The organism is Ignicoccus sp. (assembly GCF_056435145.1).
The window spans coordinates 56,465-106,958 of sequence record NZ_JBWNMZ010000017.1; the positions used below are offsets into that span (position 1 = coordinate 56,465).

General features: G+C 52.9%; 49 protein-coding genes, 6 tRNA genes and 1 CRISPR repeat array (1 of these 56 only partly in view). Of the genes, 31 read left to right on the plus strand and 24 right to left on the minus strand.

All coding sequences use genetic code 11. The annotated features are described in order from the left end of the window. The 4 genes from AC1HCZ_RS06045 to AC1HCZ_RS06060 all read left to right on the plus strand — a co-directional run. Positions 1-773: the 3' portion of a 2,3-bisphosphoglycerate-independent phosphoglycerate mutase gene (locus tag AC1HCZ_RS06045; protein WP_479462641.1), read on the plus strand. Its footprint begins 478 nt before the window's first position; 773 of the gene's 1,251 nt are visible here — the last part of the coding sequence; the start codon falls outside the window, past its left edge; its stop codon occupies positions 771-773. A 10-nt stretch (positions 774-783) separates the two neighbouring features. Continuing rightward, the gene (locus tag AC1HCZ_RS06050; RefSeq protein WP_479462690.1) at positions 784-1,566 is read left to right on the plus strand and encodes an N-glycosylase/DNA lyase; all 783 of its coding nucleotides are present in this window, start codon (positions 784-786) and stop codon (positions 1,564-1,566) included. A 46-nt stretch (positions 1,567-1,612) separates the two neighbouring features. Next, positions 1,613-1,760 (plus strand) — tRNA-Trp (locus AC1HCZ_RS06055). Between the two features lie 129 nt (positions 1,761-1,889). Beyond that, complete coding sequence (locus AC1HCZ_RS06060; protein ID WP_479462642.1) at positions 1,890-2,840, plus strand: transcription initiation factor IIB; 951 nt, start codon at positions 1,890-1,892, stop codon at positions 2,838-2,840. Here AC1HCZ_RS06060 and AC1HCZ_RS06065 read toward each other — a convergent pair. Continuing rightward, positions 2,791-3,636, minus strand: a complete 846-nt coding sequence (locus AC1HCZ_RS06065; protein ID WP_479462643.1) for an arginase family protein — start codon at positions 3,634-3,636, stop codon at positions 2,791-2,793. The genes AC1HCZ_RS06060 and AC1HCZ_RS06065 overlap by 50 nt on opposite strands. Positions 3,637-3,675: 39 nt before the next feature. Between AC1HCZ_RS06065 and AC1HCZ_RS06070 the strand changes: the two genes are divergently transcribed. Next, positions 3,676-4,215 (plus strand): archaemetzincin family Zn-dependent metalloprotease, encoded by a 540-nt coding sequence (locus AC1HCZ_RS06070; protein ID WP_479462644.1) that lies wholly within the window; start codon positions 3,676-3,678, stop codon positions 4,213-4,215. Here the strand turns inward: AC1HCZ_RS06070 and AC1HCZ_RS06075 are convergent. The 5 genes from AC1HCZ_RS06075 to AC1HCZ_RS06095 form a co-directional block, all read right to left on the minus strand. After that, positions 4,180-5,619 carry a (Fe-S)-binding protein gene (locus AC1HCZ_RS06075; RefSeq protein ID WP_479462645.1) on the minus strand — a complete coding sequence of 480 codons (1,440 nt, stop codon included), beginning with the start codon at positions 5,617-5,619 and terminating at the stop codon, positions 4,180-4,182. The two genes, AC1HCZ_RS06070 and AC1HCZ_RS06075, sit on opposite strands and share 36 nt — an antisense overlap. Next, a complete protein-coding gene (locus tag AC1HCZ_RS06080; protein WP_479462646.1) occupies positions 5,616-6,440 on the minus strand; it encodes a hypothetical protein in 825 nt (274 codons plus the stop codon). Before AC1HCZ_RS06080 ends, AC1HCZ_RS06075 begins: the two co-directional genes overlap by 4 nt. A 73-nt stretch (positions 6,441-6,513) precedes the next feature. Next, on the minus strand, positions 6,514-8,505 hold the full coding sequence (locus AC1HCZ_RS06085) for a nickel-dependent hydrogenase large subunit (protein ID WP_479462647.1): 1,992 nt from the start codon (positions 8,503-8,505) through the stop codon (positions 6,514-6,516). Positions 8,506-8,519: 14 nt separating this feature from the next. After that, the gene (locus AC1HCZ_RS06090) at positions 8,520-9,788 is read right to left on the minus strand and encodes an NADH-quinone oxidoreductase subunit B family protein (protein ID WP_479462648.1); all 1,269 of its coding nucleotides are present in this window, start codon (positions 9,786-9,788) and stop codon (positions 8,520-8,522) included. Between the two features lie 84 nt (positions 9,789-9,872). Beyond that, positions 9,873-11,075, minus strand: coding sequence for a redox-regulated ATPase YchF (locus AC1HCZ_RS06095; RefSeq protein WP_479462691.1), 1,203 nt, complete (start codon positions 11,073-11,075; stop codon positions 9,873-9,875). Positions 11,076-11,211: 136 nt separating this feature from the next. On the opposite strand from AC1HCZ_RS06095, the gene AC1HCZ_RS06100 reads away from it, so the two are divergent. The 3 genes from AC1HCZ_RS06100 to hsp20 all read left to right on the plus strand — a co-directional run bounded on the left by AC1HCZ_RS06100 (position 11,212) and on the right by hsp20 (position 12,513). Then, a tRNA-Leu gene (locus AC1HCZ_RS06100) sits at positions 11,212-11,299 on the plus strand. Between the two features lie 80 nt (positions 11,300-11,379). Further along, on the plus strand, positions 11,380-11,925 hold the full coding sequence (locus AC1HCZ_RS06105) for a TetR/AcrR family transcriptional regulator (RefSeq protein ID WP_479462649.1): 546 nt from the start codon (positions 11,380-11,382) through the stop codon (positions 11,923-11,925). Positions 11,926-11,973: 48 nt separating this feature from the next. Further along, a complete protein-coding gene (hsp20, locus tag AC1HCZ_RS06110; protein ID WP_479462650.1) occupies positions 11,974-12,513 on the plus strand; it encodes an archaeal heat shock protein Hsp20 in 540 nt (179 codons plus the stop codon). 11 nt (positions 12,514-12,524) lie between these two features. Here the strand turns inward: hsp20 and AC1HCZ_RS06115 are convergent, their stop codons facing one another. After that, the gene (locus AC1HCZ_RS06115) at positions 12,525-12,935 is read right to left on the minus strand and encodes a hypothetical protein (protein ID WP_479462651.1); all 411 of its coding nucleotides are present in this window, start codon (positions 12,933-12,935) and stop codon (positions 12,525-12,527) included. Positions 12,936-12,974: 39 nt separating this feature from the next. After that, on the minus strand, positions 12,975-13,856 hold the full coding sequence (locus tag AC1HCZ_RS06120; RefSeq protein WP_479462652.1) for an ROK family protein: 882 nt from the start codon (positions 13,854-13,856) through the stop codon (positions 12,975-12,977). Between the two features lie 70 nt (positions 13,857-13,926). Between AC1HCZ_RS06120 and AC1HCZ_RS06125 the strand changes: the two genes are divergently transcribed. Continuing rightward, positions 13,927-15,846: a phosphoadenosine phosphosulfate reductase domain-containing protein gene (locus AC1HCZ_RS06125; RefSeq protein ID WP_479462653.1), complete on the plus strand. Its 1,920-nt coding sequence runs from the start codon at positions 13,927-13,929 to the stop codon at positions 15,844-15,846. 54 nt (positions 15,847-15,900) lie between these two features. Here the strand turns inward: AC1HCZ_RS06125 and AC1HCZ_RS06130 are convergent, their stop codons facing one another. Further along, positions 15,901-17,817, minus strand: coding sequence for a multiheme c-type cytochrome (locus AC1HCZ_RS06130; protein ID WP_479462654.1), 1,917 nt, complete (start codon positions 17,815-17,817; stop codon positions 15,901-15,903). 80 nt (positions 17,818-17,897) lie between these two features. Continuing rightward, on the minus strand, positions 17,898-18,533 hold the full coding sequence (locus tag AC1HCZ_RS06135; RefSeq protein ID WP_479462655.1) for an orotidine 5'-phosphate decarboxylase / HUMPS family protein: 636 nt from the start codon (positions 18,531-18,533) through the stop codon (positions 17,898-17,900). 33 nt (positions 18,534-18,566) lie between these two features. Between AC1HCZ_RS06135 and AC1HCZ_RS06140 the strand changes: the two genes are divergently transcribed. Then, complete coding sequence (locus AC1HCZ_RS06140; protein ID WP_479462656.1) at positions 18,567-19,163, plus strand: hypothetical protein; 597 nt, start codon at positions 18,567-18,569, stop codon at positions 19,161-19,163. Positions 19,164-19,168: 5 nt separating this feature from the next. Here the strand turns inward: AC1HCZ_RS06140 and AC1HCZ_RS06145 are convergent, their stop codons facing one another. Genes AC1HCZ_RS06145 through AC1HCZ_RS06160 form a run of 4 tightly spaced genes read right to left on the minus strand, consistent with a single transcriptional unit; the run spans position 19,169 to position 22,858 of the window. Beyond that, the gene (locus tag AC1HCZ_RS06145) at positions 19,169-20,422 is read right to left on the minus strand and encodes a TldD/PmbA family protein (protein WP_479462657.1); all 1,254 of its coding nucleotides are present in this window, start codon (positions 20,420-20,422) and stop codon (positions 19,169-19,171) included. Between the two features lie 35 nt (positions 20,423-20,457). Further along, a complete protein-coding gene (locus AC1HCZ_RS06150) occupies positions 20,458-20,784 on the minus strand; it encodes a hypothetical protein (RefSeq protein ID WP_479462658.1) in 327 nt (108 codons plus the stop codon). 14 nt (positions 20,785-20,798) lie between these two features. Then, positions 20,799-21,569 (minus strand): hypothetical protein, encoded by a 771-nt coding sequence (locus tag AC1HCZ_RS06155; protein ID WP_479462659.1) that lies wholly within the window; start codon positions 21,567-21,569, stop codon positions 20,799-20,801. Then, on the minus strand, positions 21,500-22,858 hold the full coding sequence (locus tag AC1HCZ_RS06160; RefSeq protein ID WP_479462660.1) for a DUF5591 domain-containing protein: 1,359 nt from the start codon (positions 22,856-22,858) through the stop codon (positions 21,500-21,502). Before AC1HCZ_RS06160 ends, AC1HCZ_RS06155 begins: the two co-directional genes overlap by 70 nt. Before the next feature lie 57 nt (positions 22,859-22,915). Here AC1HCZ_RS06160 and AC1HCZ_RS06165 point away from each other — a divergent pair, with 57 nt between their 5' ends. From AC1HCZ_RS06165 to AC1HCZ_RS06175, 3 genes are all read left to right on the plus strand, one after another. Continuing rightward, on the plus strand, positions 22,916-23,098 hold the full coding sequence (locus AC1HCZ_RS06165) for a hypothetical protein (protein ID WP_479462661.1): 183 nt from the start codon (positions 22,916-22,918) through the stop codon (positions 23,096-23,098). 36 nt (positions 23,099-23,134) lie between these two features. After that, positions 23,135-23,208, plus strand: a tRNA-Pro gene (locus AC1HCZ_RS06170). A gap of 23 nt (positions 23,209-23,231) precedes the next feature. After that, on the plus strand, positions 23,232-23,876 hold the full coding sequence (locus tag AC1HCZ_RS06175) for a GTP cyclohydrolase IIa (protein ID WP_479462662.1): 645 nt from the start codon (positions 23,232-23,234) through the stop codon (positions 23,874-23,876). Between the two features lie 72 nt (positions 23,877-23,948). On the opposite strand, the gene AC1HCZ_RS06180 is transcribed toward AC1HCZ_RS06175, so the two are convergent. Further along, entirely contained in the window at positions 23,949-27,494 is a 3,546-nt protein-coding gene (locus AC1HCZ_RS06180; protein ID WP_479462663.1) for an MMPL family transporter, read from the minus strand. 87 nt (positions 27,495-27,581) lie between these two features. Between AC1HCZ_RS06180 and nadC the strand changes: the two genes are divergently transcribed. Genes nadC through AC1HCZ_RS06200 form a run of 4 tightly spaced genes read left to right on the plus strand, consistent with a single transcriptional unit; the run spans position 27,582 to position 32,366 of the window. Beyond that, positions 27,582-28,454, plus strand: a complete 873-nt coding sequence (gene nadC / locus AC1HCZ_RS06185; protein WP_479462664.1) for a carboxylating nicotinate-nucleotide diphosphorylase — start codon at positions 27,582-27,584, stop codon at positions 28,452-28,454. Then, positions 28,451-29,209, plus strand: a complete 759-nt coding sequence (locus tag AC1HCZ_RS06190; protein WP_479462665.1) for an aspartate dehydrogenase — start codon at positions 28,451-28,453, stop codon at positions 29,207-29,209. The genes nadC and AC1HCZ_RS06190 overlap by 4 nt, the downstream gene beginning before the upstream one ends. Before the next feature lie 58 nt (positions 29,210-29,267). Further along, the gene (locus AC1HCZ_RS06195) at positions 29,268-29,642 is read left to right on the plus strand and encodes a class II SORL domain-containing protein (RefSeq protein ID WP_479462692.1); all 375 of its coding nucleotides are present in this window, start codon (positions 29,268-29,270) and stop codon (positions 29,640-29,642) included. A gap of 39 nt (positions 29,643-29,681) precedes the next feature. Beyond that, entirely contained in the window at positions 29,682-32,366 is a 2,685-nt protein-coding gene (locus AC1HCZ_RS06200; RefSeq protein ID WP_479462666.1) for a DEAD/DEAH box helicase, read from the plus strand. Positions 32,367-32,429: 63 nt separating this feature from the next. Here the strand turns inward: AC1HCZ_RS06200 and AC1HCZ_RS06205 are convergent, their stop codons facing one another. Next, positions 32,430-32,660: a hypothetical protein gene (locus tag AC1HCZ_RS06205; RefSeq protein ID WP_479462667.1), complete on the minus strand. Its 231-nt coding sequence runs from the start codon at positions 32,658-32,660 to the stop codon at positions 32,430-32,432. Positions 32,661-32,688: 28 nt separating this feature from the next. Between AC1HCZ_RS06205 and AC1HCZ_RS06210 the strand changes: the two genes are divergently transcribed. The 8 genes from AC1HCZ_RS06210 (at position 32,689) to AC1HCZ_RS06245 (ending at position 38,126) form a co-directional block, all read left to right on the plus strand. Then, on the plus strand, positions 32,689-33,444 hold the full coding sequence (locus AC1HCZ_RS06210) for a 50S ribosomal protein L2 (protein ID WP_479462668.1): 756 nt from the start codon (positions 32,689-32,691) through the stop codon (positions 33,442-33,444). 58 nt (positions 33,445-33,502) lie between these two features. After that, a complete protein-coding gene (locus tag AC1HCZ_RS06215; protein WP_479462669.1) occupies positions 33,503-34,069 on the plus strand; it encodes a GMP synthase subunit A in 567 nt (188 codons plus the stop codon). 46 nt (positions 34,070-34,115) lie between these two features. Continuing rightward, positions 34,116-35,207, plus strand: coding sequence for a peptide chain release factor aRF-1 (gene prf1 / locus AC1HCZ_RS06220; protein WP_479462670.1), 1,092 nt, complete (start codon positions 34,116-34,118; stop codon positions 35,205-35,207). 135 nt (positions 35,208-35,342) lie between these two features. Continuing rightward, positions 35,343-35,813: a hypothetical protein gene (locus tag AC1HCZ_RS06225; RefSeq protein WP_479462671.1), complete on the plus strand. Its 471-nt coding sequence runs from the start codon at positions 35,343-35,345 to the stop codon at positions 35,811-35,813. 12 nt (positions 35,814-35,825) lie between these two features. Continuing rightward, entirely contained in the window at positions 35,826-36,605 is a 780-nt protein-coding gene (gene modA, locus AC1HCZ_RS06230; RefSeq protein WP_479462672.1) for a molybdate ABC transporter substrate-binding protein, read from the plus strand. A 5-nt stretch (positions 36,606-36,610) separates the two neighbouring features. Beyond that, positions 36,611-37,351, plus strand: a complete 741-nt coding sequence (locus AC1HCZ_RS06235) for a molybdate ABC transporter permease subunit (RefSeq protein ID WP_479462673.1) — start codon at positions 36,611-36,613, stop codon at positions 37,349-37,351. Next, complete coding sequence (locus AC1HCZ_RS06240) at positions 37,348-37,938, plus strand: ABC transporter ATP-binding protein (protein WP_479462674.1); 591 nt, start codon at positions 37,348-37,350, stop codon at positions 37,936-37,938. Before AC1HCZ_RS06235 ends, AC1HCZ_RS06240 begins: the two co-directional genes overlap by 4 nt. Positions 37,939-38,033: 95 nt before the next feature. Beyond that, positions 38,034-38,126: transfer RNA gene (locus AC1HCZ_RS06245), tRNA-Val, on the plus strand. 144 nt (positions 38,127-38,270) lie between these two features. On the opposite strand, the gene AC1HCZ_RS06250 is transcribed toward AC1HCZ_RS06245, so the two are convergent. From AC1HCZ_RS06250 to AC1HCZ_RS06260, 3 genes are read right to left on the minus strand one after another with little or no spacing between them, the layout of a single operon-like run. Further along, the gene (locus AC1HCZ_RS06250) at positions 38,271-39,236 is read right to left on the minus strand and encodes an ABC transporter ATP-binding protein (protein WP_479462675.1); all 966 of its coding nucleotides are present in this window, start codon (positions 39,234-39,236) and stop codon (positions 38,271-38,273) included. A 3-nt stretch (positions 39,237-39,239) separates the two neighbouring features. Continuing rightward, the gene (locus AC1HCZ_RS06255) at positions 39,240-40,562 is read right to left on the minus strand and encodes an ABC transporter permease (RefSeq protein ID WP_479462676.1); all 1,323 of its coding nucleotides are present in this window, start codon (positions 40,560-40,562) and stop codon (positions 39,240-39,242) included. A 6-nt stretch (positions 40,563-40,568) separates the two neighbouring features. Next, entirely contained in the window at positions 40,569-41,687 is a 1,119-nt protein-coding gene (locus AC1HCZ_RS06260) for an ABC transporter permease (protein ID WP_479462677.1), read from the minus strand. 124 nt (positions 41,688-41,811) lie between these two features. Here AC1HCZ_RS06260 and AC1HCZ_RS06265 point away from each other — a divergent pair, with 124 nt between their 5' ends. After that, entirely contained in the window at positions 41,812-42,930 is a 1,119-nt protein-coding gene (locus tag AC1HCZ_RS06265) for an SPOUT family RNA methylase (protein ID WP_479462678.1), read from the plus strand. Here the strand turns inward: AC1HCZ_RS06265 and ribC are convergent. Then, entirely contained in the window at positions 42,838-43,299 is a 462-nt protein-coding gene (ribC, locus tag AC1HCZ_RS06270; protein ID WP_479462679.1) for a riboflavin synthase, read from the minus strand. The genes AC1HCZ_RS06265 and ribC overlap by 93 nt on opposite strands. A 67-nt stretch (positions 43,300-43,366) precedes the next feature. On the opposite strand from ribC, the gene AC1HCZ_RS06275 reads away from it, so the two are divergent. After that, positions 43,367-44,407 carry a pyridoxal phosphate-dependent aminotransferase gene (locus tag AC1HCZ_RS06275; RefSeq protein ID WP_479462680.1) on the plus strand — a complete coding sequence of 347 codons (1,041 nt, stop codon included), beginning with the start codon at positions 43,367-43,369 and terminating at the stop codon, positions 44,405-44,407. 15 nt (positions 44,408-44,422) lie between these two features. On the opposite strand, the gene AC1HCZ_RS06280 is transcribed toward AC1HCZ_RS06275, so the two are convergent. Then, a complete protein-coding gene (locus AC1HCZ_RS06280; RefSeq protein ID WP_479462681.1) occupies positions 44,423-44,917 on the minus strand; it encodes a hypothetical protein in 495 nt (164 codons plus the stop codon). A 211-nt stretch (positions 44,918-45,128) separates the two neighbouring features. Here AC1HCZ_RS06280 and AC1HCZ_RS06285 point away from each other — a divergent pair, with 211 nt between their 5' ends. Next, on the plus strand, positions 45,129-46,289 hold the full coding sequence (locus AC1HCZ_RS06285; protein WP_479462682.1) for an RsmB/NOP family class I SAM-dependent RNA methyltransferase: 1,161 nt from the start codon (positions 45,129-45,131) through the stop codon (positions 46,287-46,289). Between the two features lies 1 nt (position 46,290). Here AC1HCZ_RS06285 and AC1HCZ_RS06290 read toward each other — a convergent pair whose 3' ends face one another. Beyond that, entirely contained in the window at positions 46,291-47,346 is a 1,056-nt protein-coding gene (locus AC1HCZ_RS06290) for an oligopeptide/dipeptide ABC transporter ATP-binding protein (RefSeq protein WP_479462683.1), read from the minus strand. Positions 47,347-47,383: 37 nt separating this feature from the next. Beyond that, positions 47,384-48,148 carry an indole-3-glycerol phosphate synthase TrpC gene (locus tag AC1HCZ_RS06295; protein ID WP_479462684.1) on the minus strand — a complete coding sequence of 255 codons (765 nt, stop codon included), beginning with the start codon at positions 48,146-48,148 and terminating at the stop codon, positions 47,384-47,386. A gap of 14 nt (positions 48,149-48,162) precedes the next feature. On the opposite strand from AC1HCZ_RS06295, the gene AC1HCZ_RS06300 reads away from it, so the two are divergent. Further along, a complete protein-coding gene (locus AC1HCZ_RS06300; protein WP_479462685.1) occupies positions 48,163-48,711 on the plus strand; it encodes a methyltransferase family protein in 549 nt (182 codons plus the stop codon). On the opposite strand, the gene AC1HCZ_RS06305 is transcribed toward AC1HCZ_RS06300, so the two are convergent. Further along, the gene (locus AC1HCZ_RS06305) at positions 48,680-49,126 is read right to left on the minus strand and encodes an SAM-dependent methyltransferase (RefSeq protein WP_479462693.1); all 447 of its coding nucleotides are present in this window, start codon (positions 49,124-49,126) and stop codon (positions 48,680-48,682) included. The two genes, AC1HCZ_RS06300 and AC1HCZ_RS06305, sit on opposite strands and share 32 nt — an antisense overlap. A gap of 153 nt (positions 49,127-49,279) precedes the next feature. Between AC1HCZ_RS06305 and AC1HCZ_RS06310 the strand changes: the two genes are divergently transcribed. Further along, a tRNA-Phe gene (locus AC1HCZ_RS06310) sits at positions 49,280-49,351 on the plus strand. 16 nt (positions 49,352-49,367) lie between these two features. Further along, a tRNA-Val gene (locus tag AC1HCZ_RS06315) sits at positions 49,368-49,444 on the plus strand. Between the two features lie 313 nt (positions 49,445-49,757). Then, a CRISPR array of direct repeats spans positions 49,758-50,390; the repeat unit is 23 nt; unit sequence CTTTCTATCCTCTCTTGAGACTC. The last annotated feature ends 104 nt before the right edge of the window (positions 50,391-50,494 follow it).

The window sequence follows — 50,494 nt, forward strand, 5'->3', positions numbered from 1 at the left end:
GAGAGGGACTTAGCGACGAGGTTAGCGACACAGATCCCCACGAAGTGGGCAAACCCGTTCAAGAGGCGAAACCCTTGAGGGACACCCCTGAGGCCAGGAAGACTGCCAAGGTTATTAACGAAATTACGTTTAGGAGCTACCAGATACTCAAGGACCATCCGGCTAACAAGAGGAGGATCGAAAGAGGTTTGCCCCCGGCTAACATAGTTTTGCTTAGAGGGCCCGGCGCGCTGAGGAAGAAATTACCTACTCTGAAAGAAAGGTACGGCGTTAAGTCTGCAGCTGTAGGAGCGACCGCCCTTGTCTTGGGAGTCGCCCGAGCGGTCGGCATGGACGTGTTCGTACCCCCCGGCGCTACGGGAGGCGTCGATACGGACTACAAAAGCAAAGCCAGGGCCGCAACAAAACTCCTCGAGGATTACGATATGGTCTTTGTACACATAAAGGGCACGGACGCTGCCTCACACGACGGAGACGTAGAGAACAAGATAAAAATGATAGAGGCGTTGGACTACGTCTTGGGCTACTTGCTAGACTACTATGATGGGGAAGCGGTCTTCGCCGTCACTCCGGATCACGCAACGCCCTTAACAGTAAAGGAACACGTCGGCGACCCTGTGCCGGCGCTGCTCTATGCGCCCAACCTCATACCGGACGGGGCTAAGGAGTACAACGAGCGCGCCGTTATGGAAGGCGTCTTAAGGCTCCGCGGTTACGACCTAATAAACTTAATGTTGAACTACTCAAACAGAGCCAAGAAGTTCGGTGCGTGAATTGGAGGACGTGGTCAAAGCCCTCTCTATTTTGAAGAACTACGTTGAGCAGATAGAATCCAGAGATCCCCAGTTCAAAGCGATAAGAAAGGTGGTGGAAAGGCACGGAGTCAAGTCGTTGGGTGTCGTTATCGGCAACGCGCTCGTTAGCTACAGGCTCAGAGGGACCGGGGAGGAGTACTGGACCGAGTTTGGAGAGTTTTTCAGTTCCAACGAACCTACCGTGGACAACCTTATAAAGTTCATTAAGATGAGTAAATACAACGTCGCGCTGAAGGATCAGAAAGCGAGAAGGGTGGAGAAGGTCAAGGGAGTGTTGGAGAGGATCTCGACACATGCGTTAAGATATAGGGACTTGGAGCTGTTGAGGCTTGAGCTGGCGAGAGTCCTCGGGGCAAAGGGCACGGAGAAGACCGTAGTTTTCGCGTCGAAGATGGCGTACTACGCCTTCAAGGCCGCGGGGGTAGAGGTCGAGGGCGATGTGCCGGTCCCTGTAGACAGAAGGGTGGCGACCGTAACTTGTGCTTCCGAACTAGTCGACGGCACGGTCGAGGATATCATGGGCTCCAAGCGGGACGAGGCGGTGAGGGCGTGGTCGGCGGCGGCGAAGGCAGCAGGAATAAAGACCTTAAACTTGGACGCAGTGATATGGCTCCCGGCTAGGGGATTGAGGAAGGCTCTCTGCAAGGGGCTCGAGGCGGGCAAGAAAGTGTTCGCCTCCAACTTGAAGGATCTGGGCGTGAAGGAAGCAGAAGAAGTGACTGATCTCCTCGTTAAGAGAGCGTGCTGCTAAGTATTTTAATCCCCTGGTAACACACCTCACGCGGATGAAGTCTGGTGGGCCCGTAGCTCAGCCAGGCAGAGCGGCGGGCTCCAGACGAAAGCTACGGGTCTGGAAGAGCCATGAGGCGATGATCGTGGTCTGGAGCGACGACCCGTGTAGGAGAGACCCGTAGGTCGGGGGTTCAAATCCCCCCGGGCCCACCACACCCGCAAGGGGTCCATGGGCTCCTAACACTCTCATTCCTTCCCGAACACAGTGGAGGGTAGCCATAAAATTTATAAATGCTGGGGGTCGTGTAATCAACGAAACAAGTAAAAGGGGTGTGGGCTAAGTTGCCCGAACGAGAGTCTTTTAGGTTGCAATGTCCCGTGTGTGGGAGCACGGACATAGTATTCAATGAAGAGACCGGGGAGTACGTGTGCGCTCGTTGCGGCACCATAGTGTTAGACCGCTACGTGGATCAAGGCCCCGAGTGGAGGGCCTTCACCCCCGAGGAGAGGGAAAGGAGGGGTAGGACCGGCGCTCCCCTCTCTCCCACCCTCCACGATCACGGCTTGTCCACGGTTATAGATCATAGGGATCGGGACGCGTTAGGTAAGCGCCTAAGTCCTAGAAAGAGGCAAGAAGTCCAGAGGCTCAGGAAGTGGCAACTCAGAGCGCGCATTCAGACCGGCATGGACAGGAACTTAACCATAGCTATGAACGAGCTCGACAGGATGGCAAACCTCTTGAACCTCCCGAAACAAATCAAAGAGGAAGCAGCCGTAATCTACAGGAAGGCCGTCGAGAAGGGGCTCGTGAGGGGTAGGAGCATAGAGTCCGTGGTCGCAGCGGTAATATACGCGGCGTGTAGGATTCATCACCAGCCGCGCACTTTGGACGAGATAGCCAAGAAGCTAGAGGTGAATAGAAAGGAGGTCGCTAGGTGTTACAGACTCATAACTAAAGAGCTCAAGCTTAAGGTACCCATTGCCGACGCCATGGACCACATACCTAGGATAGGCGAGGCCCTCAAACTGAGGGGCGATATAATAGAATACGCGATGAAAATAATGGAAAAAATCAAGGGACGCCCGATAACTGCCGGGAAGGACCCCGCGGGCATAGCTGCTGCGGTAATATACATAGCTGTCATGCAAAAGGGAGAGAGGAGGACACAGAAGGAAATAGCAAACGTGGCCGGCGTAACGGAGGTTACCGTAAGGAACAGATACAAAGAAATAATGAAGGTTCTCAGCGATATGGATTTAGAGGAGATCGAGAAAGAGGTCTCAAAGAAGTAGCCAGTTCTAGGAGGGCCCTCGTGGCGTAAGTCGCGCTGGTCCCCGTGGGGTCGTAAGGTGGTGAGAGCTCCACAACGTCGGCGCCCACCAAGGGCAAGTGTCGTATCTCCTTCACGTGTTCTAAAAAGTCAGAAAATGTGGCCCCTCCGGGCTCGGGGTTAGATACTCCAGGGACCACAGAAGGGTCGAAGTAATCCATGTCCAAGCTTATGTATATTGAACTACACCCCCCTAAGTACCTTTTTAAAAATCCTCTCATATCCTTTGCAAATAAGACTCCCCTGCTCCCCAAGAATTCGGCCTCCTCTTCGACGTACGCCCGGGCCCCCACTACCGCCACCTTCGAGAGGCGGAGGTCCTCCAGGGCGCGCCGCAGCCAGCTCGCGTGGCTCCACGGGTCGCCCGCGTACTCTTGCCTCGCGTCCAAGTGCGCGTCGAAGACCACCAAACAGTCCGGTTCCAACGTCTTGAGGGCCGCGTAGGTGAGGGTGTGCTCACCCCCTATTATCAAAGGGACTTTTCTAGTCGAGCGTAGCTCAGCTTCGATCAACTCTAATGACCTCTCTACGTCGTTAACTACCGGGACGTCGCCCAAGTCGTAGAACCCGAGGAGGTCGGCGTCCATGCCGCTGAGCTCGCACTTGAACTCTATGTAGTTGGAAGCCTTGCGAACCTCCAAGGGGCCCCACCGGGCCCCTTCCCTAAAAGTGGGGCCGTGTTCCAGAGGAACGCCCAGCACCGCGTACGGCGAACTTTCCTCGAGGCGACCGCCGAAGACCAAGGGTAGTTGAACCATTATACTCTCCCACAGTAAAGGGTCTGGCGGGGCCAAACTTTGAAGGTAATACTCCGAAGGGTGGGCGACGTATCTACAGAGGTACTCGTGAGGACAAAGGGAGCAATAATTAGGGAGACCGGCTTGTCGGTCTTGATAGACTATCACAAGTTACAGCCCAACTTGGAGGCCTACAACTGGGAGAGGAAACAATACCTAGCCTCTAAGCTATTAAAAATGTTAGGGAGGGTCAACGGGTTCTTGACTTTGTACATAATAGACGCCGACGGCTACGAGGAAGGCCTGAACTTCGTGTTCGGCGTGGCCTTACCAGCCCTCGGGGTGGGGGCCGTGTTCCTCTCGAGGTTGAGGAACGAGTTCTACGGGTGGCCCCCCGACGAAGAAAAGTTCCTGAAAAGAGTAGAGAAGGAGGTCTTACACGAGCTCGGTCACTTGCTCGGGCTCTCCCACTGTCCTAACCCGAAGTGCGTTATGAGCTTCTCTAACTCGATATTGGACGTGGATGAGAAGGAAGCGGCCTTTTGTGAGGTGTGTAAAAAGAAGTTAATGAGCGGACCTTTGGGGAGCAGGGGCTATTAGCTTGTCTACTAGGTATTCCGATATGTGTTTCACTTGTACGTCTTGGATGCCGTAATCCTTGCCGTGCCACCTTATTCCTCTCTGTATCGTTTCTATACAAGCTGGACAAGCCGTCAATACTAGCTTGGCACCGCTCTTCGCGATGTCGTCTACCTTCCTTCTGGTTGCTAGCTTCAGGCGTTCTTCTATTCTCTTCTCGAACTCCTCTTCGTCGGGAGGCAGCCTTATCTCTTGACCTACCAGCTGACTCATCATCGCTCTCACCTCCCTCAGTATACAGCCTATGCCTCCCCCTCCTCCGCAGCAGTAGTTCATCTCTCTGTTGTGGGGCAAGTCTCTGTAGCCCTTGCTGGCCGCCTTCAGCAGCTCTCTAGGGGGCTCGAACACCCTCGAGTGTCTCCCCATTTGACACGGGTCGTGCCAAGTTATGGGCTCGTTGACTTGTTTGAACGCTATTTTTCCTTCTCTGAGCAACATATTTAAGAGTTCGGTGATGTGAATTACCTTCCACTCCGGCTTCTTCCCCAATATCTTAACTATTGTTGGGTACATAGTGAACCTGAAGGTTGGGTAGGGGAAGCCTCCGTCCATCATTACTACGTACTTTGGCTTTATCTTTTCGATGTATTCTACGATCCTCCTCATGACAGCTGTTGCGTTCTCGCTCCTCCCAATGACTACCGATATGGGGGACCTTATGCCTAATGGCTCCCGCCACGTCGTCCAAGTAACGAGTCCAGCCTCTTTGAGCTTGTTTAATATCCCCACAGTAGCTACGAACCCCTCCCTCATTAACATCGCGTCCGTCAGCCAGCCCAGGAACAGAACGTCTACGTTCTGTTTGTCAAACTCTATTTCCCCGTATTTCTCTTGCGCTTCTTTGAGTGCGTCCTCCCAAATGCCCTTCAGACCAGGTATCTTCATATGCATGTTTTGTACTTCTATAGCTTCAAACAAGTTCAGCAAGGTTGGTACATATCCGGCTTCGGTCAGTATGCTCTTCAGCAGCCCTATCATGGTGCCGCTATGAATGCCTACCGTACACGTGTAGTAGCAGTGGCCGCAGTTGGTACAAGCGTACGCGAGGTCCATTAATCTCTTCATGTCTTCTTCGGTCTTCGGTTTGTCCGCACCTACCAGAGGTCCAAGTAGCCTGCCCAGTATGGTCATCTCTTTGCGGTATATCTTCCTGAGGTCCTCGGCCTTGTTTACTGGGCTATACTGGGGGCCCGCTACGAAATACGGGCACGCCGGGGCGCACGTTCCACAGTTCAAGCAGTCCTCTATATAATGAATTAATACTGCATCTACTTTTTTCATGGCTTTCTTTATTGCTTCGTCTATGCTAACCTTCTGTGACATTAACATTTGCATCATGCGGGAAAAGTCCATGCTTTCACTCATATCGCCTCACCCCTCTTAACTTCCAAGTCATACCATTCGTGGAGCTTGCCGTACCAATAACCAAAAACGAAGTGCCAGTACTTGCTAAACGGTATGTACATCAAGAGGAGCTCGGCGAATAGCACGTGGAGGCCCAGCACATTGCGGTAAACAGCTACGTTGCTGGAGGGCCAGTGCCTAGCAGCTGCGTATCCAAAGAACACTATGAGGAACAGCAGCGCGTACGCTACGAAGTCACCTATCCTTGCCGGCGTGTGGTTATGTTTCAGCACTATTTCGGTCAGCCTCAACGCGCACTTGTAACCTATAGCTATCAGCACTAGCAGCGCCATCAAGTCTCCGTTAAGCACTACTGTCAGCGGCCCCCATATGGTATTAACGAACGCGAACGACATGTTACTGGAAGGGGTAACTGGTGAGGTGACCGTTAGTACGGCTGTAGTCATACTCAGTGGTACGTTGAAGGGCCACAAGTTTATGTAACCCGGAATGTAGTACACCCAGAACGCTATGTGCTCGCCCATTAAGAACAGCAAAGGTATGACTCCGATTATGTGGAGGAATACTAGTCCGGTAACGAAGTCATCCGGCCTGGTCTTGGCGCTGAAGAGTATCGGCCTTATGAACGTCATTATTAAGCCTTTTATCAACTCCGGGAAGGCATTTTGGCCCTTTTGGGCGGGCCCTATCCTCGCATTAAGCAGCATCTTTACTACTCTGTATGTGAACCCCGCACTGAAGACGAACACCGATGGTATCAGTAAGTAGTACACTGCAAAGTTGAACAAGTCGCTGGGCGACCCCCAACCTCCGACCGTCACGATCCCTCACCCTCCGGCCAAGACTCGATCCTAAAACGGCCTACTTTCTGTTAAGTAAGCAAAAATAAAAAGTCTATTGTATAGTACACGCGTTAGTGAGTAATTTCTTGACGCTCTTAAGAACCTTCTTGTTTTGTACGAACTCTATGTGAGCGGCGCAAGCTATACACGGGTCGAAGCTCCTTATCGCCCTTACGAAGTCCAGACCAGTCCACTTTGTTGGCTCTACCTCCTCGCTCACTACCGTGTGAAGAGCTGCTGCTTCGAACGGGCTTAGGCAGTAGCCCTCTGGGCTCTTGGTCACCCAAGGCTCGTTGGAGCAGTACTTGGCTAACTCTCCCTTGGGGGCTCTCGGGCCTACGTTCTGGGTGGTCGGGGCGTGTATTTGGTAGTTGGCTATCCTCCCGCTCTTAACGACTATCCAGTGCTCCACGTTACCTCTGGGCACTTCGAGCTGGCCGAAGCCCAACGAGAAGGTCGGCTCCTTCCAAGGCCTCGACGCTTGCGTCATACCCTTGCTGTTTATGTAATATAACCCTCTGAGTACGAAAGCCCAAGCGTCGGCTACGTCTACGGCCATGTCGAATGCCCTCGCCCTCACTCTCTCTATGGTGGTACTCTTGGAGGGGGCGTAGTAGGTGAAGGTCACCTCTTCCCAAGTTCCCTTGGGTAAGTCGGTCACGTTGCGAGACGCCGGCAAGGTTACTTCTATCTTGCCGCCGCCGTGCTTGACGGGCGCACCTTCGTCCTCTACCCAGCCTTTTAAGTTGCTATAAGCCATTACGTACATCTTTGCTATCGGACCTACCTCGTACGGGTATAGCTTGCCCTTCCAGTAGAGCCTAACTGTGGCAGCCCAGCTGTATTTACCGCTCCAGCTGCTGTCCGTAGGCCTTGGTATCGTGGTCTTATTCCACGGGTGATACCAGATCAACGTCTCGTCGCCGCCCACCAACGGGTTCCCCGCGGGGTCGGTCTTCGTGAAGAGGGTGGTCTTGTCTTTCCATTCGTCGTAGAAGGAGCTATCTACGAGCTCAACTACGTTCCTCTGATGCTCGGTTATGTCTTCGGTCACCAACTCTCCTCCTATGTAGAGTCCCGGCGGCGCGGCTCTCTTCTTGGCTACCTCGTCTATCTTCTCGTATATGGTTTTGTAATCGTCGCCCAACTGACTGTAAGCCTCTGGGTCGTCGAAGACGCCGGAAGAGTAGAGTATAGGCTTCGCGTAGGTGTAGCCCTCGTTTTCATAGTTGCAGTTCTTGTTATAGAAGTCAGCGAGGTCCATCCATACGGCAACCACGAACTTAACCCAAGCGGTTAGTTGGGTCAAGCGGAAGGCGTACCCTTCGAAGAGGTATTGCGCGGTGCTCAAGTCGGTGCTTATCCCGCCTGGTATCAAGGTTGCCGGGTGGGAGTGCCTTCCGTATATGAGCACTCCGGCCTCCCTAGCTATTCTTTGATACTTCACGGTGAGTTGCCATATCCTTCCGGTTATCGGGTTCATGTCCTTCATTATGTCAGCTATAGTCCTATAGCCATGGACGGCCGAATACTCGGCCGGGGTAGTCTTGGCCGCTTCCCAACAGCTGGGGGTCAGCTTGCTGACAGCCACTTCGCTGTAGTCTGGCCCTCCCAGCAAGTTAAGTATTATGGCGTGGTCGTAGAGCAGGTCGGTCATCACGAACGCCATGTTCCTTAAGACTACTCCTAAGGGCGTGGGTACTGCGCCCAACGCCATGTCTGTGGCCATAGTGGCCGCGTTGGCGTGGCTGGCACCACAAACTCCACAGATCCTAGAGGATATGGCGATTGCGTCCTCTGGCGGTCTCCCCCTCATGAAGACCTCGAAACCCCTGAACATAGTTGCGAATACCCACGTGTTGTTAGTCTTCTTGGTGGTTACATCCACTTCGGCCTTGAGGCCCAAGTGGCCTTCAATCCTCGTTATCGGGTCTATGTAGATCTCAGCTTTGTTACCCTTTATCCTCCTCACGTTAGGAGCTATGAGGACCATCTTGGGGTCCTTCTCCTCTTTCTTTAGCGGACGGTTAGATCTCTCGGACATGGTCCCTCACCCCCTCACCCTTTTGCCTTTTTAGAGAGCGCGTACCCGACCACGGCGCCTATAGCGGCCGCCCCTACGGCCGTCGCCAAGGCCTCGGGCGCGCTGGGGGCGGCCGGGGCCGGGAGCGGCTTATAGAAGGGCTCGTACGCGTCGCTAAAGCCCGGCATGGTACAACCTATGCAGACGCCTCCGGTCCTCGTCGGACCGCCCACGCCGTTGACCCACCCGACCTTGTTCCACGGACAATTTGCCGCCGGGCCTTTGCACCCTACCGCGAACAAGCACTTCGCGTCGTTGTCTCCCGGCAACCTCCTTAAGTCGCCGGCCGCGTAGTAGCCGGCTCTAGGACACTGTTCGTGAACCGTGCGACCGAACAAGTACTTCGGCCTCGCGTACTGGTCCAGCCACTCGGAGGCCCTCGGCAAGGGGACCACCTTCGGGTAGAGGGCGGCGAGGACTAAGTGAACCAGCACCCTCAGTATGCCGTTGCCGTTGGTCGGGCACCCGGGCACTGCCACGGCGGGCTTACAAGTGCTTTCTGGGCTCAGCTTTGGGTCACAGTCCCTGAAGATGTAGTTAAAGTACGGAGTGAAGTTAGGCATCTCCGCATGGCGGCTTATCAAGCCTTTGTAGCCCTTGAGGGGGTCGTCGAAGAAGCCCACTGCCCCTGTAGGGGCCAAGCTCCACTCCGGATAGCTCCAACCCGGAGGCGGCTCGAGGACCTTGTTTGACGGTATGCCTCCGTAAGAGGCACAAGTCCCGGCCGTGACTACGGCCACGGCCCTTTTAGCCAACCTGTGTATCCACTCAGTACAAGTTATGACGCGCCCGTTCTCCTCGCCTACGAAACAGTAGTAGCCACAGCGGTTCGGGTCTTTACAGAACTTCCTCGCGTGGTTCTCGTCAGGTATTGAACCCTCTATGACTAGGACGTAGGGGTCGTAAGCGCCGCTTTCGGCGAGCCTGAGTATTTCTATTGCTCCTTCGCCCCACTCCGGCATAACTGTGTCGTGGAACGCCAGCCCCACCGTGCCGGGGCCCGCTAGGTGGATCGCTCCGGTTAAGACGTCAATTAAATCTGGATCCGTGGCTTGGATCAAAGAGGTGGTGTCTCCCGTACAGCTCTGGGCCTCGAACCAGACTATGTTAACTTTGCCCTTCCTGACGGCTTCCTTGAACATTTCCATAGCGTTTGCCCAGTCTATGTTGCTTAGCGCGCCCAACAGTAGGGTACTTGCTCCCAATTTCTTGAGGAATTCCCTACGAGGCTTGCTGACGCTCATGCTCTCACCGCAATTCTTGGGAGCTCTAACCCACATATCCGAAAGGTAAGTTAAACTATATACTCTTCTTTTCCGGTCGGTAAGTTACTTGGCCGAAACTATTTTTATTACCATTCCGTCCTCTACCTCGGCATCGGCCCCCAATCTCCTTCCGCTCTTGACGTCTATTGCGTATAGAAAGCCTTTGGCCAAGTCTGTGTGTATCTGGGCTGCGAACTCCCTCAGCTTAGTTCCCTTAGGGACGAGCCTCGCCTCCGGCAACACCCTTCCCTCGCTGTCAGTGAACTTGTTGGCATCGTGTACGGGGTAAACGACTACCATCTCCAGCTGGTTGAAGACGGCCTCGTTGAGAGACTGCACCACCCCGGTGTTGCCCCACCGCTCGAATACCTTCTTTTCGATCATTTCTAGAACTCTCTTCTGCTTCTCAGTTAGTTTCTTCTCATTTACTACTTGGAAGCTGGAGTCGCCCGGCACGTATTCTACCGCGCCAACCTTGGCCGCCTTCCTAAGTATCAGCTCAGCGGCTGCAGAGGTGGGGACCACTGGGGTCCTCTGGTAGGCCTCCTTCAACGCCTCAACTCCCCTTTCGGCAAATTCTGAATCGGACTTGTTGGCCACTATAACCTTTGGTCGGAGTTCGACCACCTTTCTTACAAACCTCTTCAAGTCGTCGTCGCTCCACTTCGCTAAGTTTTCGTCGAGGGAGAGCTCGTTTAGGGCATTTATTATTTCCCGATCCTTAACGCTAAATCCGCTTAGCCTTTCCTTCAACGCTTCTGCTGCCTTGATACCCATAGTTGAAACCTTCGTGACGAAACTCTTCCAATCCTTCTTTAGTTGGGAGTAGACCCAGCCGGAGAACTCGTCCACGAGGATCTTCACGTCCTCTGCCGGGTTGTGGGTGCCCGGAGGCACTGGGTTGCCTTCGGCGTCTGTGCTGCCCGAGGCGTCAACCACGATCAACAAGGCGTCTGCCTTCCTCACTTCGTCGAGGAACTTAGTCCCTAAGCCCCTCCCCTCGGCCGCCCCGGGGACCAAGCCGGCCACGTCTACCAGCTTTACTGGTATGAACCTCTGCCCCTTCAAGCAGTAGCCGTTCAAAGGGTCGCACTTCGGTAAGCCTAGCTCTACGTGCGCGCACCTCTTCCTAACGAACGCTACGCCCACGTTCGGGTCTATGGTTACGAACGGTCTGTTTTCGGCCTCCACCTCAACCATGGTTGCTGCACTGAAGAATGTAGACTTCCCAACGTTGGTTTTGCCTACCACTCCCAAAAGGGGCATCAAGACTATCTTATACCCGCCGTGTGGAGGCCGGGGGGCAAATTTATGATGAAGACCTTAGGGTCCGAAGGGTGAGGAGCCCACCCTTGTCTGAATAAACTTTTAAGGGTAAGATAGGAGGGGCGAGCGGAGCCTCGCGGGGGTGCCCGAGCCTGGCCAAAGGGGTCGGGCTGAGGACCCGATGGCGTAGGCCTGCGTGGGTTCAAATCCCACCCCCCGCACCAAAACCTTCCAGATCGGACCTTCAAGCCCTCTCCAGATCCCTTCATTTACTCTCCGGCTACTCAGCCCAGGGGGAACCCCTTTGAGTGAGGACTCCGACACTCGCACCAAAATCCTCCAGGCCGCCAGAGAAGTGTTTGCAGAACAAGGCTTTCAGAAGGGTTCTATAGAGAACATAGCCAAAAGGGTCGGGGTGTCTAAGACCCTAGTTTTTTGGTATTTCAAAAACAAGGAGAATTTAGTTGGCGAGGTAATAAAGACGGTCTCACCTTCAAGAATAGTCGAAGAGTGTTTGAAAAACAAGCTTACGGGCGACAAGATGATAGATTGTTTGGTAGATAAGTACTACGGGTTCTTGAAGGATGATATAAACGTTAAGCTTACCTTCCACTTACTCGACTTGGCTACTCTGAACTCCAAGTACAGAGAAATGTATGAGACTTTCTGCGAGGTCGACTTGAAAAATATAGTTAGGTTGGTGACGTGTAATGAGGAGCTCGGAGGACTCCTCGAGGCGCTCGCGAGGACCCTTCACGGGAGTCTGCTGTGCAACGTTTCGTCCGACACGCCGAAAGAGTACACGAAGGAGGTCCTAAAATCCTTATTCTCTAAGTATATGAAGTGTTAGCTCCCCCTCTTATAAGGTTTCGCGAGACCCCCGGCTCCGGGAAGTACGGTGGTTTGGAGGAGGAGAGGGATCTTTGACCTCTTCGACTACTTGCTAAGAGACATCGAGAGGGAGTTGAGCCTATTCGAGGAAGAGTTAGAGAGGGTCCTCGACGAAGCCATGAGGAGCGGCGGCAACGTCAGAGTTGAGCGCTTCGGGCCCTACGTCTACGGATTTTCGATAAGCATCGGTCCCGACGGAAAGCCGGTCGTCAGAGAGTTCGGAAACGTACGCAGAGGCCTTCTCGGGGCTGAAGTGAAGGAAGAGGAGTTCGAACCCTTAGTAGACGTCCTAGAAGAAGATGACAAGGTGACCGTAATAGCCGAACTCCCCGGCGCAGAGAAGGACAAGGTAAAGGTCAAAGTGGGAGAGAGCTACGTGGAGATAAGGGCCAGCAACGGCAAGAAGTATTACAAGAGAGTTACTCTGCCGACCAAGGTTAAACCGGAAACTGCAAGAGCTAAGTTCAACAACGGTGTTCTCGAGATAGTCATTGAGAAGAAGGAGAAGAAGAAAAAAGAGGGCGAAGTTGAGCTTTCGCCCGAGTGAGCTTGTAATCCTTAAAAACGTCCGCTTCCAGAACCCAAGTCTTTGAGCTTATTCTTATAGACTTTCTTACTATTGTTTATCATGCTGTTGATTCGTGAGCTCTTTCTTACCAGCTCGTACTCATCGAGTAGCTTCTTTAGCGCAAAGACGCTCTTCAACACTTTTCTGCCCTTTCTAGTGCTTTCGAGTTTCTTCCTCTCTTCCGGCCCCAGCTTCCCCTCCACTATCTTCTTTATCAACTTCGGGTTCCACGCGAACGCCTCTACGTCGACTAAGTCCAAGTCGGGAATCAAGGTGGCGTGACAGTACGGGCACTCGTAGTACTGAAGGACGTTCTCTAATGTTGGAACACCGTTGGAGTTGTGCTTGACGTAAACCTTTATCGCGCGCCCACAGTTGGAGCACACAAAAACTACCGGCACCTCGTTTCCCTAGAGGCCTTCCTCCGCGTGGCAAAGTATCTAAAAGGTCCATTTGGATACATATCTCAACTTCTTTATTAACCATCGGGGCTTTTCTATCCCTAATATCCCGGCCCCGTAGAGGGGGCTAAGCTCGCCGTAAACGGCTTCCTCCACTCTCGGGGGCTCCCAAAGTAGGTAGTCCCCCAGTTCCTCCAAAGCGCGAAGGAACACTTCCTTGTTCTTCGTAAAAACGCCGCCTCCTAGGACTACCGTCTCTGGATCGTAGAAAGCTATTACGGAACTGACGAAAGAGTTCAAAGCTTTCTTAAAGATATCAAAGGCTCTGCTATTTATCTTAATGATATTAAACAGCTCTGAGGCGCTTGAGGCTTCGAACCCCATCCGCTTGAAGTAGTTCGATATGTTGTTCCCGCCGAGCACGGCTTCCGCGTGGTCCGTCTTGCCACAGCCGCACTTCAAGTTGAGGCCTAAAGTCATAACGAAGTGACCCGCTTCGTGGGCGTTGCCCTCCCTCCCCAACAAGAGTCTCCCGTCAACTACAGCGCCCGTCCCGACCCCGGTACCGAAGGCCAAGTAGACCAAGTTCTCTACCTTTCTCGCCTTGAACTCCGCGTAGGCACCAGCGACACAATCGTTTATCACTAAAGCGGGAACCTTCAAGAGCTGCGTCAGAGGCCTTCCCACCTCTTGCTCCTTGACGTGGGAGTGGGGGTTAGAGACTATCTTTCCCTCGCTCATCTTCAAGGGTCCCATTGTAGATATAGCTAACGTCTCGACGTCCTTGTCCTCAAAGTAGTCCCGAAGGAGCGTCCAAACCGGCTCGTCCTTGGGCGTGGGGAACTCTTTCAGCCCTTTTAGAGTTCCGTTCTCGTATAGGGCGACCCGCGTCTTAGTTCCCCCGACGTCTGCGACGCCCACTGGGCGTTCGGATCCTTCATCATTATTAAGGTTACCCACGGTACTTCCCGCCAGCGCGGGTGCAGCCGAGTTGAAAAGGAAGTGGGAAAGGGAGCTCCGAATATATTGGTGTCCAGAGCTCAACGTGCCTGTTTTCCGGAGGCACGACTGCGAGGGGAGCGTTAGGCTCAAGCTCTTCGACCCCAAGGACCTTCGGCCTGCGTGGGAAGGGGACAGACTACACCTCTCGAGGGCCTTCGACGAGGAGGTGGGCGAAGGGGCATTCGAAGCATTGACCGGAGGTAGGATGGTCTTCCTAAATAAGACATCCGCCTTGGACCACGCCTACGAATTAGTCGTTGATGGAGACATATTGGCGAGGGTTATCTACGACCCGTTATCCGGAAAGTGGAGGGTCAGGTTGGGCTACCTAGGGGCCCTCAGAGCGCTCGAGAAAGGCTTCATAGACAAGGTAACCGTGGAGGAACCGAGGTCGGGCGAGGTAGTCGGGAGGGGACACAAGCAAGTCGCCCTTGTGGACAGGGAGGGGAGGGTAGTTGGCGTCGCCGTGCCAAAACGCGGTAAGCTCCGGGTGGACAAGACTTGGAAACACCCTCGCAAGGGGGCATTGAGCGAGAAGCCCCAGACGCTCAGAGACATATTAAAGGCAAACGAGGCCTACCTCCAAGAACTCTTGGAGTGGAGCCGTCGCGTGGCCTCAGAGGCCCCTGAGGGGGTTAGAGTAGTCTCCTTGTCTGGAGGGAAGGACTCGGCCCTAGTAGCTCAGATACTAAAGGAGATGGGAATAGAGGCTAAGCTGTTGTTTAATGATACCGGCATAGAACTGCCGGAGACGGTAAGGACCGTCGAGGAGGAGGCCGAGCACTTCGGTATGGAACTAATCGTGGCTTCTGCGGGAGACCTCTTCTGGAGGGCGGTGGAGCTCTTCTCGCCCCCGGCAAGGGACTTTAGGTGGTGTTGCAAGGTCCTAAAGTTAGGACCCATTGCAAAGACCTTAATCAAGTTTCGAAACGTCACCAACTTCGTGGGCAACAGGTGGTGGGAGAGCTTAGAGAGGGCCAGGGCTACACCAATAATGAAGATGAAGTACTTCCCAACTATAACTACGGTGAATCCCATCCTCCCGTGGCCCCAACTCTTGGAGTTCGCTTATCTGATAGACAGAAGGGTCCCGTTGAACCCTTTGTACTTTAAGGGCTTTGACAGGGTGGGCTGTTTCATGTGTCCGGGGGCTACGGCGTGGGAGTTCAGGCTGGTCAAGGATATTCATCCGGAGCTATGGGAGGAGTGGGAGGAGATCCTCAAGAGGTGGTCGGAGAGGTTGGGATACGGTGAGTGGTGGCCCAAGGGGGGTTGGAGGTGGTTGGCCCCGGAGGCGCCCAAGGTAGCTCTAGCCTCGAAGGCCGGCGAGAAGGTGGGTTGGAAGGAGGAGTACGCCAGAAGACAAGTGAGAGTCAAGTACAAATCTCACATTGTACGGGGCAATAAGGTTATCGTAAACATTGAGTACGACGTCAAAAGGGCTTTGGACTTAGCCAAGCTATTGGGAATAAAAAAGGAGGGGAACGTTGTGAACGGACCCAGAGGAACTTACAAGTTTATGGAGAACAAGATAGAAGTCGTCAGCAAGACTTCGAAACCCTTAGAAGAGGCCTTCGAGGCAGTTCGCGTAGTTCACGCCTCTAACGCTTGTGCGGGCTGCAAGATATGCGAGACTTGGTGCCCTACTGGGGCGATAAAGGTAATCGAAGAGAACGGGGAGTTCAGGCCGGTACTTGCGAGGCCCGAGGCGTGTGACGGCTGTAGGCTGTGCATGTACCTCTGCCCGTCTGCAGACGTTGTTGCCGACCACTTAATCGCTTCATTGATGTACGACAACCCTAAGGCGTGGAAGAGGCCTCAGAGACCCCACAAGGAAGTAGTCCAAAGGCTCGCCGAGGCCGCGTGGAGGGCGAAGGCGGGAAGGGACTCGTACAAGAGGAATGAGTAAGGTGTTAAAAAAATCTCTTTTGAGGGTTTAATTTGGGTTCTTATGGCCTCAAGTCTACTTTGCTAGCGCTTGCTGTACTTGGTTGAGCTGCTGCTGTAAGCTCTTTATTGCCAGCGCGTTCTCATAGTAGCTTATCATCTTGTTCAGTGCCTCCATAACTGTGTCGACTATGCCGAACCAGTGGGCGTAGTCGGGGCCCATCATGTAGGCTCCGTTCCTCCACCTCCTGCCCTGGTGGTGCCAGATGTAGTACCACATAACCTCCATGAACTCGTCCAGTTTGTTCTTGGGGTCGTGTATGCCTTGTGCCCATGCCTTCTTCAGGAGCTGGAAGGCGAACTGCGCAACTGCGTTGTAGTCCCAGAGGTTCTGGTCCGCCGTTCTGAAGAAGTTCTCGGTCCAAGAGCTGCTGTGGCAGAGCTCACAGACCTTCATCATTTCTTCTCTGTGTTCCTTGAGTTCGCCGGTGTATTCTACGGTCATGAGTCTGGGGAACTTAAGTTCGCCGGGGGCCGGTCCGAGGTCGACGACCTTGTAGCCCCTCAGGGCAACTTTCTCATAGCCCTTGCCGTTTAGTATGTTGCCGCCCATCACTATCTTGTTCTGAGTGTTGTCGGGCCACTTCGGCTTCGGCTGCGCGAAGAAGTGCATCTGGTCCCACACTAGCCTCTTAGTCAAGTCGTGAGTACCCTTCACTAGTATCATGCTGCCGTCGGGGCTAGCTATGGTGCTCATGTGGCACGTAGCACAAGTGGGCGCGTCGAAGTCCACACCGACCCTCCAAGGTATGTGCTCCATGTTGTACCTCTCCTTGTGAAGCGTGAAGATGTTACCGTGCTTGCTTTCCTCATATATTTCTATGTGTGGGTGGTCGTAGCCTATGTGGCACTGTCCACAAGTCCAAGGCTCTCTCGCTTGGGCTACGCTGAACTCGTGCCTCGGGTGGCACGCAGTACAAGTGCCTAGGCTTCCGTCGGGGTCGATTCTACCGGCGCCGTTGCTAGGCCAACCCCAATACTTCATCCTCTCCACGCCGGCGAAGCCTTTGACGTTCACGTTCTCCCTCTTGTAGGGTATTACCAGGCTGCCGTGGCACTCGTAGCACGCGTGGTACACGTAGGCGTTCTTAAAGCCTATGTAGCTCATTACGTTGCTGACCTTCTGGAAGTATTTGCTCTTGCCTACTGCACACTGTATGCTTAGCTCGGCCTCGAAGCCGACCCTCTTCGCTACGGTGGTGTTAAGTCCGCCGCTGGCCGGGTAGAGCGGGCTGACTATATTCTTGAAGTCGTAGTCGTAGGGGGTACCGAACATCTTGATGTACTTCTCCCACTTTTCGGGTACCTTTTCGCCGTTCAAGTACATGTACAGATACTTGACGTACTCTTTCCACCACTCCCAAGTTAGCATGTCTTTGTCCCTAGTGGCTGTGTACACCGGAGGAGTCATCTTGCCTATGAGGTTGTTTTCTTTGGCGTACTTGACTATCTTGGCATACCACGGGGAGAGGTTAGTGTTGAGGGAGGCGAAGCCGTGCCAAGTCCAGCTTATCTCCCTGGCCTCCTTGGGGTGGCACTGGCTACAGTCTTTGGCGGTCACGATGCTTACTATCTTGAAACCGAAGTGGTTGACAACGTCAACCCTCTCCTTATCCTTGAACATGCCGTGGCACTCGTAGCAGCCGACGTTGTAGGGGTAGTTCTGGAACTTCTTGGCTATTTGTTCGTTAGGAGAGCCTATGGCCTCGTAGAGCTTGAGCACGTTCTTGGGCACGTTCTTAGCGTGTTCGCTGCTCGCCCACTGCATGACTATGTCGGGGGTTGCTTGCATGTGGCACCCTACACAAGTCTTGGTCTGTGGGCTGGCGTTCGCCAAGGCTTCCTGTAGTTTGGCCATGCTGCTGACTTCGGCGAGGACCGGGGACGCTAGGACAGCCAACGTCAGTAAGGCGAGGACGGCTCTCGTTCTCATGGTGCCTCACTCCCTAACTGAGGCTCCTTCTGCGAGAATATAAGCTTGGGAAACTCCATAAGGGGGGCGAAAGCAAGCTCTCATTCCTTGCATTTGGAGTACAGCCTCAGCAAGTACTCTCGGGGCGATGGGTTACGCGTTACGGTGCGGCCTATTATTTCTGCGTCCGCCCCGAGCTTCACGGCGCTACAAGGCCTAGCTCCTTGAACTCCGACGCCAGGACTCAAGAGCTTTCGGGGCCAAACCTTGCGTATCCTCACTAGAAGCCCCGGCTTCGTGGCCGGGGCCACAACGCCGTCCGCGAGCTCGTAGGCTATCAAGATATTTTCCCTCCACATCTTGTTGATCAACTCGTCAGCGCCTTTGTGGCTCATCGCTACAACTAAGTAAAGCTCTTTTCTCAATTCGTTTAAGTGTTCCTTTAGCTCTCGGAGCGCTCTTTCCCGGCCTACGAAAGCGTGAGCTATAATTGCGTCGAACTCAAGCCTTCTTATTATATTTATCATCGTAAAGCTTATGTCTGCGAGCTTTAAGTCTAAGATGACGGGAGCCATCTTTCTGAGTGTGCGGAGCTCTTCTTTGCCTTCCAACAGTAAGGGCCAACCGACCTTGAACGCCACTACCAAGTCGTTCATCTGTTCGGCGATCGACAGAGCCCACTTCCACCCCTTACCTTTAGGGGGATCTAAGGAGACCACGACGGGCAAACGCGCCAATACTTTTCCCCTAGGCCTCGGATGAGGGGACTTTTGAGGGTGAAAGGAAGGAGGCTTGAGAGTTTAAGGAAACTGGAGGCGCTAGGAGTTAACGTCCCCCTTTACGCTACTATCACTCACGACGACTTTAGGAGGGCTACACACTTCAAGAAACAGTGTGCGGTGAGGTTCGACTATTTGGAGTGTCCCCTCTCTGACTTACCAGAAGGAGTGATAGTAGTCGGAGGATCCCCGCCCCTAATAGCTCACTCCTCGCCGTGCGTTGCTCCGCTCTTGCCGAAACTTTTGAAGTGTAAATTCTTAGCGCACGTAACTGACGTTACGATAAAAGATTCCGTTGGTGCTGGGGTAACCTTAAAAACAAAGGATAATAGAATAATGATAGAAGCTATAACCAAAGGTAGTGTGAGGGACGTCACTCGGAGGGGAGTGTTCGACGTCAGCGCGGACTTCGTCGGAAATCTCGTCGTGGCCAAGGGACCGGTGGAGGGGCTCTTGGGTTATTGTATGTACGAGAGCGCTAAGGTCGTCAAGAGGCTGCCGCCGGGAGCGTTGGAGTGGAGCTGTCACAAGGGTCGTTACGGGACAAAAGGCGACCACGTAGTCTTCTGGGAACTGATCGAGCTCTGAGACCCTCACGTAAGCTTGACCCTAGCGGCCACGCCCGGAGCGAAGATAGAACCCACCCACCTGCCGTTTCTGTCTACCCCTTCGAGCAACTCGCCGAAGAGGTCGTACACGTTGACGCTCATGACTGCCTCTACGTGCTTTCCGTCCTTCCATGCTGGCGACAAGACCACGCTCATATCGCCGGTCTCTGGAGTCGCCGTGTGTAGTCCGGTGAGGCCCGCGACCAAGACTTCTCCTTCCGCCCCCTCGCGGGCGTGAAGGGTTAAGTTGGTGTAACTTGGAGAGGGCGGCTGCGCGGGACTGCTTCTATACCCTCTGCCCACGAAGCCCAATTTGCTGCCCCAGTACAAGTCTCCTAAGAACGCGTTTACCCTCCCCTCGTCTACTAGGACGTACGGCTCCGATTTGATACCTTCCTCGTCGCATCCGTGGCTCTCCGGACCTCCCGGCAGAGTCGGGTTGTCGCTCAACGTGAAATCTTCGTTAAAGGCTTGCTCTCCGAGTCTCCCGCTCAAGGGGCTTTTTCCGCGCACTACGTTATTGGCATAGAAAGCTTCTGCGAGGAACTCTAACAGCTCGGCAACCGCCCTAGGGTCGAAGTAGACTAGGTACTCTCCGGTTATCCTCTCGGGTCGCAGTTCGAGCGTCTTCGCCTCCTCGAAGACTTTCTCAGCGAAGGCATCCACGTCCGGAGGCGAGGTCCTCGACACGTAGACGTCGCTTACGGCCTTAGTTAAGTAGCCGTTAACCCTCTTGGAAGCTGCCACGAAGGCCTCAACGCGCGTCTCGTCCTCTTCGTACTCTCCGCCCTCCGTGTTGACTACGGCCCACTTACTCACTTCAAGACCCACCGATCCCATAACGTTTAACTCTTCATCAGCCAACTCAATTATTCTCTTAGTAATATCAAGAACGAAGTCCAAATCATTGGATGCCAAACTTTTACTAAAGGTTCCGGGGACGGGAGAACACCTCGTGGAGGGGAAGCCCGGCCACCACTCGACCTTTTTGGAGACCCTTGAGACTTTCTCGGCCCTTTCGTATAATTCTTTAACCACTTTGCCAAGATCCTTGGTTTCGTCTAGGGTAGTTGAATAGAAGCCTACCTTTCCGTCTCTAACAACTCTAACCGCTACGTAGCTCTCCGTGCCGGCGCTGAGCCATTTCAGCTTACTGTCGTCTATTTCGCTCCTTAAAATTTTATACTTCGTTATGTACACTTCCGCGTCCTTCATTCCGCTTAAGCTTATTTCTTCCAACAACGGCGGCTCCCCAACGCTGACAAGAGGGGGTTTTACGGTAAGTTGTCCAAGAAACTGAAGGGCTTGGTAGACCTCTTGAAGAGCCTCGTGTACTCGCCGTCCCTTTCCACTTGATACCCCTTGCTCTCTGCAACCTCTTCGTCCACCTCTCCGGCTACTCTAATGCTGACTTCGTATGTGCTCTCAGAGACGCTCCACCTCACTACAGTTTCTTCCTTGGTCGCCACTACGTTATACTTAATTATGGTATCTCCAATTAGGTTCTTTATGACTGCTCTCCTTACGGAGGTATTGTAGCCTTTAGCCTTCAACTTCTCGGCGACCCTTTCGGCCTCTGCCCTCAACCTCTCCTCGTCCAAAGCCTTCCCCTCACCTATTTCGCCAGGGAGCTCAAGAGCTTGAGGTGACGGCGCAACGCCCAGAGGTCCAGCTTGTCTGGCGTGTCGAAAGGGGAACCGAAGCTCTCTGTGAGCCCCCCTATTGTTAAGTATAACTCCTCGCTGCCCAAGCCCTTAGGAGAAACGCCTATCCCGTCTATTAGGACGGCAACGTCACACATAGTTAACAAATCTTCCCACCGAGAGTATCGGGGCACCAATATCAAGGTGTTGGAAGTGTTGAGCACGCTTAAGGCAGCTATGGCTGTGGCCGAGTGCGCGAAGCCGTACCACAAGGCGTCGTAGAAGGTTATTATACACGTCGGACGACCCCTCTTGACGTAGGCTACCGCGCCCTCCGCTTCGCCCCAAGAGGCGGCTTCGAAGTCACCCTCCCTCATAGACTTCATTACTAGTTTCTTGAAGTCTGTGGGAACAACGATCGCCGGCGAGGTCAAGACCCTTCTCACGCGGGGGAGCACGGCGCCGTCAAATACCAGGGTCCCGGCGTTCTCAAACTCGACGTAGTCGGCGACTACGAAGTTTTCCGAAGAGCCCAAGCCCGCGGGCAAGCACGGAACCCTCTTCCCAAACGCTCTGACCGTACACCCCCACCTCTCGACGACGAAGCCGGGCACCTCCACATCTTTGAAAGAGTAATACTGACTGAGGAAGTTAACCCTCTCCTTGGCCAGCTCTAGCGGACTCGCGTGGTAGTGGGAGAGCTCAGAAGCCCTTCGGACCACTTCTTCAAGTTTTCCAAGCACTCTCTCAAGTCCTCCAACGCCTTTGGGTGGGCAACAGGGGGCTTGAAATTCTTGACCTCCTCGTCGTAGCGCCTTAGGCACTGCACGCACTCTATCCCTAGCTCCGCGCAAGCCTCCATAACTGCCTTGAAGCTCTCACTGTCTGGCTTCAAGTAAACCAACACCTTCTCGTAGTGACTCCCATGCTTTTCTAGGTACTTCCTCACCCTTTCTTTAGTCACTTTGACGTAGAGCTCCTTTATCTCGTCAGTCTCTTCCCACTCGGGCCAGTCGTAGGCGTTAAACGGATACTCGTCGGCAAACTCCTCTGGAACGACGCCGGGCGAGCTCACAGCCACCATGTGTATTTTCCGCAACACCTCCAACTCTCTCAACACTTTCCTTATGCTTCTCCACGTCTTACTCTTGTAATAGGGTTTCTTGTACGAACACGGAACGAATAGTAAGACTTTCTTCTTTTTGGGGGGTTCGTAGAAGTGGATCAAGAATTGTTGCCAGACCTCGTAATAAGGGTGAAGCAGGGCCTCTTTGGACGCTCCAACTATCTTCTTCCTCAGCTGCCTTGGGAACCTGGGCCTAAACGCGAAGTTGCTGCTGTCCACTTGAACACGCGGGTCGTGGAGCCACCTCTCTACGACCTCGTAGAACTCGTCCGGAGGGAGAGGCTTCCACTTACCCTCTATCCACATCTTGAAGAGCGGGCTGTCACTGTGAGGATATGTGTTTATAATCACCACCTCGTCCGAGTACTTCAAAGCCAGCTCTACTGTCGTATCAAGCAAATCCCTCCAGTTTTCAACAGGCGGGTTTGCTAAGACATAAGTCTTTACCTTTACACCAACCTCTCTGAGCAATGTTGCCTTGGAAACGTATTTGGACACGCTCATGGCTGGATACTTGCCCAACTTCTTCAACGCTTCGTCGTCAGCTACTTCCAAGCCTAAGGAAACGACGAGCGAGTACTTCCGCCCCAGGAAGGGTTGCAACCTCTCGTAAGTGATGAAGTCCGGCAAGCTCTCCACTTGCAGCTCTTCCAAACAAGGAGTTTCGGCCCTCTCCGCCAACCAAAGCCTCAACCAAGGCGGGTACTGGGCGTCGTCGAAGAGGCTCCCCGAAGTGTATACCTTCAGTCTCCTCGGGTTAGAAGCTAAGGCTTTATTCACCTTTTCCATGAAGGACTCTGGAGAGTCTCTACCGACCCTCTTCCCCCATCCGCAGAACACACAAGCGCCCCACGAACACTTGCCGAGCTCGCCCACGACAGCCTTCTCCTCAGTCGCCCAGCACACTGCAGCGCATCCAGGGGAAAGCGGATAAGTTAGGGTTAGTAAGGTTAGGGGCAACGCTTGAAGTTGAAGAGCTCTTTTAATGAGAGCGACATACTCATAGCAATGATACTGATAGTTGTAATACTGTGGACTTTTGGAAAGGATATACCTCAAATTATCAAGGTTGCTATAACGACCACAATATTGTTCGTGTTTATGAGCATTGCTCTAGTGGTTGGTTCCGAGAACGAGCGCGAATAAGCTTATAGGAGTTTTCTGGCGGGAAGTGGCGGAAGAGGGGCCGTCGTCTAGCTTGGAAGGATGCGGGGCTTGGGCCCCCGTGGTCCGGGGTTCAAATCCCCGCGGCCCCACCTAAGGTCCAAGGGAACTATTCATGCACAGAGTGGCCAGCGTAGTCTTAAACGGTTATAGGGAATGGACCGAAAGCTTGGGGGACGACCGCGAGTGGAAGATTCAGATCAAACAGTCAGAAATAGATATGGTCGCGACCAAGGCGGCGAACGAGCTCGGTGCATTCTATATACCAACTAGAAAAGACGTCTTGTTTTTCTTGCTAAACGGCGTGGATGACCCAATGCCGATCTTCGAAGAAGTATCTAAAGTAAGTCCAGTTCCCATCACGACAACCGTGGGTTGTGGAAGGACGCCGTTAGAAGCGTTGAACTCTCGTTCTCCCTGCGCTTCGACGACTGATATAGCCGCAATACACATCGATATAAACTTTTTCAGGATGAGAGACAAGTACCTCGGTTTCATAGAGTCAGTGAATCTCTTGGACACTATACTCAAAATAGGACTTGGGTTCGGCTCTATCGGGACTTACTTAGGTGGGGACAACGTGCTCTTGTTCTCGGACCCTTCCGTGTCCGAAGAGCTGGCGCGGTTAGTGTCATCGATGTACGACGTGAAGGTGGGAGTAGGGATAGACAAGACTCCAAGGAAAGCCCTCGAGATGGCTGCAAGGGCCTTGAGGAGGTTAAGACGCGATCGAAAGGCTAAGGTCTTGGTCTTGAAATAGTTGTTAGCGCTCTTGGGCGATGAGAGGCGCGCTGGAAGCTGACGGGTGATGCAATTGGCTACATTTCGAGCCCTACTCCTTCCATATTAGCGAAAAGAAGGCCGGTACTAACGTGAACAGTGAGAAAGTAAGTATCATGGGGACTAGGCCCAAGGAGATTGCTATTTCCTTTAATGCCCATATGTTTGACGTTAGGAAAGCCAAGTACGCTACGCTGAAAGTGGTAGCGAAGCCCAATATGAGTTTGTACATAACTGAAGAACTGTAATTTACCGCGTTTAACTTAGAAGCGCAGTCGCCCTCTTCAAGGATCTTACACCTCTCCAAAGCCTCCTTTAGCCCGAAGAAGTAAAACACAGAATAGTCGCTCCCCACGCTGAGGACTACAGTTACTATTAACGGTATTATAACCCACAAGAGAGTCATGTTTAACAGGTGGGTGATCAGCAGCGCTGAGACTCCGAGAGCTACTATTAGCGCGGCTACGGAATTCATAGAGGCTGCTATTACCATTTCGATCCTTCTCAGCAGGCTCGCAAACGTCACTATTGCTACTAACGTCATTATTGGTATGACATAATTAAAAGTTATCTCGTTTACCGCAATTGCTATGTCATAGTTCGTGGCGCTTCGACCGCCTACCAAAACTCTGTCGAACGCCTTGCCTCGCGTCCACACGGCCAAGAAGGACCTCAATTCCTTTATCACACTTATAGCCTTACCTGAGTCCGGCGGCGAGTTGGGGAGCAGGTAGAGCACACACCACCCGTCCTTTATGTATTGGTCGCCTCCCACGAGCTCGAGCACCTTGGGATCCTCTGAAACGAAACGTCCCAACGGGCGGGTATAGGTAAATACGTAGTTGAATTTTCCGCTTTCGATGAAGTATCTCGAAAGGGATTCCACTTCGCTGGCTACCTTATTTAGGTCCGAGTTGCCCATGTGGAGCATGACTATGGTAGGCCCCAAGACCCCGGGGCTGGAGTAGTTCTGTAAGACTACAAAGGCTCTTACTACAGAACTGTCGTGTGGCAAGAACAAGTAGAGGTCGTAGCCGGGTTGCGTACTCATAACGGCGTAAATCGAAGAGAATGTAATTGTTAAAGCAACTAGGAATGTTGTCTTAGGCATATCTATGGAGAGCGCGGTCAGGACGGGGACGGACTGTTTCGCGTTGTTTTCTTTCACTTTCAATACGTCTTTAAATATTATCGTAATTAGGGGTCCTACTACAGCTGTGAAGAAGATAGCTATGGGGACGAATATGCCTAGCGTGACCAGTCCCGGAAGAGTGAAGGTCGAGACCGTCCCGAAGGCCACGAAACCCAAAGAGGCCATTGACGCCGCTATGAGTACGGGCTTTATAGATTCGGTGAACTTCCTTTTGTAGTTGGCTACGGTATAAAGGGAGTAATCTATTCCCATTCCCAGTATGGTCGCTGTCGCTATTACTATGTCTATATTAGAAGGTTTGATGCCGAGATAGGAAATCAAGACGACAATGATCTTATAATACTGCAATACTATATATATTATTAACACCGGTAAGAGAGCGAGCCTTACGCTTCTGACGCTTAGGATCAAGGCTAATAGCACTAAGAAAGCACCTACCTTGTTTACGAAATCTATATCCGCCATAGTAGCTTTCTTTATTTCGTTTGAAATTATAGTGGGGCTGATTACGTATGTCTTGAAACCGGCAATAGTAATAGGTCTAGATATGTCCTCGTTTAATACGAAGAGCAAGTGTCTTCCGTCCCTTCCGACGAGGAGCTCCGTCGCGACGTACTTCGACATGAAATTTTGCGTCATAATATCGAGGACTTTTCTAACGTTGTTTAGCGCCTCCTCCGGCGTGTTGCTCCACACTATTAACCTTAACAAGGACGTTATGTTAGTTAAGCTCTTGAGCAGCTCTAACCTCGGGTCGTTCAATGCTGTGGTCTCGCTCAATATGGTCCTGAGCACAATTTCTCTAATTTGATCCTCACTGAGACCAGGCCCCAGCGCTACTATGCTGTATACCAACGAGTCTATTGCCGATTTGCTAAAACCGTAGCTGTACATCATACGTGCTATATTATTGAAGACACACAGCGCCGCCCTCTTCTCAGCTTCTACGAAGCTCCTAGCACCCACTACTCCGGAGTAGATGCAACTAGGGTATAGGACTCCTTTCTCCTTGAGGTACCACTTCAGTACCCTTTCCGGCTCGACCTTTCCGTAGAGGAGGGACATGGTAAAGTTCAACGGTATCGACAGCTTCTCGAACCTCTTTATGAGGGATATGATAGACATGTAGTTGATCAAGTCATCGGTCATTCCACGGCGAGCGATTACGTCGTCCACATTTTGTTCGCTGGCTCTCACGTTATGTGATTTAAAGATTTCGATTATCCCCTTCCTCTCGCACGCAGTTGCTAGCACGGTAAGGGGGGTCCTCGCCACTATCGAACGAACTATTGCGTTTTTCATACACTCGTCCTTTACACCCATGAACTTAACTACTAGTTCGCCTAGGACCCCTTTACTCCCCTCCACGGCGTTTAGGATTAAGAGGGCCGTGTTGACGTCGAGCGACATGGTCCCTCGCAAAACTTCAGTCAACGCGCTGTTGACCTCTTCTTTGGTCGCGTTGGGAGATAGGGCAGTGGCCAACAACACAACGCTTTGCATCTCCTTATCAGTAATATTGAAGTAATCGTGGTAGTCCAGCAAGTTGGTGGGCGCTAAGGAGACAAAATAACCTAGGACGGTAGTGACGAACTTGGTGCTCGGGCGGGTGCCGTTGCACAGGGGCGCGTTCCAACTGCTCACAGTATAGAGGAAAGCTTGCGAGAAGAGCCCCCTTACGGCAGCTTCGAGCCCCTCTCCTTTGCCCAATTTTATGGTCAAGTCCCTAACGCTTCCCTTACCCTCGCATAATTCGTATAATCCCTTCTTGAAGTCATTGTAAGCTTGTACGTAGTAAGTTCTGATAGTTTTAAATGCAGTTATTATAGATTTTGCTTTATCGAGTAGTTGACTTATTATGTGTAAAGTGATCGGCAGTTGGGCTACGTACTTCTCCTCTTCGGTGACGAACCGCTTTTCGAACTCGTTTACATCGGACGCTACGCCTTCCCAGAACTTGTGGTATTCGGAGTAGGTTTTGTTTATCGTCTTGAGGTCGTTATACACCTTCCAAGCGTCGAAGGTCGCTTCGTAGACGTATATCCCTATACCGTCCAGTTGTTCTGCCAAGTCCTTGAGATACTTAATGTATTTAAAATTAGCGGTTATGTATTTTACCATACTTTGGTTTAAAGCTTTATATATTCTTTTCCTTAGAGTAAAATAGTCCAAAGTTGAATACACGCCGTACGTTTTCCTTAACGTTGAGTTTATTTTGGTGCCGAAATCGGGAGGCAACTCGTCGTAGGTGGAGTTGTGGAGTTCTAGGAGTACTACGGAGCCTCCGAAACTAGTGCCGCCCGAAGGGGCTAACAGCTTCTGTACTTCGTAGGACTGCGACAAGGTGGGAGTCATGTTTATTAGAGTAGGTTGGGGGGAGGGGAGACGAGCAGAGATCGCTAACAACGCTATCAAAGCTACGCTCGCTAACCCCGCCCTTTTCAAAACCCCTCCCCGACTTTCTCGCCCTCCGCCCCCCTCTCTCAATTAAATATCTTGCGACAAATAGGACGCTGAGTTTCTGAACCTCGCTTGCCGGAAAGTAAGTGGGGTTCTGCAGTGTGCATTCAGTATTCGAGGAGGCTGGCAAAGGAGTTCAAGAGGTGGCTCCATGAAGATTCGCCGTTGGGAGACGTTACGACAGACGCCATCTTCTGGGCTAACAACGACCACGAAAGAGTCATGGAAGTTCACGCCCGTAGCCGCGTGTACATGGTATGTCCTTCATTGATTGAGGGCGCGCTGGGCGCGCTTGGAGTTGAGCCGGAGTTCATTGCACCCACTGGGTGGACCCAAGGCGTCGTCGTCAGCATTAGAGGCCTCACAAAGGAGCTCCTACTGATTGAACGAACATTGCTTAATTTCCTCATCCACGTGCTTTCGATATCAACAGAAGTGAGGAAGGTTAGAGAGCTCCTCGACTCCTCTGGGTTCAATAACGTAAGGGTGGCAGTTACTCGGAAGACCGTTCCGGGAATGAGGTTGTGGGCTAAGCTGTTTGCCAAGGCGGCGGGAGCAGATACTCACAGGATGAGCTTGAGCGACATGGTACTGATAAAAGATACTCATATAAATGCGTTCGGGGACCTCTTAGGGGCTGTGAAGGCGGCAAGGGCAACTGCGTCGTTTGCGCACAAGATAGAGGTCGAGGTGTCCAGCGAGGAGGAGGCTTTAGAGGTTCTGCCTTATGTGGACGTAGTGATGTTAGACAATATGGAACCTGAAGAGGCCAAGAGAGTTGCGTGCAGATTAAAGGAAGCGAAGCCGTCGGTGATAGTGGAAGTAAGCGGAGGTATAAACAAGGAGAACGTTCTCCAATACGTCAATGAGTGCGTCGACGTGGTGAGCATGGGGTATTTGACTCTCTCGCCCCCTATCGTCGACTTAGGTGCGGAGATAAGATGAAGGTGTGCGTCATAGGCTGCGGGAACGTAGGGAGGATAATAGTCAGGAACAAAGATTTCTTAAATACAAATCTTAAGTTTTTCGACAAGAGCTCGGAGAAGTGTCTCAAGTTGTGCGAAGAGGAGAAGTGTGAAGTCTCCAAGACCTTTGACGAGTTCTTAGAGGGGTGCGACTTGGTAGTTGAGGCGGCTTCCCCCGAGGCCGTCAAGCAGTACGCTCCCTCAGTTTTGAGGAAGGCCGACATGGTGATATTGAGCGTGAGCGCCTTGATGGACAAAGCGCTATACGACGAACTTATGAGGATAGCGGAGGAACACGACACCTCGATAGTAATCCCGAGCGGGGCAGTGGCCGGGATAGACGCGATTAAGGCTATGAGCAACGCTGGGATAGAGGAAGTTAGTGTGACGACTACTAAAAACCCGAAGGCGTTAGGTGTAGATGTCAAGAGTAGGACGGTCCTTTTTGAAGGACCTGCGAGCGAGGCCGTGAAGAGGTTTCCCGTGAACGTCAATGTGGTGGCAACGGTATCGTTGGCGGCGGGAAAGGAAGCTACGGTTACCGTAGTCGCCGATCCCTCGGTAGATAAGAATATCCACGAAATAAAGGTCAAGTCGAAAGTCGGACAGCTCTACATAAAGGTAACAAACGTGCCCAGCCAAGACAACCCAAAAACCAGCTTGCTGGCCGCTCTATCTCTCATAGAAACCCTCAAGGAGCTTACCGGGAAACGGCGCATAAGAGTAGGTACGTAACAATTCCTAAGGCCCCAACTTAATTTCCTCTGAAGGAAGGGGTTCGTGGATGGGAGTTATGAAGAGCTTTGGCGACCTCATATACGCTCCCGAGAGGGCTGAAGGAGAGGCCATATCCAAGGTAGAAACCCACACGCCCAAGATAGAGGCGCCGGAAAAGGTCAAGGCCGACGAACCCTTCCAAGTGAGGGTGTCCGTGGGCCCACACCCCAACGAGGCAGCTCACAGCATACGCTGGATAGAGTTGTACTTCTACGAGGAGGGCAGAGCGTTCAACCCGATAATGTTGGGAAGGGTGGCCTTTGAGCCCGGGTACGCCGAGCCTGACGTAACCTTCACCTTGAAGCTGAAGAAGTCTGGCGTGCTCTACGCCATATCTTACTGCAACCTCCACGGCCTATGGGAAGCCCGCAAGGAGATAAAGGTCGAGTAACTTCAACTTTTTACTTTTCCTCAAAGCGTCCGGGAGGAAATGAATGCGTTTTCCCTCTTGCCTAAGGAGCTCAAGGAAGCTCTGAAGAAGAAGGGAATATTCTCCCCAACGCCAATTCAAGAAAAGGCCATACCGATCGTCCTTCGAGGTTACCACGCCCTAATAATGGCGCCCACCGGGAGCGGCAAGACCGAGGCCGCCCTCTTACCTGTGGCGGCCCGCATAATACGGAAGGGCTCGTTCGGCGAGCTCAAGGCCCTCTACGTAACGCCCTTGAGGGCGTTGAACAGAGACATAGGCGTTAGGGCGTTAGAACTCCTCAAGGAGGCCGGGCTGAACGTGGACGTCTGGCACGGCGACACGCCCTACAGCAGGAGGCGAAAAATAATAGAACGTCCCCCGGAGATCCTCGTCACTACTCCAGAAAGCTTAAACATAATCCTAGTCAACAAAGACATGATTAAACGTTTAGGAAGCGTAGAGTACGTAATTATTGACGAGCTACACGAACTCATCGAGGACAAGAGGGGGGCCGAACTGGCTGTCGCGCTCGAGAGGCTCTCCCAGAAGGCGCGGGTGCAGAGAATAGGCGTGAGCGCTACCATATCTAACGTAAACTTGGCCAAGAAGTTCTTAGGAGGGGGTAGGTTTGTAGTAGACATAGCGGACGAAACGGTAAAGAAGCCGAGAATAAAGGTATATGTTGAGGACTCCTTCGATAATATGGTTTCTAAGGTAAAGGACGTCATAAGGAATACGAGCGGGACAGTTTTGATATTCACAAATACGAGGGACACAGCAGAAGTGTTGGGCAAACTCCTGAAGGAGGAAATCGGAGAAAAGGTCGCGGTCCACCACGGTTCCCTCTCCAAGAAAGAGAGGGAAGGGGTGGAGCGCCGCGCCCGCAAGGGTGAGCTCAAGGTAATTGTGGCTACCTCCTCCTTGGAGCTCGGGATAGATATAGGATCCGTCAAACACGTCGTGCAGTTCGCCTCCCCGCGCAGGGTGACTAACTTGGTCCAGAGGGTGGGGAGGGCCGAGCACAAGCCTTACGAGAGCCCCGTGGGGAGCGTGGTGACTGGGCTGAAGCCGTACGAGGCCTTCGAGGCGTTAGTGATAGCTAAGAGAGCTGAGAGGGGGAACCTCGAGGAGGTAAAGGTTCACGAGAACCCATTGGACGTGTTGGCACACCAAATAGTCGGAATACTCGTCGAGGCCCCTCGCCACAAGGAGCAAGTGTTCGACCTCGTGAGGAGGGCTTACCCGTTTTGGAACTTAGACTACGCAGACTTCGAAGAGGTCTTAAGTCTACTCGTTGGGAACAAGCTGATCTCGTGTGACGGGAGCTTCTGTCGCGCTACGAAGAAAGGGGAGATCTATTATAGGACTACGGGAATGATTGTTGAGAGCAAGCAATACAAGGTAATAGTGTACGGGACTAACGAGGTAGTGGGAACGCTCGACGAAGAGTTCGTAGTTGAGCTGGAGCCGGGCGACACGTTCGTCTTAGGGGGGAAGGTCTGGAAGCTTATAGGCGTGGACAACGAAAGCGTTTTCGTTGAGAAGTCCGAAGGCGAAGGCCCTCCTCCGAGCTGGGAGGGCGAACTGATACCAGTGGACAGGAAGGTGGCGAGAGAGGTAGGCGCGCTTAAGAGGGCCTTCGACGCGCTCATCGACCTTTATCCAGCGGACCGGGAGAGCAAAGAAAAATTGAGGAAGTTCTTAAAAAGCATTGAAGGGCCCGTAGCAAACGACAAGGTTGTGGTGGTTGAGGCGGAGGGGAGCGTAATAGTCTATAACGTGCATGGGGGTAGTAACGCGAACCTCGCCTTGGCTTACGCCCTCTCCGAGCTGGCCCGTCAAGAGTTCGGATCGGCGTCCTTCAATACTACGCCCTACCACGTGATCCTTTTCCTTCCTAAGGAAGTGGACGAAAAGGTGGCCGAGCGCCTCTTCAAGTCGCTCAAACAACACGACCTAGAAACGCTTGTGAAGGCCTCTGTGAGACGCTCCAGACTGTACGCTTGGAGGTTAGGTAAGGTATTGGTGAGGATGGGTCTGTTAAACAGAAAGAGTATTAGCCTAGACGAGCTCAAGAAGGTAGAAAAGGCGTTAAGGAAGGTTTATTTGGACCTACCGCCTGGTAGAGAAGCTTTGAGGGAAATCTTCGTAGAAAAGATAGATATCGAGGGGGCTAAGGAAATAGTAGAGAGAAGCACGTTGGTTGTGAGGAGGGGGTTCAGCGAGCAGTCCAAGTGGGCGCTGGAGGGAGCTTGGTACACGAAGGACGTTTCCTCCTCTCCTCGGGTGGCCGTCAAGGAAGCCGTTAGGCTCAGGTTGGAGAGCCGAGAAGTGACGATGGTTTGTCTGCTCTGTGGGAGGAAGTGGAGAGGGAAGGTCAAGGACGTGGACGTGAGGTGCGCGTGCGGCTCAGTCACCGTGGTCCCCAGCTTCAACGAGAAGGAAATCGAAGAAGTTGCCGAAATGATAGCATTTGGGAAGGAGCCAGACAAGAAGTTGAAGAAGGTGGCCGAAGAGGTGAGGAACAGAGCAATGTTAGTGTCGGTCTACGGGAGGGACGCATTGATGGCTCTCGCCGGAAGGGGCGTAGGCTCCAAGACGGCGGCAAGGATCTTAAGCGACGTGAGGGCCGGACTTAAGGACTTGGTAGACGCCATCATAGATGCTGAGAAGACTTACGTTAGGACAAAGAGGTACTGGTAGGCGATGAGGACACGCATCCTTGCCCGAGGAAGGGTGAGGACCGAATCCCGGGCCGAGCCCCCTTCAGTTAACGCCAAAGCGATCCTTTCCAATTATCTTGATCAATGAGATGGCTATGTCAGCACCCTTAACACACGATCTCAACATTTCTAAGTAAGCTTTTAAGATATCTATCCTCTCGTCTTCCAATTCGTTTTCAAGCTCTTCTAGTATTTCCATCATCGCTTTAGCTATTTGAGAACACACCTCCAAGCTCTGACCGAGGTAGCTCCTCACGAATCCCTTTATATCCACCCGTGGCCCCTTGAGGGGGTAGCTAGGGATGGGGAAGAGGCTGAAGGTGCAAAGACGCGGCAGAGGGACGCCCCAGTGGAGGAACAGAGGCCACCTAAGGGTGGCGCCCGGCCGGTACCCCTCGCCCGAAGTGCTTAAGCTGAACGAAACTTACGAAGGGTACGTAGTGGAGCTCAGACACGACCCGGGCCGCTGGGTCCCGCTGGCCCACATAGTAGTCCCCAACGTGGCCGACTTCTGGATTCCCGCCGCCGAAGGTATGTACACCGGTCAAAAGGTGCAGATAGGCCCCAACGCCGCCCCGACGAACGGCAACATCTTACCCCTTTACGCGGTTCCAGAGGGAACCCAAATATTCAACGTAGAGATAAGGCCTGGCGATGGGGGGAAGCTCGCGAGGAGCGGAGGGGCTTACGCGATCCTCGTTGGCAAGAGCGGAAACACCGCGATAATACAGCTCCCGAGCGGCAAAGTGAAGCAAGTTAACGCTAAGGCGAGGGCCACCGTCGGCATCGTTGCCGGGGCGGGGAGAGACGAGAAACCGCTGCTGAAGGCCGGAAATGCGTACTACAAGTGGAAGGCCAAAGCCAAGAAATGGCCCGTGGTGAGGGGTGTCGCTATGAACGCAGTCAACCACCCCCACGGCGGCGGGAACCACCAGAGCCCCGGCCACCCGACCACGGTCGCGAGGAACGCCCCGCCAGGCCAGAAAGTCGGCCACATCGCAGCCCGGTGTACCGGAAGGGGCTGCAAACAAGCCAAAGCGAGGCTCGGCCTCAAGTGAAATACTTCACGAAAATTCGCTCATTAATCCACTCGTTTTTGGGCCTCCGGGGAAGAGAGTGGTCAAGGTCCTCGTTGTGGCCTTCGGAGGCCAGTACAATCATCTAATAAAGAGGAGCATAGAGAGGATAGGTCACGAGGCCTCGCTCCACCCTTATAACCTTCCCCCGCCCGAAGAGAGCGAGTTCGACTGTGTGGTGTTCGGGGGCGGCCCCCTGACAATGCCTAAAGACTTCGACAAAGTTAGGGGCTTGGACGCCTACTTGCGGTGGGAGAAGCCGATCCTAGGTATCTGCTTGGGGCACCAAGTCTTGGCCCTCCTGAACGGCGGCAAGGTAGGCCCCTCCCCTAAGCCGGAGTACGGCGACGTCACTATATTTGTGGACGACGAGGACGAAATACTAAAGGGCTTAGGGCCGTCGTTCAGAGCTTGGGAAAGCCACAACGAAGAGGTGCTCCAAGAGCCACCGGAGAGCAAGGTTATAGCTCACAGCGAGAACACCCGTGTGCAAGCCCTTAAGTATTATAACGGGCCATATTACGGCGTCCAGTTCCACCCCGAGGTCCAACACACCGAGAAGGGGCCGTTAGTCTTCCAAAACTTCGTCGAGCTGTGCAAAAGGTGACGCGTATAAAAATAGTTTTTTACCCCCGATAGGACGGGGCGCGAAAGTGTCTCAAACCAAGGGCGTAGAGATAAGTCGGACTGAGCTCAAGAGGCTCTTGAAGGAGCTGGAGCAGTGGAGCGCCCCCGCGACGACCTTGTTGAGCTTGTACATACCGCCCGGCAGGCCTGTGGGGGACGTCATGGAACTCTTAAGGAAAGAACTGAGTGTTGCAGATAACGTAAAGCTGAAGAAGACCAGGGAGGCGGTTAAGGCCGCCCTGACCGCAGCTATGGAGAGGTTAAAGATGTTCGACAAGGTTCCCCCCAACGGCCTTGTGATATTTTGTGGCGTCAATCCGAACACGGAGAAGTTGGAATGCTTTACCTTCTCGCCGCCGGACAAGGTTCCGGTGTTCTTCTATAGGACTGACAAGAAGTTCCACACCGAGTTCCTTAAAGATATGGTCGAGGAGCCCGAGGTTTACGGCCTAATATTGGTAGAGAGGGGACGGATGATAGTGGGGGCGCTCAAGGGCTCAAGGATAGAGGTCTTAGGAGAGGCTACGGGCTTCATACCCGGCAAGCACCACCGCGGCGGTCAGTCCCAGAGGAGGTTCGACCGACTGATCGAACAAGCGGCGGAAGCCTTTTACAAACACGCAGGGGAGAGGGCTTCTCAGCTCTTGTTGCCCTACTTGGAGCAAGGGAAACTAAAGGGAGTCCTCATAGGTGGACCTGCCTTCTCTAAACAAGACTTCTTAGAGGCAGGAGGTTTGGACTACAGAATAAAACAACTCACCATAGGCCTTTACGACGTGGCTGACGTGGACGAGCACGGGCTTCACGAACTCGTTCAGAGGGCGGCAGACGACATAAAAGGTCAGAAGTACGCTGAGGCCACTAAGGCTTTGGAGGAGTTCAAACGCCACTTGGCCAGGGACACGGGCTACGCAGTATACGGCGAGGCCGAAACTTTGGAGGCGCTGAATATGGGCATGCTAAAGACTTTGTTAATATCGGAGGACCACCCGCGCTTGGACGAAATAACGGAGCTCGCGAAGAGGTATGGCACGGAGGTAGTCGTTATAGAAGGCGTTCCCGAAGCCGAGTGGTTTAAGAAGACCTTCGGTATAGCAGGAATCAAGAGGTTTAAGTGACTTCGGACCCCCGCCTCGAAGGGGCGAGCGACCTCTCCAGAGCAACGAAGACCCTTCAATAGTCTACGTGAACAAGGGCGCACGAGCCGCTCACATACCTAAAGCGTTCACCATTACCGTTTGCTCGGGAGGAACTTGGAACCCACACTCCGCCAGCTCCTCGTACTGATGTTAAGGAATAAGGGCTACGGAGTTACCGAAATAGCGAGGTTGTTGAACACTTCAAAACAGAACGTAACTTCCCTTATAAAGCGGGGCACGAAGAACGTAAAGAAGTACGAAGTTATGTGTAAGTTATTGAAGGCCAGCGCCGCAAAGCACGTCGCTTTCTTCGATAAGGGAACAAACTTGTACTTCGCGGCCTCGCAATTGATAGATATAGCGGACTCATTGGCAATAAAGCTCAAGGGTAACGTTAACGATATCATGGCCTATTTGAAGTTTGAAGGTGATGTAATTGAAGGAGTTTTAGCCAAGCCTCACGCTGTAGGACTGATGGGTGACGGGAGTTTGGTCGTGTTGAAAGACGAGAGCTTGGAAGAGTTTGGTAAACTAATATCACTTTATAATGCCGTCGTTAATAAGGGAGAATTGGGCGACGGGTAAACGGGAACTAGTTTGAAGAAGCGAGTGCCCGCCTTAATCATCACCCTCTTGCTCCTCGCCCTCGGCACGGTGCGCTTGGCGACCCGCGAAGCCGGCGGCAGCTCGGAGAGGAGCTTGCTCGTCTTTTTGCCGGCCGCGGGGAAGAAGGTGTGGCAAGAGCTGATCCCGTTGTTCGAGAAGGAGTACGAAGTGAAGGTGAACGTCGTTTACGGCTCGTCGGGGAGGCTGCTGCAGCAAGCCTACTTGTCGGGCAGGGGCGACGTGCTCGGGAGCGCCACTCCGCCTTACATGGACGAGGCCGTGAAGTATGGAATAGTATACCCGGAGAGCGTCACCTACGTAGCTTGTATGAAGCCAGCCATATTGCTTCCCAAGAACTCAAACATATCGGGACTTAACGACTTAGTAAAGGAAAAAGTTAGGGTGCTCATGTGCGACCCGGAGAGCTGCGCCGTCGGCAAGTTCTTCAAGTACGCCTTATCGAAGGAAGGTTTGTGGGAGAAAATATCTAAAAAGGTAGTCGGGTACACCGAGAGCTTCTCCAAACTGGTAGTTGCGTTAATCATGGGAGAGGCCGACGCGGCCTTGGGGTGGAACGTAGCGACTGCGTGGTACCCCGGGAAGCTCAAGGCCGTGATGCTTAACCTCACCGGTCCTTACAAACCGTGCATAACCGTGGCGGTGCTTAAGAGCTCGAACAACCCGGAGTTGGCGAGACTCTTTGTAAACTTCTTAAGCTCGAGGGAGGCCCTCCAGAAGTTCCTAGATTACGGTTACTTCCCGCAAAGGTGAAGGCATTGAAGGCATTGGCAATTACCCTCGCCCTCTTGGGAACTTTAATAATTTTGTCGCCCTTTACCGTGGTACCGCCAGCCAAAGTCTTAGCGGAGATGTTGGACCGGGAGGTCCTCTTTGCTGTGTGGCTGAGCTTGTGGACGTCCTCTATTTCCACAGCTTTAGTCTTAAGTTTGGCTGTCCCTGCGGCCTACTCCCTCTCTCGCGGCTTCCGGGGAAGCAGCTTCGTGGAGGCAGTTTTGAGCGCTCCCAACGCCCTGCCCCCGGTGGCTGTGGGAGCGCTGTTGTTGATTTTCTTCTCTCATACGCCTTTGGGTAAGTTAATAGATAGCGTGATCCCCGTCGTGTTCAGCGTGCCCGGGATAATAGTGGCGCAGACGTCAGTTACCTTTCCTTTGGCTTTAAAGCCGTTGAGGACGGCGATGAAGGACTTACACGAGGACGTCCTATTGATGGTGAGGACACTCGGTTGCAACACTTTCTGTTTAATAAAAAAAGTTATATTACCTTCAATTTCTAATTCGCTGAAATCGGCATCAGCGTTGGTCTTCACGAGGTCATTGGGTGAGTTCGGGGCGACGGTGATGTTGGCCGGATCAATAAGATTTAAGACAGAAACGCTTCCGATAGCTATATACCTTAATATGAGTTCTGGTAACTTGGAAAAGATGATAGCATTGATAACTTTGACCTCTTTCCTTGGCTTTGCTCTACTATCTGTATCGAGGAGGTGGGAACAATGATAATTGCAAGAAATATAACAATAAAATATGGAAAATATACCTTGATGAGCAACTTTAGCTTCCGCGCCGAGGGCATAACGCTAATAGTGGGTCCAAACGGGGCCGGGAAGAGCAGCTTGTTGAGGTGTTTGGCTGGCGGAAACAACTGTTCCGGCTACATAGAGGTCTGCGGTAAAGTGGTCCAAGACGGGACAAAGGGCCTCCCCCCGGAAGAGAGGGGCTTGGTCTACTTGCCCCAGTTCGGGCTCTTGATACCCAACTTGAAGGTAATCGACGCTTTAAGCATGGTAAAGCGATTCGACGAGGAAGTCATTGACATTCTGGGGATTAGGAATATCTTTAATAAAAAGATCAAGGAGTTATCCGGGGGGCAGTTAAGGAAGCTCAGCTTAGCGCTGGTACTCTTGAGCGGCAAGAAGGTCTGGTTGTTGGACGAACCGCTGGCCGGGGTGGACTCGGGGAGCAGGCTGGAAATAACCAACTTCATAGCGGACTACTCCAAGTCTCGTGGGGCGACGGTCGTATGGGCGACTCACATGCCCGAACCTAAAGAGGTGGCCGAGCGCGTGATAGAGATAGGGCGATGAGGAGGTGCTTTAGGTCGCCGAGAAGGTGACGAGGGATCAACCGGCCGAGCCGAAAAGCTTTTTAATTAGTAGAGGGAACCGCCCCCGGAAGCATCGGGGCCGTCGTCTAGCCCGGAAGGACGCCGCCCTTACGAGCTCTGGGCTGGGAGAGGCGGTAGTCCGGGGTTCAAATCCCCGCGGCCCCACCACGCACGTCTCGTAACGTAATCACACGCCTCCGCATCAGAAAACCAAAAACAAGGCTCGCCCTCGGGAGCATTGATCTCTAACAATACTATCATGAATCCCAGCTCATGTAATGTCGTCCTCCACTCACTTAATATACGCCCCTGTTACTTTGACGCTCCAAAGGGCCTTACATAATGACACGCTGCCCAGTGGTCGTGCTCGACCTCGACGACTTTGGGCTCTTCCCTCTTACACACGTCTGACCTCAACGGGCAACGAGGGTGGAAGCGGCACCCAGAAGGGGGGTTCGCCAAGTCCGGCGGGCTCCCCGGGATCCACTTCAGCTCCCCTCCCCTAAGGCGGGGAGTCGACTCCAACAGCAGCTTCGTGTATGGGTGGACCGGGTTCCTCAGCACCTTATCCGCTCTACCGTACTCGACCACCTTTCCAGCGTACATTATCATGAGCTTGTCGCTCAGGGCGCTTAAGACTCCCAAGTCATGGCTTATTAATATTATGCTGAGGCCTTTCGTGGCTTGCAGTCCTTTCATCAAATTTATTATTTGGGCTTGGACGACTACGTCCAGCGCGGTTGTGGGCTCGTCTGCAATTACGTAATCTGGGTCGAACAGTAAGGAGAGCGCTATCGCCACCCTCTGCTTTTGGCCGCCCGAGAGCTGGTGGGGGTAACGGTCAGCCACCTCCGGGGGTAAGGACACCATTTTTAGCAGCTTCTCCGTTAGGGACCTGGCCGCGTCTTCGTTCTCGAAAGCTCCGTGGGCCTTTAAGGTTTCCTTGAAATGTTGGTAAACGGTGTAGACCGGGGTTAGGCTGTTCATGGCTCCTTGGAAGACCATGCTTATCCTCTTCCACCTAATTTCCTTCCTGAAGCTCTCGTAGTCCATGCTCAAGATGTCGACTCCGTCCAGGAGGACTTTCCCTCCCACCACTCGTCCCGGCCGCTCCACGAGCCTCATGATAGCCATGCCCGCGGTACTCTTCCCGCATCCGCTCTCCCCGGCTATTCCCAAGTTCTCTCCCTTCCTCAACTCAAAGCTGATGCCGTCTACTGCTTTGACTACGCCCTTGCGCGTGTAGTAATACACTTTGAGGTCCTCAACTTCTAGCAAGGCTTACACCTCCCTCAACTTGGGATTCAATATAACATCCATCGCGTGTCCGATCATGGCGAAGCTCAGCGCGACCAACGCCACCATCAGTCCCGGCGGGAGTATCCACCACCAATACCCGTTGACGCTGGCCCCGTAAACTTGCGCGTCGTGGAGCATCCACCCCCACGTGGGCACGTTGGGGTCGCCCAAACCCAAGAAGTCTAACGAAACTTCCGTGAGGATCGCTCCCGGTACTCCCAGAGCCACTTGGGCGGCAGTGTACGGCAACACTTGAGGTAAGATATGTTTGAACATTATCCAGAACGGCCCGGCGCCGGCGGCCTTGGCCGCTAGGACGTACCCCTCGTTCTTAATACTGAGAACCATTGACCTAACTACTTTAGCGACGCCCATCCAAGAAAACACTGCTATTAACAATATTATTAGAATCAGACTCGGCTTGTAAATTATGGCCAACAGTATTAAGAGGGGTAGAGGAGGTATGGAGTACCACGTCTCCAGGACCCTTTCCATAATTTTGTCTACCTTCCCGCCGACGTACGCACTCACCAACCCGTAGACCGTTCCCCAAAGGGCTGCAATTAAGCTCGTTAATACTCCAATCAACAAGCCGTAGGGGAGACCGACCATGGTAAAGATGAATATGTCGCGACCGAAGACGTCAGTCCCCATGAGTCCGTATACGTTACCGTCTACAATCAACTTGCTAGTTACGTTAATTTTCCCCAAACCAATTATATTAATAATTATCTTGTACTCACCGTTTAAGACTTTACCGTCTTTGTTCGTAAACAAGAGTTTGGTCACTGGTACGTCTGACGCTGAGGCCCAACGGTAGACGTTGTTCTTTATTTCGTCAAAGTTGTTGAACGATATTATGTTTGGCACGTCGCGGGCGCTGGCTTGTAGGAGCTCCACCACCTCCCCGCCGGGGCGCACCACCTTAATCATGACTGCAGGTGGCGTTTTGTAGTGAACTACTAGTATCAGCTTTATGTCGTTGGGGACGTCCCCGTACCGGTAGTTCATGCGGTACTCTTCTGTGACGTTTAGGACCCTTCCGCCGTACATGGATTTAACGGTTTCGTTGGTGGGCACCATTTCGAAGGTAGGAACTACCTCTTTTGGGTAGAAGATTTGACCGAACCAGCTGGGCGGCACTGCAGACGGGTAGACCGACCAGAAAGTGATGTTCTTCCAGAGCTTTTGGTGGTTACTAAAGGCAGTTAAAGAATAAATCGAGAGGATCAACAAGACGAGGAAAGTTAGCATCCCGAAGAGGCCGGAGCTTTGGGACAACAGATCCCTCAAGAACTCTTTCAAGGTCCTTCACCACCTTACCCTAGGATCCAGAATAATGTACATTATATCCAATATAACCATAGCAATTACGAAAACCAACGTAAACACGTAAGTTAAGCCGAGTATGACCGGCACGTCCAAAGTTTCTATTGCCTCCCAGTAGAGCAGGCCCATGCCAGGCCAGTTGAACACTATCTCAGTTATTATCGCTCCGCTTAAGGAAGCTACTAAGCTTAACGCTATCATAGTCAAGATTGGAGGTATAGAAGGCCTCAAGACGTGCCTTAAGAGGACCGTCCTCTCCGCTAGTCCTCTGGCCTTAGCTGCCAAGACGAAGTCCTCTTTGGTCACGCCGACCAATATGCTTCTGGTTACGTAAGCCCACCCGCCTACGCTGACCAAGACTATGGTCAGCAGCGGGAGGGTCATGTGGTAGAGTAAGTCAGCCACGTAAGCGACGGGGTCAGAGGGAGGGGGAACGCTGGTCATGCCTCCGGAGGGGAACAGCCCCAAGGCGTATGAGAATATTTCTATCATTATCATTCCTATCCACCACATGGGGAAGCTCGCAGAGACCAGAGCAGATATGGTGACTAACTTGTCTATCGCGCTGCCCCTCTTGTAGGCGGCGAGCAGACCCAACAGTATACCTATGACGGCCGAAACTACGGTGGCGGTGGTGAACAAGAGTACCGTTCTGGGGAGCCTTTCCAATATAATGTCCTTGACTTGCTGCGACCCGGAGTTGGACCGAAGTACGTGACTCCTCATGTCCAAAGTTACTACCGTCGAGAGGTAGTAGGGTAAGTTGACGTACCACGGCCTGTCGAGGCCTTCGGCCTTTATCCTCTCCTCCACTTGTTTTTTTATGAATTCTTTGACGTTCTCCCCTAGCTTCTGGACTAGCTGAGGCTGACTCATTACCCACCTCTTTACTTCGTCCTCTATCATTTGCTTTTTTATTTCCGCTATGAGACCCCCGAACATGGCTACGGTAATTATTAGGACTATCAGTAGCACCAAGACCGCATCGAGCAAGCGGCTCGCTATCTTTAGGGTCAACTGATTGTTGTACTTTAACCCAAGGATAAATAAGATCCCCCAAAGGGGTAACGAATAATAAGGTACTATGAAACTAATCGCCATGGTTAAGATAAAAATAGTCAACGCGAGCTTTCTTGGCGGAACTGACAATACTGTAAGCCCCGCGCTGCCGCGCCGCGTTCATTATTTTCGTTGCTCCCCTTCGCGCGGCCTAAGGGACCTCGCTTTGACGTGCGCTATATTGGTGAAGACTGATATCGGAATGGAAAGGTACGTAGCTAACGTACTCAGGGTTCCTTGCAAAAGGGTGGTCCCAGCCCCAATGGGCTTTAAGGGCCTCATCTTAGTAGAGGAATGTGAGGACTTCGAGAAGGCGTTTCAGATAATCTCGAAGGTCCCAGAGGTAATTAGAGTAATGAAGGCAGAACGGTGTGTGAAGGCTAACTTAGACGACTTGAGAAGAGTCGCCGAAGAGATGGCAAAAAGGTTTGAAGGTAAGAGGTTTGCGGTGAGGACCGTAAGAAGGGGCAAACACCCCTTTACCTCCGTCCAAGTTAACGCGGAGCTCGGCTCGCTCATCTTGTCTAAGACAAACGCGAAGGTAGACCTCTCGGACCCGGAGGTGGTACTCATGGTAGAAATAGTGGGGGACAAGGCATTCGTCGCAGTCGTTTCTCCCGAGTACTACGCAATGAAGAAAAAGAAAGGAAAGATCGACTCGTCAGAAATAATAAGGAAGGTTGTAGTAGTTCAGGAACCTTACTTGGGCCCCTTGGAGGGCGTCAGAGAGGTCTCCAAGAGGGTCGGGAGGGTGTTACAGAGCTTCGGCGTAGGAACTTACTACGCCGCGCTTACCGGGGAGGCTGACGGCGACCAGCTGGCGGAGTTCTTAAAGGGGGTTAGGGAAGGGGCCGAGTCCAGGAGGAGACAGAGAGAGAAGAGCGAGGGCAATGCTAGTAAGTTGCAAGTAAAGGTGTTTGACATGTATCACTTGGTTGCCTCGAGAGGGAAGAAGGACTTAGTTATAGTGTTCGAACCCGAGGGTAAGAGCTTCGAGGAAGTTATGGAGGAGCTGGGAAAGGCGGCGAGGAGGGCCAGAAGGGTGTACCTAGTCCTAGGCTCCCGGAAGGGAGTGCCCATGGGTCTATACAAGTTCGCGGACTTCGTGGTGGACGTCGCCCCTGGCACGGTCCTCTCGACGGAAACAGCCGTGGCGGCAGCCTTGGAGGTCACTGTTATAGCCTTCTTGGCCTCACAAAGGTCCGACGTCGGGCCACCCTTGCCTTCGGCCGGTTCCGGCGAGGCGGGTAAGGGCCTGAGGGCCCTTGAGAATCAAGAGGGCTAGGTTCTCTGCGTGCTCTTTGGCCCTCTGCACGGCTACCTCCTTTAGCTTGCGTGGGTCGTCCGTTTCATCTTCGTGTACAGTTACGTCTATTATATGCTTGCCGTAGTTCATCTGGAGCATCTGAAGGGCAATGCTGTAGGCCAAATAGGAGAACTTGTCCGTCATGCTGGGGCCCACCCACCCCAACGTTATTACGCCGTCGCAGCCTTCGTCCAACAACCTCTTCGCGGCTACGACCACGTCCTTTATTCCGGGAACGGTATACCTCTTCAGTTTCAACGCCGGAACCCTCTTCTTCAGTACCTCAATGGCGTACTTAGCCATGTCTATTCTAGAGAACGTGGTGTCTACCACGCCTATACAGACCAACTACCTCCCCCTAGCCCCCTCGAGGTTCCCTATTTTTACCTCCACCCCACTCCGAGCGGGAAAAACAGTGAAATGTCTTAAAAGAGAATGGCTAAGGAGGTTGCGCACCTACCACTTGCCCCCAAAGCCCAAGGTCGTCAAGGCTAGGCTTCACCTAAACGAGAACCCGAACCCTCCCCCAAGCAGAGTAATAGAGGCTGCCTTGAGGGCTGCGGAAGCCGGCAACCTCTACCCAGACCCCGAGAGGCTGTGGAGGCTCCGGGAAGCGGCCGCTAAGTACTACGGCCTCCCGGGCCCGGAGTGGGTGTTGCCCACCCTAGGCTCCGACACCGCGCTCAGGCTGGCTTTCGAGTGCTGTGCCCTCCGGGGCTCTGCGAGGCTCCCCTATCCGAGCTTCCAAGCCTATCCCCCCCTGTTGGGGGCGGCTGGCGCGAGGTTGTTGTACTCCAACCTGCTCGTCGAAGAAAATAAGTTCGAGCTTAACTTGGATGACTTTACCTCAGTCAAAGCAGACATAGCAGTGATAGACACTCCAAACAACCCTACGGGCTCTCTCCTACTACACCCGGAACAACTGTCCCGGTTAACCAAGGCCTTTCCCTCAGTCCTCGTGGACGAGGCCTACGCGGAGTTTGCTCCCTTCAGCTTAACGCCCTTAGTAGTCGAGTACGACAATGTTTTCGTGACTAGGACATTGAGCAAGGCATTTGCCTTAGCCGGCTTCAGGATAGGTTTCCTAATATCGACTCCGGACAACGTAGAGGAGCTATCGAAGATGCTTCTGCCCTACGACATACCCTCTGTCACTGTAGAAGCCGCGTTGGCCGCGCTGGAGGACCCCTCTTACTCTAAGGACTACATAAGCTACGTAAACTCTGAGAAGAAAAGAATGAAGGACAAACTAGAAGCTTTGGGATGGAAGGTCTTCGAAAGCTATACCAATTTCGTGTTGGTGAAGGCATTCAAGGGGGTCGTCAGCGAATTCGAGAAGATGGGCATAATGGTGAGGAGAGTGCCTCTCGGCGAAGAGTGGTTCAGGGTGAGCGTGGGCAGCAAGGAGGAGATGGAACTGTTCTACGAAGCCTCAGAGAACTTGACAAAAAAGTAAAGTTTGGGAATGCGCTCACTTCATAGGTTTAATGTGGATTAAACACTTCTTCTGGTTCACTGAGTCGTCCACCTTCACTTGCCACTTCTCCCCGGTGATCTCCTCTAATATCCCCTTGATTAAGCCGGCCTCAAAGCGGCACTTCTTCAACCCTTCTGCGGTGTGCCTTAAGGACGGGGGATTATTTATTATTACGTCGAAGTGGCCCTCGTGCTTGACCAGCTCCACCTTTCCGAAGCCGCTCTTACACAAGTACTCGTCTATGGACTCTATAATGTCTTCAACTTTGTTGCCGCGCATTTGGTGTTTGACCAGCTCCGCCAAGCTGTGGCCTATGCTCCTCCCTATCTCTGACAGCTGTACGTTCGCTGCCTCTCCCACGATCTTGTACAGTCTAGAACCTATTTTGGATATGGTCGTCGCTGGTAGGATCAGGTAGTCGACCTCGTCGCCTTCTATCCTTAATCTCCCGTCTTCATCTACGTATATGGAATACGTCTCGGGACCCACTGCTCCCGACCGGTTCGATAAAAAGGTTATGGGCGAAATAAATCACACAGTAAGACCCATAAATGTTCGCTGACGAATGATGAGCGCGTTTTGGAGGTTGTGAATCGTGACGTCGAAACATTTTAACGACCTTAAGACGCCCCAAATAAATCAGCGCGCCGGCCCGAGACCCTACACGGTCGCCTAAGGCTTGTCCGAGGAACGCGTACCCGTGGAAACGCTCGCGGCAAGGGCCCTCGCGAGGGCTTCCAAGGGTTACAGCCTGAAAGGTTACTTGGAGAGGGCCTACCGCAAGCACCGCTTGCCAGACTCCGTGAGGCCCGTGCTCGTCGGGCTAGTTTCCGACGTGGCCAGGAGATGGATGCTCTTGTCGAAGGCCTTGGGGTTAGAGTACGAGAGGCCGAGGGCCTCGTTTAACTACTGGTTCAAAATGGTTGTCGCCTATCAAGCTCTCTTCCGGAAGGTGAAGCCGGACAAGCTGGCGTGGGCATTAAAGACGTTCCCAAGGGAGACTTACGAGGAACTCCTCAGGGCGGAGCCGGAGGACTACTTGGCGGATCTCGACGGGGAGGAGAGGGAAAGGGTTTACCGCAGCGTGGCTAGGTGGGCGTGGGAAGAGCTGAAGAAGTTCACCGACCCGAAGGCTTTCGTGGACTCTCTGGACTCCCGGGAGGGCTTCTGGGTTAGGGTTAGGGACCCGAGCGTGAAGTCCGAGTTGAAACGTTTCTACGAAGTAGAAGAGGGGCCCTTCTACGATTCTCTTTACCTAAAGGGACCTAAAAGGTTCCTCCTCCGGAGGGGCTTACACCCGAGGAAGGTAGTAATAATGGAATTAGCCTCCATGAGTGTTGCGCACTTAGTCAAGGGCGTTAGGGTGCTGGACTTGACGGCGGCGCCGGGAGGGAAGTCCTTACACATGAGAGACAAGGGATTAATGGTGATTTCCAACGACATCGACCCTAAGAGGTTCGCGTTCGACGTGGAGAAGGTTGTTTCCGACGCCCGCCTCCCGGCGTTCCGGAAGGCCTTCGACACGGTGGTGCTCGACCCGGACTGCACCGGAATAGGACGCCTCGGCTCTCCCGAGACCAGGATACTGCTACCGTTCGTAGACAAGAACAAAATGAGTTCCTACCAAAGAGAGCTCATCAAAGGCATGCTATCATCGGCCAAGAGGGGGACTAGGCTGATCTACACAACTTGTACGATAACGTACGAAGAGAACGAGGCACACTCAGAATTGTTCGAGAAGGTGGCCGAGCCGGTGGAGGTCGAGGTGGGAGCGCCTAAGGGGAAGAGGGGGTGGAGGTGGTTCTTACCGCAAGTCCACAAAACCATAGGCTTTACTTTAGGAGTTTTCGAAACGAGGTAGTTCAGCTCCCGTGCATCCAACATGCCACCTTCCTCCCGCCCTTTAAGAAGTAGCCCGGCTCCTCGTACTTGCACAAGCTTTCCAACTCCCTGTGCGCCTCCAGCGCGACGCAGCGGGGCCAAAACCTGCAGCCCCTCTCGGGGGGCCGGCTCAGTTCGCCCTTTATTGGGACCTTCAACTCCTTCTCCTTATTTGCCGGGTCGGGCTCCAGCACTGCTGCGAGTAAGGCTTTGGTGTAGGGGTGCAAGGGGTCCTCTATCACTTCTCGCGTGGGCCCTTCCTCCACGATCCTCCCCAAGTACATTATACCTATTCTGTCGCACAAATGGGGGACGGTCGATAAGTCATGCGTTATCACTATCATGCTAGTCCCTTCGCTCTCGTGGAGCTGCCTCATCAAGTTTATTATTTCAGCTCTTATGGAGACGTCTAACATAGAGACGGGTTCGTCTGCTACTATCACCTTCGGCTTTACACTAAGCGCCCTCGCAATAACGACCCTCTGCCTCTGTCCCCCGGACAGCTGGTGGGGGTAACGTTCTGCTACCTCTTCCGGAAGTTTGACCTTTTTCAGCACATCTACTACTTTCTCCCTCGCTTCTCTCTCGTCTTTCACTAACTTGTGTATGATTAAGGGTTCGGCGACCACTTCCCACACCTTCATTCGTGGGTCTATGCTGGAGTAGGGGTCTTGCCACACCATCTGGATTTCCCTCTTGACGATCCTCTTTCCTTTGGGGCTCAAGTGTTTATACGATACTGTGTTACCCTTGACCTTATCTCCAATCATTTTTAACGCGGAGGCCGTCTCGTCTCCAACTCTAATCAAAACGTCCCCCTCCGTCGGTTCCTCAAGCCCGATCACCACCCTAGCGAAGGTGCTTTTCCCACAGCCGCTCTCGCCCACAATACAATAAACTTCGTCCTTCAAGACGAGGTCCACTCCGTCCACTGCCTTAACGATTCTTTTTGGCGAGAAGAAGCTTCCGACTAGATAGTACTTCTTCAGGTTTATGGTCTTCAAAGCAACGTCCGGGGGAAGCGGGTCGAATGGCAAGGAACGTTTACCTCTGTCCCCCTCGCACGAGAGGGCCCTAAATTCTGCCCAGGCCCGCGCTTCCGGCAGCTTTTATTGACATCAACGAGCCCAATGGATCTGAACTCTCCATCAAGCTGGTCCCCACCAGCGCGCCCCGGTAACCTCGGAGGGCCAGCTCGTAGGCGTCCCTCGCCCCCTTCACCCCGGACTCGGCCAAGGGAAAGGCCCTCTCCGCGATAAACCTTGTCGCGCTAAATATCCTCCTTACGTCTGTTTTTAACGTCTTGAAGTCCCTTGAATTGACGCCCAAGATATCTACCCACGTCTCTTCGGAGATGCTCGCGTCTTCGGGCTTGCTTACCTCGACTAGGGTTTGAAGTCCCATATATTTTGCCTTGAGGGCCATGTACTTTAAGTCGTCCTCGCCCAAGACGTCCAACATGAGCAACACGGCGTCTGCCCCGAAGGCGAAAGCGACCTCTATTTGAAACGGATCGACGACGAAGTCCTTAAACAGTACAGGCTTGTCAGTCATAATTGCTGCCATCGCCAAGTTGAAATAAGAACCTTTGAAGAAGTGCGGCTCCGTGAGCACTGATAGGGCGTCGGCTCCCCTGACTCTTTCTAAGTATTCCGTTAGCCCCCACTTCGCCTTTACGCCGCTGGGCGAGGAGGGCTTGAACTCCGCTATGACCGCGAACGCGCCCCTCTCCAAGCTTCCCCTGAAGTCCCTAAGCGGCCTCGACCTCTTAGGCAGCGCCAACCCCTTACGCTCCTGTTCCACTCTCTTAACGGTGACCTCAATTATCTTCTCCAACAAGCGGAGCCCCAGAGGTGTGGGGAGTGGGGGAAGATAAGGGGAGGAAGGATTTCGCGTGGAAGGCACTCTTCTGGGCCGCGCTCTTCGTAGCCTTCCCGCTGGCCGGGAAGCTGTTGGACGCCCATTGCCCCTTTCGGCTCCCTTGGGGCGAGGTCATAGGCGTCCCCTTATTGTTAGTTTTGCTAGTCCTCTCCTCCGCGGCCGGTAGGGCGCTGAGGAGTAGAGGCCACAGCGACGAGAGGCCCTTCCTCACCCCTCCCGACGTCTTGGTCAAAGACGGCGTGTTCTCATGTATGAGACACCCCAACCAGTTCGCCATGAGCCTTGTCCCACTCTCCGCGTCTCTAATTTTAAACTCCCCGTGCGGCCTATTGCTCTCCGGCTGGGCGGCGGCGCTGGGCTTAGCTTTCATACTGAGGGTAGAGGAGCCCTTGGTGCACAAGACCTTCTGTCCGGAATATTGCGATTACGCCTCTTCGGTCCCCGCGATAAGCCTCAACCCCAAGTGCCTCAAGGAAGCAATCGAGGAGCTTAGAAGCTCTCACCGGCCACGTAAAGTATAAGCGTGTGGAACATGTGCTCGTCCTCGATTCTAAGGACCTTCTTGGGCCTCCACTTAGCCATAGGATACTCGTGGCTCACCACCCTAGCCCCCGGTTTGAGCTCTTTCTCCAACTTCCTCCTGAGAATTTCCATCAAATCGGGGAGCAAGAACATAGTTACGACGGTTGCCTCAGCAACGGACACATCCAACACGTCTCCTCGAATTATTTCCACTCTCCCCTCCAGCCTCCTTTTTGAGACCTCCTCCCTCGCTATCTGAACCAAGTCGTTCCTTATTTCTATACCTACGGCCTTCTTGGCCCCGAACTCCTCGACCGCAAGGATGGGTATTCTGCCGTCTCCCGAGCCCAAGTCATAGACTACGTCGTCCGGGCCCACCTCGGCTAACTCTAGCATCTTTCGCGCTACGTGCATCGGGGTAGGGACGTAGGGAACGGAGAAGTTCAGCTCGGGGAACGGTACCTCCCAGTATATCAAGGTTCCCGCGAATCCGTCCGAGAGTTCCTTGAAGAGTTTTCGGCCTCTGAGCGAAAGCTTATTAACTTATGATAGGCGCTACGCTCGGAAGCCGCCGTAGCTCAGCGGGAGAGCGCCCGGCTGAAGACCGGGTCGTCCGGGGTTCGAATCCCCGCGGCGGCACATGAGGCCCGGCTCCGGGGCCGTCGTCTAGCCCGGAAGGACGCCGCCCTGACACGGCGGTAGTCCGGGGTTCAAATCCCCGCGGCCCCACCACTCAATCCAACCCACGCGGCTCCCGGGGCTCAAGGTCTCCACATCCTGTAGCTTAGCAGAACGTCGCATCTCCGTTCTTTAGCCGCTCTTACCGGTAATCGTCCATTAGCTAGCTAATATTTTATAACGATTTATGTTAACGTGACATTTCTTGAATTTTTCTGGAGAGCGCGTTCAATATACTTGATTAAGTATTTCATTATTGGAGAGCCCGGAAGCTTTATTTCTAAATTTTATCCCAGAGTTCTACCGTCACTAAGGTTCGTTTAAACCAAAAATTGTTATTCTATTTCGATATTCTACACCTCAACGTCTTTCTATCCTCTCTTGAGACTCTACCTGAACAGGCAATTGAAAAGCGACGATATAGAGTGGTTGGTCCTTTCTATCCTCTTTTGAGACTCCACAAATTGCCAAGATTTTGTCTTAGCAGCTGGCGGATTGCTACACCTTTCTATCCTCTTTTGAGACTCCACCTAGCACCGGACGGCTGTGTGACGGTGATAATACCATCGTCTTTCTATCCTCTTTTGAGACTCCACCCGAAGGGAATTGAACGCACCTATTCCTAGTATATAGTATATACTTTCTATCCTCTCTTGAGACTCCACATAAGAAAGCTAATAATATCAGCAGAAAATGGTATTGTCACCTTTCTATCCTCTCTTGAGACTCCACGGAAGGGGAGATAGAATTCAACAAAATAAAAGCTGAAATACTCTTTCTATCCTCTCTTGAGACTCCACTCCTGAGGAAATTTCCAGGCTAGCTGTGCCTTCTAGCTGGATCTTTCTATCCTCTCTTGAGACTCCACCAGGAAGCACATCATCAGGTTGGTGAAGTTAGATATTGACGACTTTCTATCCTCTCTTGAGACTCAACTTGATGCCATAGTTAGCAAGGTGAGGGTGACGAAGTGGCGGCTTTCTATCCTCTCTTGAGACTCCACCGAGCGCTTCCGTATAAAGCTCCAAGTTCCTTCCCTTAAAAGGCTTTCGTTCTACCGCTTCCTTACAATTCCCAGCTATTTTTCTCTCCATTTAAGAAATT

What these genes read in the sequence shown, in the direction of transcription:
- AC1HCZ_RS06065 (WP_479462643.1), bottom strand. Translation starts at nt 3,636, where the DNA reads ATGGTTCAACTACCCTTGGTCTTCGGCGGTCGCCTCGAGGAAAGTTCG.
- AC1HCZ_RS06075 (WP_479462645.1), bottom strand. Translation starts at nt 5,619, where the DNA reads ATGAGTGAAAGCATGGACTTTTCCCGCATGATGCAAATGTTAATGTCA.
- AC1HCZ_RS06085 (WP_479462647.1), bottom strand. Translation starts at nt 8,505, where the DNA reads ATGTCCGAGAGATCTAACCGTCCGCTAAAGAAAGAGGAGAAGGACCCC.
- AC1HCZ_RS06090 (WP_479462648.1), bottom strand. Translation starts at nt 9,788, where the DNA reads ATGAGCGTCAGCAAGCCTCGTAGGGAATTCCTCAAGAAATTGGGAGCA.
- AC1HCZ_RS06095 (WP_479462691.1), bottom strand. Translation starts at nt 11,075, where the DNA reads ATGCCCCTTTTGGGAGTGGTAGGCAAAACCAACGTTGGGAAGTCTACA.
- AC1HCZ_RS06130 (WP_479462654.1), bottom strand. Translation starts at nt 17,817, where the DNA reads ATGAGAACGAGAGCCGTCCTCGCCTTACTGACGTTGGCTGTCCTAGCG.
- AC1HCZ_RS06175 (WP_479462662.1), top strand. Translation starts at nt 23,232, where the DNA reads ATGCACAGAGTGGCCAGCGTAGTCTTAAACGGTTATAGGGAATGGACC.
- AC1HCZ_RS06190 (WP_479462665.1), top strand. Translation starts at nt 28,451, where the DNA reads ATGAAGGTGTGCGTCATAGGCTGCGGGAACGTAGGGAGGATAATAGTC.
- AC1HCZ_RS06195 (WP_479462692.1), top strand. Translation starts at nt 29,268, where the DNA reads ATGAAGAGCTTTGGCGACCTCATATACGCTCCCGAGAGGGCTGAAGGA.
- AC1HCZ_RS06200 (WP_479462666.1), top strand. Translation starts at nt 29,682, where the DNA reads ATGAATGCGTTTTCCCTCTTGCCTAAGGAGCTCAAGGAAGCTCTGAAG.
- AC1HCZ_RS06210 (WP_479462668.1), top strand. Translation starts at nt 32,689, where the DNA reads ATGGGGAAGAGGCTGAAGGTGCAAAGACGCGGCAGAGGGACGCCCCAG.
- AC1HCZ_RS06240 (WP_479462674.1), top strand. Translation starts at nt 37,348, where the DNA reads ATGATAATTGCAAGAAATATAACAATAAAATATGGAAAATATACCTTG.
- AC1HCZ_RS06260 (WP_479462677.1), bottom strand. Translation starts at nt 41,687, where the DNA reads ATGGCGATTAGTTTCATAGTACCTTATTATTCGTTACCCCTTTGGGGG.
- AC1HCZ_RS06305 (WP_479462693.1), bottom strand. Translation starts at nt 49,126, where the DNA reads ATGCACGTAGCGCGAAAGATGCTAGAGTTAGCCGAGGTGGGCCCGGAC.